The organism is Pedobacter sp. 01N310 (assembly GCF_056399805.1).
Map to the genome: position 1 here is coordinate 403,701 of NZ_JBFTSB010000002.1, position 57,671 is coordinate 461,371.

The 57,671-nt window shown below is 38.5% G+C and carries 37 protein-coding genes (2 of these 37 cut by a window edge); 22 read left to right on the forward strand and 15 right to left on the reverse strand.

Annotated features, from left to right (window positions below; all coding sequences use genetic code 11):
• The 12 genes from AC1DNH_RS07245 to AC1DNH_RS07300 form a co-directional block, all read left to right on the forward strand.
• A protein-coding gene (locus AC1DNH_RS07245) for a class I SAM-dependent methyltransferase (protein WP_477611227.1) crosses the window boundary here: on the forward strand, positions 1–116 show its end. It extends 706 nt beyond the left edge of the window; only the last 116 of its 822 coding nucleotides appear in the window; the start codon falls outside the window, past its left edge; it ends in the stop codon at positions 114–116.
• A 202-nt stretch (positions 117–318) separates the two neighbouring features.
• Complete coding sequence (locus AC1DNH_RS07250) at positions 319–2,400, forward strand: FUSC family protein (RefSeq protein ID WP_477580863.1); 2,082 nt, start codon at positions 319–321, stop codon at positions 2,398–2,400.
• Between the two features lie 874 nt (positions 2,401–3,274).
• Positions 3,275–3,934 carry a GDSL-type esterase/lipase family protein gene (locus tag AC1DNH_RS07255; RefSeq protein ID WP_477580861.1) on the forward strand — a complete coding sequence of 220 codons (660 nt, stop codon included), beginning with the start codon at positions 3,275–3,277 and terminating at the stop codon, positions 3,932–3,934.
• Between the two features lie 722 nt (positions 3,935–4,656).
• Positions 4,657–7,575, forward strand: coding sequence for a ligand-binding sensor domain-containing protein (locus tag AC1DNH_RS07260; RefSeq protein ID WP_477607986.1), 2,919 nt, complete (start codon positions 4,657–4,659; stop codon positions 7,573–7,575).
• A 260-nt stretch (positions 7,576–7,835) separates the two neighbouring features.
• Positions 7,836–10,958, forward strand: coding sequence for a SusC/RagA family TonB-linked outer membrane protein (locus tag AC1DNH_RS07265; RefSeq protein ID WP_477607987.1), 3,123 nt, complete (start codon positions 7,836–7,838; stop codon positions 10,956–10,958).
• A gap of 12 nt (positions 10,959–10,970) precedes the next feature.
• Positions 10,971–12,497, forward strand: a complete 1,527-nt coding sequence (locus AC1DNH_RS07270; protein ID WP_477607989.1) for a RagB/SusD family nutrient uptake outer membrane protein — start codon at positions 10,971–10,973, stop codon at positions 12,495–12,497.
• 91 nt (positions 12,498–12,588) lie between these two features.
• A complete protein-coding gene (locus AC1DNH_RS07275; RefSeq protein ID WP_477585505.1) occupies positions 12,589–13,995 on the forward strand; it encodes a glycoside hydrolase family 30 protein in 1,407 nt (468 codons plus the stop codon).
• A 24-nt stretch (positions 13,996–14,019) separates the two neighbouring features.
• Positions 14,020–15,771, forward strand: a complete 1,752-nt coding sequence (locus tag AC1DNH_RS07280; RefSeq protein ID WP_477625283.1) for a cellulase family glycosylhydrolase — start codon at positions 14,020–14,022, stop codon at positions 15,769–15,771.
• Positions 15,772–15,786: 15 nt separating this feature from the next.
• Entirely contained in the window at positions 15,787–16,986 is a 1,200-nt protein-coding gene (locus AC1DNH_RS07285) for a multiheme c-type cytochrome (RefSeq protein ID WP_477584832.1), read from the forward strand.
• Between the two features lie 97 nt (positions 16,987–17,083).
• Positions 17,084–19,408, forward strand: coding sequence for a TonB-dependent receptor (locus tag AC1DNH_RS07290; protein WP_477625284.1), 2,325 nt, complete (start codon positions 17,084–17,086; stop codon positions 19,406–19,408).
• Positions 19,409–19,412: 4 nt separating this feature from the next.
• Positions 19,413–20,222 (forward strand): DUF4249 domain-containing protein, encoded by an 810-nt coding sequence (locus AC1DNH_RS07295; RefSeq protein WP_477584830.1) that lies wholly within the window; start codon positions 19,413–19,415, stop codon positions 20,220–20,222.
• Positions 20,223–20,286: 64 nt separating this feature from the next.
• Positions 20,287–21,243 (forward strand): 2-hydroxyacid dehydrogenase, encoded by a 957-nt coding sequence (locus AC1DNH_RS07300; protein WP_477608567.1) that lies wholly within the window; start codon positions 20,287–20,289, stop codon positions 21,241–21,243.
• 146 nt (positions 21,244–21,389) lie between these two features.
• Here the strand turns inward: AC1DNH_RS07300 and AC1DNH_RS07305 are convergent, their stop codons facing one another.
• From AC1DNH_RS07305 to mutL, 6 genes are all read right to left on the reverse strand, one after another.
• Complete coding sequence (locus AC1DNH_RS07305; protein WP_477608565.1) at positions 21,390–24,116, reverse strand: carboxypeptidase regulatory-like domain-containing protein; 2,727 nt, start codon at positions 24,114–24,116, stop codon at positions 21,390–21,392.
• Between the two features lie 313 nt (positions 24,117–24,429).
• On the reverse strand, positions 24,430–25,062 hold the full coding sequence (locus AC1DNH_RS07310) for a nitroreductase family protein (protein WP_057932199.1): 633 nt from the start codon (positions 25,060–25,062) through the stop codon (positions 24,430–24,432).
• A gap of 754 nt (positions 25,063–25,816) precedes the next feature.
• Positions 25,817–26,929 carry an endonuclease/exonuclease/phosphatase family protein gene (locus AC1DNH_RS07315; RefSeq protein ID WP_477579121.1) on the reverse strand — a complete coding sequence of 371 codons (1,113 nt, stop codon included), beginning with the start codon at positions 26,927–26,929 and terminating at the stop codon, positions 25,817–25,819.
• On the reverse strand, positions 26,929–27,783 hold the full coding sequence (locus AC1DNH_RS07320; protein ID WP_477579119.1) for a rhomboid family intramembrane serine protease: 855 nt from the start codon (positions 27,781–27,783) through the stop codon (positions 26,929–26,931). Before AC1DNH_RS07320 ends, AC1DNH_RS07315 begins: the two co-directional genes overlap by 1 nt.
• Positions 27,776–28,507: a rhomboid family intramembrane serine protease gene (locus AC1DNH_RS07325; RefSeq protein ID WP_477579117.1), complete on the reverse strand. Its 732-nt coding sequence runs from the start codon at positions 28,505–28,507 to the stop codon at positions 27,776–27,778. Before AC1DNH_RS07325 ends, AC1DNH_RS07320 begins: the two co-directional genes overlap by 8 nt.
• Before the next feature lie 197 nt (positions 28,508–28,704).
• Positions 28,705–30,540, reverse strand: coding sequence for a DNA mismatch repair endonuclease MutL (mutL, locus tag AC1DNH_RS07330; RefSeq protein WP_029279969.1), 1,836 nt, complete (start codon positions 30,538–30,540; stop codon positions 28,705–28,707).
• A 713-nt stretch (positions 30,541–31,253) separates the two neighbouring features.
• On the opposite strand from mutL, the gene AC1DNH_RS07335 reads away from it, so the two are divergent.
• Together AC1DNH_RS07335 and AC1DNH_RS07340 are read left to right on the forward strand one after the other, a co-directional pair.
• Positions 31,254–32,888, forward strand: a complete 1,635-nt coding sequence (locus tag AC1DNH_RS07335) for an amidohydrolase (RefSeq protein ID WP_477579115.1) — start codon at positions 31,254–31,256, stop codon at positions 32,886–32,888.
• Between the two features lie 46 nt (positions 32,889–32,934).
• Complete coding sequence (locus tag AC1DNH_RS07340; RefSeq protein ID WP_477579113.1) at positions 32,935–34,692, forward strand: serine hydrolase domain-containing protein; 1,758 nt, start codon at positions 32,935–32,937, stop codon at positions 34,690–34,692.
• 73 nt (positions 34,693–34,765) lie between these two features.
• Here the strand turns inward: AC1DNH_RS07340 and AC1DNH_RS07345 are convergent, their stop codons facing one another.
• The 3 genes from AC1DNH_RS07345 to AC1DNH_RS07355 all read right to left on the reverse strand — a co-directional run bounded on the left by AC1DNH_RS07345 (position 34,766) and on the right by AC1DNH_RS07355 (position 38,189).
• Positions 34,766–36,184: an FAD-binding oxidoreductase gene (locus AC1DNH_RS07345; RefSeq protein ID WP_477579111.1), complete on the reverse strand. Its 1,419-nt coding sequence runs from the start codon at positions 36,182–36,184 to the stop codon at positions 34,766–34,768.
• A 93-nt stretch (positions 36,185–36,277) separates the two neighbouring features.
• Positions 36,278–37,120 carry a DUF6929 family protein gene (locus AC1DNH_RS07350; RefSeq protein ID WP_477608236.1) on the reverse strand — a complete coding sequence of 281 codons (843 nt, stop codon included), beginning with the start codon at positions 37,118–37,120 and terminating at the stop codon, positions 36,278–36,280.
• A 106-nt stretch (positions 37,121–37,226) separates the two neighbouring features.
• Positions 37,227–38,189: an isopenicillin N synthase family dioxygenase gene (locus AC1DNH_RS07355; protein ID WP_477608238.1), complete on the reverse strand. Its 963-nt coding sequence runs from the start codon at positions 38,187–38,189 to the stop codon at positions 37,227–37,229.
• A 353-nt stretch (positions 38,190–38,542) separates the two neighbouring features.
• On the opposite strand from AC1DNH_RS07355, the gene msrA reads away from it, so the two are divergent.
• Entirely contained in the window at positions 38,543–39,142 is a 600-nt protein-coding gene (gene msrA, locus AC1DNH_RS07360) for a peptide-methionine (S)-S-oxide reductase MsrA (RefSeq protein WP_029279958.1), read from the forward strand.
• A 73-nt stretch (positions 39,143–39,215) separates the two neighbouring features.
• The gene (locus tag AC1DNH_RS07365; RefSeq protein ID WP_477585176.1) at positions 39,216–39,569 is read left to right on the forward strand and encodes a VOC family protein; all 354 of its coding nucleotides are present in this window, start codon (positions 39,216–39,218) and stop codon (positions 39,567–39,569) included.
• Between the two features lie 93 nt (positions 39,570–39,662).
• On the opposite strand, the gene AC1DNH_RS07370 is transcribed toward AC1DNH_RS07365, so the two are convergent.
• A complete protein-coding gene (locus AC1DNH_RS07370) occupies positions 39,663–40,964 on the reverse strand; it encodes a hypothetical protein (protein ID WP_477608239.1) in 1,302 nt (433 codons plus the stop codon).
• A gap of 385 nt (positions 40,965–41,349) precedes the next feature.
• Between AC1DNH_RS07370 and AC1DNH_RS07375 the strand changes: the two genes are divergently transcribed.
• Positions 41,350–42,867 (forward strand): malate:quinone oxidoreductase, encoded by a 1,518-nt coding sequence (locus AC1DNH_RS07375; RefSeq protein WP_477608241.1) that lies wholly within the window; start codon positions 41,350–41,352, stop codon positions 42,865–42,867.
• A 554-nt stretch (positions 42,868–43,421) separates the two neighbouring features.
• Here the strand turns inward: AC1DNH_RS07375 and ytxJ are convergent.
• From ytxJ to ribH, 3 genes are all read right to left on the reverse strand, one after another.
• Positions 43,422–43,754, reverse strand: coding sequence for a bacillithiol system redox-active protein YtxJ (gene ytxJ, locus AC1DNH_RS07380; protein ID WP_230149473.1), 333 nt, complete (start codon positions 43,752–43,754; stop codon positions 43,422–43,424).
• Between the two features lie 89 nt (positions 43,755–43,843).
• Positions 43,844–43,966 (reverse strand): hypothetical protein, encoded by a 123-nt coding sequence (locus AC1DNH_RS07385; RefSeq protein ID WP_255420130.1) that lies wholly within the window; start codon positions 43,964–43,966, stop codon positions 43,844–43,846.
• A gap of 113 nt (positions 43,967–44,079) precedes the next feature.
• Positions 44,080–44,571, reverse strand: a complete 492-nt coding sequence (gene ribH, locus AC1DNH_RS07390) for a 6,7-dimethyl-8-ribityllumazine synthase (protein WP_025145257.1) — start codon at positions 44,569–44,571, stop codon at positions 44,080–44,082.
• A 164-nt stretch (positions 44,572–44,735) separates the two neighbouring features.
• On the opposite strand from ribH, the gene AC1DNH_RS07395 reads away from it, so the two are divergent.
• A complete protein-coding gene (locus AC1DNH_RS07395) occupies positions 44,736–51,125 on the forward strand; it encodes an alpha-2-macroglobulin family protein (protein WP_477625285.1) in 6,390 nt (2,129 codons plus the stop codon).
• 153 nt (positions 51,126–51,278) lie between these two features.
• Here AC1DNH_RS07395 and AC1DNH_RS07400 read toward each other — a convergent pair whose 3' ends face one another.
• Entirely contained in the window at positions 51,279–51,953 is a 675-nt protein-coding gene (locus AC1DNH_RS07400; protein ID WP_477610303.1) for a LytR/AlgR family response regulator transcription factor, read from the reverse strand.
• Positions 51,954–52,177: 224 nt separating this feature from the next.
• Complete coding sequence (locus AC1DNH_RS07405; RefSeq protein ID WP_477581520.1) at positions 52,178–53,716, reverse strand: sensor histidine kinase; 1,539 nt, start codon at positions 53,714–53,716, stop codon at positions 52,178–52,180.
• 351 nt (positions 53,717–54,067) lie between these two features.
• Here AC1DNH_RS07405 and AC1DNH_RS07410 point away from each other — a divergent pair, with 351 nt between their 5' ends.
• The 4 genes from AC1DNH_RS07410 to AC1DNH_RS07425 form a co-directional block, all read left to right on the forward strand.
• Positions 54,068–54,415: a Spx/MgsR family RNA polymerase-binding regulatory protein gene (locus AC1DNH_RS07410; RefSeq protein WP_029279935.1), complete on the forward strand. Its 348-nt coding sequence runs from the start codon at positions 54,068–54,070 to the stop codon at positions 54,413–54,415.
• Positions 54,416–54,483: 68 nt separating this feature from the next.
• Positions 54,484–55,224: a carboxypeptidase-like regulatory domain-containing protein gene (locus tag AC1DNH_RS07415; RefSeq protein ID WP_477581522.1), complete on the forward strand. Its 741-nt coding sequence runs from the start codon at positions 54,484–54,486 to the stop codon at positions 55,222–55,224.
• A gap of 116 nt (positions 55,225–55,340) precedes the next feature.
• The gene (locus AC1DNH_RS07420; protein ID WP_477625286.1) at positions 55,341–57,326 is read left to right on the forward strand and encodes a M1 family metallopeptidase; all 1,986 of its coding nucleotides are present in this window, start codon (positions 55,341–55,343) and stop codon (positions 57,324–57,326) included.
• Between the two features lie 119 nt (positions 57,327–57,445).
• A protein-coding gene (locus tag AC1DNH_RS07425; protein WP_477581527.1) for a RidA family protein crosses the window boundary here: on the forward strand, positions 57,446–57,671 show its 5' portion. 182 nt of this gene lie beyond the right edge of the window; 226 of the gene's 408 nt are visible here — the first part of the coding sequence; the start codon lies at positions 57,446–57,448; the stop codon falls past the right edge of the window.

The following is a 57,671-nucleotide window of genomic DNA, read 5'->3' on the forward strand; positions in this document are numbered from 1 at the left end:
ATCCTGACTGTATAGACGAGATAAAAATTAAGGTGGAAAAAGAACTTGCTGAAAAATTCGGAGCTGCTCCCATGATCGCTCCAATAAGTGCTGTATTCAGTCAGGCGTGGAAATAATAAGAACCCCTTCCTCTCCGTAGTGTTCAGCGCAGCGTCACTACCAAGTAACACAGAAGATTAAGTTATGAACACGCAATTACGCTGCTAAAGTCCAAAGAACAGATCGGTATCTGGTTTTGTGTAGCTATTTGTTATGCATGCATTATAAATCTGTTATCTTTGCAGCTTTTATCAATTATCAGCATTCATTAACATATTCATGGGCAAAAACAGCATCGGCTCTACCATTTCGTATTTCTTTTTAGGCGAGTACTTTTCTGATGCCCTGCGCACCACCATTACTGTGGTATTGCCCATTATTTTATTCTTTTACCTGGGTAATCCTGAAGCGGCAAAAGGAATAGGGGTTGGGGCTTTACTGATCAGTTTAACCGATCTGCCCGATAACCGATTGAACAAGCTGAAAACAGCACTATCGAGTATTATCGTTTTTTTCGCCACCACGCTGGTGGTTTCATCAGTTTTAGATGATGTTTATTTAACTGCGGTGGTAGTAGTCATCGCTGCTTTCAGCTTTTCGATGTTTGTCGTATACGGACAGAAACTCTCGCTGATTGGTACCATGGCGCTGATTGTATGTACATTCGTGATGGGTCTTCACCCTGAACGACCGCTGTATTTTAGCAGTTATATCCTGGTTGGTGGAGTTTGGTATTATATCATCAGTTTAATCCAGATTTTAATCCGCCCTTACCGCTCACTTCACCATGCCATTTTCGAATGTTTGATGAGCAGCGCAATGTTCTTGAATGCCAAAGCCAAAAATTACGATGTGGATGAACCACTCGATCTGCAACAAAAGGAAGCCATAAAACTGCACATTAAGGTTAACCAGAAACATGAACTGATCAGGAACCTGTTGCTTACCGATAAGTACGCTATGAACCCCGATAACGTTAAAGGCCAACTGTTATTAGAAAGGGCGAGGTTACTGATCGATTTGTATGAGCAATTGAATGCCGTACATTATGATTATGCCTTGGTGCGCAAAACGCTGGCAACGGGCCCGAGTTTAAAACTGATTGCCACCTTGATTGGATTGCTGGCGAAAGAGCTTGAACAGTTGGGCAGGCACGTTCGGTCGGCCAAGGCTTATAAGGGAGAAGTGGCCACCAATATCGAATATTACCAGAAACGCGTAATGCTGTTGCAGGAAATGGAGCGTTTAAACGAAACCCAGCGTAAAATTGTATTAAAAGTGGTTTCGAACATGAACGATATTGTGCGCATTATCGAAATGATTAGGGGCAATGAGCGCACGCCCGAGAAACATTTACAAGAACTGAGCGGATCTATTTCTTATCCCTTGTTTGTTACCGGCGATCGCTTTTCGATCAGGGAACACGTTACGTTAAAATCGCCAATCTTTAGGTTTTCGTTGCGCTTGGCCATCTGTTTTCTGTTTGGTTTCTTGCTCATTTGGCAGTTGGAACCGAGCAAATACAGTTACTGGCTTTTTCTCACCCTGGTCATTGTGGCAAGACCTAAATTTTCGATTACCTGGAAACGGAACTTACAGCGGTTAAAAGGAAGTCTTGGCGGGGTCGCCGTCGGATTGATCATCATCTATTTTGTGAAGAGTCCGGCGGTGCTGCTTTCTTTTTCGGTGATTTTTTTATTGGGTTTTTATGCCTTTAACCGTTTAAATTATACCGTAAGTGTATTGTTTATTACCCCAGCAGTAATTTTAACGCTGGGCAGTTACCAAGGGCATTTCGACCATATTGTACACGACAGGATTATTTTCACGGTGCTGGGCTGTGTAATTGCCATTTTTGCTACCTATCTTTTCCCCATTTGGGACAGCCGCCAGTTGAAAGAGAAAATAAGCAAAGCCACAAAAGATAGTTTGCACTATTTGCAGGTGGCGATAGAAAGGAAGGAAAACCTGGGCGAGAATATTCCGCGCATGGCCAGAAAAAATGCCAACCTGAGTTTATCTGCATTAAGCGAAGCGATTGAATCGGCCAGTCAGGAGCCCATGCGGAAACATATCGATTTTAATGGTTTGTATGGGGTACAGTCGACCATTTACCAGATCAATGCAATTATTACTTCTATATACCTTTCGCTTAACCATAAACCAGAACAGGCTGATCCATTGTTGGTTAATCAGATTGTAGGTAACCTGAGTACTGCAGAGGTGCTAAAAAGTGATGCTAGGCCTCATGTTGATGCAATAGATGTTGATCATGATGACCATTCTACCAAACAGAAACTGGCACATATTGCGGCTTTATCGTTAGAATTTAACAGGTTTAGTGCTGGTTTCAGGGGTTAAATTTAATTGTTTGTCAGTCTGTCCAAAGGACTCCTACGGAGAGGGGAGTCAGGGCCCTGCTAGCTGTTGACTTTTGAGCTCTTTTTTGTTCCCGCAGATTAAGGTGATGAGCGCAGAAACTTCAAGATCATCAATTTTCTAGAGATAGATTAACTCGTTGAGCTTATATGAAACTTATATGTCTTATATGGTTCACAGAAAGAGGGTCTTCGACAGACCACATTGACAGACTCCAATAAAGTGGTCGTCATTCCCGCGCAGGCGGGAATCTTAAAGCGCTCGCTACTAGCGATAGTTGTAAGATTGCTTCGTTGGCTGAAAAAGCCTTCTCGCAATGACGATAATCTGAGGAGATTTAATTTTTTAAATTCTCCTGTCATTCATATTGATTTTTATACATAAATTACCCCTCAGGATGATAGATTCTAAAAATCAGCGTCAGCGGGAACCCCCTTTATACTAATCATAGCAAATTGTTCGTTAATAACCTTCAACAGCCTTAGCTTGATAGCGGATGCCCGCAAGGAGAACCTTTGAACGATTTTTATTAAAAAGCTTCATTTCAGGGTTGTTAAGCGTTCTTCTTTAAAATTAAATGCATTGATTATTAGTGTTTTATTATTCTTTTAGTTAATTAGTGTTAATTATTTAGAATAATTCTAAATAAAGACCTATATTTGTTCATCATTATATTTGGTTAGTTGATGATAACAAGACCTGTTTGCCTGCATTACTCAATGCAGGCGAATCAGGCACTACTCCACAGTAAATTTCAATCTATTTCTTTTACATACGTACAGTAATAAATTTGATTGAATTGATAGTAAAAAATAGGATATTGGTATATTGTGAGCCTTTAAACATCCTTATTCGCATGAAAAGATCATTTTTAAGCTTCCTTTTGATTTCTTTTTTAACTGTAACTGCTTTTGCCCAAAAGAAACCTAATTTTTGGGATGACGTGCAAACCATTAAAAAATACGATCAAATGTACAAACCACCCGTTCATCCGGTGTTGTTTGTAGGAAGTTCATCCATCAGGAAATGGGACGACTGTACACAGATTTTTGCCAAATACAATGCTTTAAACCGCGGAATAGGTGGTGCTGTAATTAACGATATTACCTTTTATTTAAATGATGTTGTTTTTCCTTACCAGCCTAAGCAGATTGTACTGTATGTGGGGGAGAACGATTTACCAAACGAAACGGTTACACCTGATACTGTTTTAAACCGCACCATCCGTTTAGTGCAGGCCATTAGGGCAAAGTTACCAACGGTGCCTATTGTTTACATCTCTATTAAACCAAGTCCGAGCAGGGATAAATTTAAAGCAAAGGCAGTAGCTTCGAATGCATTGATCGCAAAATTTTTAGCTAGAGAGGCCAACACGAAATTCGTTAATATATATCCATTGATGCTAACCAAAGACGGGCAGCTTAGACCAGAACTTTTTGTTGGAGATATGTTGCACATGAATGTTGCTGGTTATGCCATCTGGCGAAAAGCGGTAGAACCGTATTTAATGAAATAGTCATTTTTTACCAACTAAGAGATTCTGATCAAGATATTTTTCTCTAATTATTTTTACCATATAAGACATGTAAGAACATATGAGCTTACATGTCCTTAAATTCTTATATGGTTAGAAACCTTTAGGATGTTGCGCTTTAAAATAAAACAACATCTTTTTTTACAACCTAAAAAGGCTGTCTCATAATTATAGTTTGCTTCGAATTTGCCAAGTTGTCCAAAGGACTTCTACGGAGAGCCTGTCGAAACGCCTTATGAGACATCTAAAAAAGGTCCTTCGACAAGCTCAGGATGACAATTTTATATTTATAATACAGCTTCTTTTAATTTCATTGCACAGTCCCAGCAAACTAGCCCCGATTGAACGGAAAGCCCGCAATCTTGATTTTTCATCGGGAGAGGACTTGAAGTAAAAGCGGGACTGAAACAACCCTAAGCACTACAGGCTTTGTGCTCCAAAAAATAAGATTAAATTTTCTCACCACCTCAAGCAAATACCCCCCTAAGGTGTCGCTGCCACCAGATTACCCATCATTTTACCATATAAGAGATATAAGAACACATAAGCTTTCATTTTACCATCTAAGGCAACTTGGCACACCTAAGAAAATAAACATTAGCTATTTCATACTCATAATGATTTGTTTTAGTGGATGCGGTAAGCAATGTTAACCGGAATTAAAATTATATATTTATTATTGCGTGCGAATGATCCCTAACCATATGTACAAACTTCTGCTTGCCGTTACTTTTCTTCTGATGGGCTATCATGCGTCGGCCCAGGATCTTTTGGGCATTCCGCAGATTGTAAATTACAATAACGAGCAGTACAACGCAGGGATGCAGAACTGGGACGTTAAACAGGATAAAAACGGGATTCTTTATTTTGGGAACAATGAGGGGCTGCTTACTTTTAACGGTCGCTATTGGAACCTGTTTCGCTTACCTAATTATACCTCGGTACGCTCCATCGGGATCGACTCTAAAAACCGGATTTATGTAGGTGGACAGGATGAATTTGGTTTCTATTACCCCAATGAGAAAGGGATTTTAAAATATACTTCGCTTTTAAGCCTGCTACCCGAAAACCTGCGGAAACTGGCTGATATATGGGACATCTCGATTATCCACGACGAAGTTTTTTTCAGGTCGAACAATTCCATTCTGCATTATAAGGATGGGGTGATTAAAAACTATAAACCCAGTAAGGCCTGGCTATTTATGGGCATGGCCAATAATAAAGTGTTTGCCCAATCGGAAGAATCGGTTTTAATGGTTTATGAGCAGGAAATGTGGAAGCCTTTTTGTGCTGATCCGGTTTTCAAGAAATCGTCTGTTACAGCTATTTTACCTTATAATGGCGATACTTTGATGGTTTCTACGTTAAAGGGCGGTTTTTTTCTATTGATTAACCATCAGCTTAAACCCTTCAAAACCAATCTCGATCATGTGTTTTTTAACGACCGGATTTATTTTGCCAATCAGATCAATCAAAATCTGTATGTAGTAGGCACCACCTCTGGAGGGGTATATATTATGAACAAAGGTGGAGAACTGATTCAGAAATACAATTACAGGGAAGGTTTGCAGAACAACAACGTAAGGGGAGTACTGCAAGACCGCGATAAGAACATGTGGTTGGCTTTAGATGATGGGATTGCCTATGTGGCCATAAATAGCGCTATTAAAAGTATTTTTCCTGACCGTAATAAACAGATTACGAGTTATGCATTTAGGAAGTTTAACCAATCAGTTTATATTGGTACATCGAACGGTTTGTACATGACCAAAGTTAATCCTGCTGCCGAAGATTTAAGTTATGCCACCTCGAATTTTGAGGAGGTGAAAAATACTAAAGGGCAGGTTTGGGGGCTTGATGAGATTAACAGTAAGCTGTTGCTTGCACACGAGGAGGGTACACTTTTGGTGCAGAACAATGTAGCTAAGCCGCTTTACAATTTACCAGGCACCTGGTTGTACCAGACTTTAGATCGGGTTTACCCGAGCAGCGAGGTTATTGCAGGCACTTATTGGGGTTTACAACGCTTAACCTATAAGGATGGGCTATTTAATAATGGCGGAAGAATTGACGGCATAAATGAGCCGCTGCGGTTTCTTGTAGCGGATAATAATAACCCCGATCATATCTGGGCATCGCACCCTTACCATGGGGTATATAAAATAGAATTGCAGCCCGATCATAAACGTGTACTGCATACCACCATGTATACTGACCGCGATGGATTACCTTCTAAATTGTACAATTATGTGTACCATATAAAAAACAGGGTGGTAATTGCAACTGTTGATGGCATTTATGAATATGATAACACGAAGAAAAAATTTGTCCGCCTAAAATTATTGGCCAATGCCATAAAGGGTATTTCGGTGCAATATATGAAGGAGGATAACGACGGGAACATTTGGTTTGTAAGCAATAAAAAAGTAGGCGTAATCGATTTTAGCCGGCCATCAGGATCGAATCCTTTTAGTATTTTTTATTTGCCCGAGTTAGATGGCAAAGTAGTAGGCGGCTTCGAATCTATTTACCCCTTGGATAGTAAAAACATATTTATTGGAGCCAATAAGGGAGCCTACCATATTAACTATGAAAAATACATCGAGAACATAACCAAACCAATTGTAGTGCTGGGGCAGATTAAATTGCTTGGTAAAAAGGATAGTTTGGTTTTTGGAGGCTATTTTACAACCAAGGGCATCATTTCTGCCAAACAGGATCAGAACGAGATACCTGAATACACCAATAATTTAAATTCAATGCATTTCGAATATTCCTCAACGTTGTTCGAGCATGATAAAAATATTAAATTCAGTTATCAGTTGGTTGGTTTCGATAAGGAATGGTCGGCATGGAACACGAAAAGCGAAAAGGACTATACCAATCTACCTGCTGGGAAATATACTTTCAATATTAAAGCCAGAACGGATGTAGGTAACGAATCGGAAGCGGTAGGCTATACTTTTGTCGTGCTGCCAGCCTGGTACAATACCATATGGATGAGGATTTTTTACCTGATTTTGATTGTGCTGTTAATTAGGTTGATTATTAGATGGCAGAAGCGAAAACACATTAAAGAGCAGGAGCGGATGAGCTACCTGCATCAGCTGGAACTGGATCGGAACGAAAAGGAAATTGTTAGGCTGCAAAACGAAAAGTTAGAAGCCGATGTAAATTACAAGAACAAAGAACTTTCTACCATGACCATGCACCTGGTACAGCGTGGCAAAGTATTGGCCAAGATTAAAGAAGTGATATCGGCTGTAATTAAAAACCACGATATAAATGAGAGCTCACCAAGTTTCAGGCACCTCATCAGGCTAATTAAGGATGTGGAAAAGAAAGACCAGGAACTGGACCATCTGAGCGTTCACTTCAATCATGTAAACACCGAATTTTTCAATAAACTGAAAGACCTTTACCCTGATTTAAGTCAGAACGATTTAAAGTTTTGTGCTTATTTGTCGATGAATCTTTCGTCAAAAGAAATGGCGCAGTTGATGAATGTAACCATTAAAGCCATCGAAGTGGGCCGATATCGCTTAAGAAAGAAGCTCCAGCTTAAGCCAGAGACTAATTTATATGAGTTCCTGATCAACATTGCCCGCCAAAAAACACCTTAAAACAATGTTTTCGTTACAAATAAGAACGTTTTTAGTTAAAATAGCTTAAGTGTCTGGTATTCAGTTTGATTTCATTTTCATTGTAGGGCTTATGTAGGCCTAAAAATCTTCTTTTTTGGTTAATTGAGTGCTGCTGTATGGTTTGTGTAGTAGCGTAAAATTGTTCAATTGTACTGCACGGTTATAGATTTGATTTATGAAACGGGCTACCAAAAGCCCCGGTCATTAACTAACCAAATATTAACTTAAAACTAATTTCTATGAGAGGAAGATTTACATTCGTATTCTTCATTTACTGTATCATGGCATTTCCGCTGGCCTTATTGGCACAAGACATTCCGGTTACAGGAAAAGTAACAGAACAAAATGGTGCCCCTTTACCTGGCGTAACGGTTAAGCTTGATGGAACTACCAAAGCTGCATCTACAGATGCCAATGGTGTTTTTAGCATTCAGGCACCTGTTGGCGGTAAATTAACTATCAGTTTAATTGGTATGGCAACGCAAACGGTAACCGTTCCTGTAGGCGGCCGTATCAATGTTTCGCTTGCAGCGGATTCGAAAGATTTAACGGAAGTTGTAGTGGTAGGTTACGGTACACAAAAGAAAAGTGTCGTAACCGGATCTATTTCTAGCGTAAAGGCAAAAGATTTAGAAACGATGCCGATTAACAGAATTGAGCAGTCGCTACAAGGTAGAACATCTGGTTTAACTATTGCAAGTGGAAACGGGCAACCGGGTACCAGTTCTACGGTTAGAGTAAGGGGATACACTTCTTTCGCATCGTCGGGAAATAACGATCCGCTTTGGGTTGTTGATGGGGTTATTGTTGATAATGGTGGTATCGGTTATTTAAATCAATCTGATATCGAATCGATTGAGGTTTTAAAAGATGCCGCATCGCAGGCCATTTATGGTGCACGGGCTGCAAATGGAGTAATTATTATTTCAACCAAAAAAGGAAAAGCAGGCGGGATAAACATCAATTACAATGCATTTTATGGTACCTCGGCTCCGGCTAAGAAACTCGATTTGTTGAATGCAACAGATTATGCCATCATCAGAAATGAATCGGCCGTTAATTCTGGGAAAGCTGCACCTTATGCAAATCCTGCATCTTTTGGGGTTGGCACAGACTGGCAATCGGTAATCTTTAATAATGATGCGCGCAGACAAACACATGAGTTTAGTGTATCCGGCGGAAATGATAAAGCGAATTATTATACATCCTTTGGTTATATAGACCAAGATGGTATAGTTGCAAGCCCGATTTCGCAATGGAACAGGGCAAACGTTCGTATAAATACTACTTTTAAACCGGTAAAATGGTTAACCTTTGGAGAGAATATGGGGTATAGCCACTCCGTATCGAGCAGTTTGGGTAATACCAATAGCGAATTTGGCGGACCTTTAAGTTCTGCTATCAATTTAGATCCTATTACACCTGTAATTGAAACCAATCCGGCTATTATTGCTGCCTCGCCGTATACCTTGCCAAATGTTTTAAGAGATCCGGCCACTGGTTTTCCATACGGATTGTCGAGTGTGGTTGGACAAGAAATGAGTAACCCACAGGCATACATGCAAACCAGACTGGGAAATTATACCTGGGATCATAATATTGTTGGAAACGTATTTGCAGAGATTCAGCCTTCGCAGGAATTTAAATTCAGATCATCTCTTGGAACAAAGGTTGCATTTTATGGAGAGGACCGTTTTACACCTCTTTTTTACTTAACCTCGTCAACCAAGAATGATAAGGCATCGTTTTACAGGGAGATGAACACGGTGTTAAACTACAACTGGGAAAATACCTTAAGTTATACCAAAAACATAGGTAAACACCATGCTTTTGCCATATTAGGTCAGGGCTATTACCTGGATAATAATAATCGTGGCATAAATGTAAACTTTGCCAACGTAATTGCGACAAACTTTTACGAAGCCAATATGAACTATAAACCAATTGCGGGTGATAGAACCAGCGATGGTAGCGATGGTACGGCGCACACCATTAACTCGTTGTTTACCAGGGTAACGTATGATTACGATGAGAAATATTTATTTACAGGTATTATCCGTCGTGATGGATCTTCGCGTTTTGGTAGCAACAACAGATTTGGTTACTTCCCATCGTTCTCACTAGGTTGGGTACCAACCAAAGAGGGCTTTTGGAAAGAAAATAAAGTGATTAATTTCTTGAAAATCCGTGGGGGCTATGGTGTTACCGGTAACGATGCCATTGGCGATTTCAGGTATGTTGCGTTGGTGAACAGCGGGCGTAATTATACTTTTGGTACTACAGATATAAGTACTATTGGATGGAGTCCGGCTGCCTTGTCAAATCCTGATTTGAAATGGGAAGAAACCCGTCAAACCAATATAGGCTTCGACTTAACCTTATTTAATAATTTTAATCTATCGGCCGAGTATTATAAAAAGAAAACCGTTGGTGTTTTGCAAACGCCTGATATCCCATTATACGTTGGGGCAGCAGGTGGAGCAGCAGAAAATGTTGGCGACATGCAAAATACAGGTCTTGAGTTCGAAGTTGGCTATAAAAAGAAAATCGGCGAGTTTAACTTAGGCGTTAATGCAAATCTATCGACATTAAAAAACAAGGTGACCAAGCTGTTGCCAGGAAAAACTTTTATTGAAGATAATGCACAGAGCTTTCAAACCATGGGTAATTTTACCAGAACAGGTTTAGGCAGATCTTTCAACGAATTTTATGGTTACGAAATGCTGGGTATATTTCAGTCGCAGGCAGAAATTGATGCATATAAAGGACCAAACGGCACTATTTTGCAACCTACAGCAAAGCCTGGTGATATTAAATATGCCAATCTAGATGGTAATGAATCTATTACCGCTGGCGATAGAACCTATATTGGCAGTCCGCTACCTAAGCTTACTTATGGTGTTACCGTAAACCTGGCCTACAAAGGCTTTGATATGGTGGTGTTTGGTAATGGTGTTGCGGGTAATATGATTTTTCAGGGCTTAAGACGTTTAGATGTTACTTATGCCAACTGGCAAAGTTCAATTTTAGACCGTTGGACACCAAGTAATCCTTCTTCTACTGTACCAAGGGTTGTAGAAACAGATCCAAACGGAAACAACACAAAATTCTCGAAAAAATACCTGGAAAAAGGCGACTATTTTAGGTTAAAAACACTTCAGATTGGTTACAATCTTCCTTCAAAAATTACGCAGAAAATTGGTGCACAGAAGCTTCGTGTTTATTTAATGAGTGAAAACCTTTGGACAATTACCAATTATTCTGGTTATGATCCGGAAATAGGTGGAACAGTATTGGGTGTAGATAGAGGTGTTTATCCTCAGGCCCGTTCATTTATGGTTGGTTTAAATGTTGGATTTTAATTTTTAATAAAAATGAAAAAGAATATTTTATGCTTTGCGGCTTTATTGGTGGCCGCTCAAGCAATGGTTTCGTGCCAAAAGCAATTGGACGTTAATCCTAGAGAACGGGTTTTGGAGAGTAGTTATTATGCAAATCAACAGCAAGCATTTAATGCTTTGGTTTCGGTTTACGATCAATTGGGCAATCAATCATCGGGTTATTTAACCAAGCTTAATATTTTTGCTTCGGGCTCTGACGATCATTATGCAGGTGGAGATTCCCCTTCAGATTTAGGGGACCTTCAGGCAATGAACAACTATACCGTAACGTCTTTATCTGGTGCGCCAAGTTACTTATGGGGCAAGGGTTTTACAGGTATTTACCGGGCCAATGTACTGTTAAAGAAAATTGAAGGCATTAGTATGGATGCCGGCTTAAAAAATAGGTATATCGCTGAGGCAAAAGCTTTAAGAGCAATTTTCTATTTTGATCTGGTTCGTATCTTTAAGAATGTACCGTTATTGTTAGAACCTGTTGATAAAGACAATCTGTTTAATGTTGTGCAGGCACCTCCAGCTGATGTTTATAAACAGATTGAAGCCGATTTAACCGCTTCACTAACAGCACTTCCATCAACAATCCCGACAGGAGAAGCTGGTCGTCTTGGTCAAGGTGCAGTTCATGCTGTATTGGGTAAAGTTTATTTGTGGCAAGAGAAATGGGCACCGGCAGCAGCAGAATTTGCACTTGTAAATGGTACAGCTCCAGGTGCGAGTACTTATGGTTATAAACTGCTTCCAAATTTTGCTGATTTATGGAATGTTAAAAATAAATTCAATTCCGAGTCGGTACTCGAACTGGCCTACAATACCACATCTAACATGGCATGGGGAACAGTAGGCAGCGGCGAAGGAAACGTGATGGGGATTTTGGTAGGACCACGGAATTACGTTCCTAAAATTGCAGCTCAGGCGCCAGACTATGTATCGGGCTGGAGTGTAATGCCTTTTACACAGGAGTTTTTCGATCTGATCCACTTCGATCCGAGAAATAAACCGACGGTAGCAAACTTAGATAGTTTAGAAAAAGCTGGGATTGTTTCTTACAAGCATGCAAATGCCAATACCGGTTATTTTGTTGAAAAATTTGCTGGCCGAAATTCTACAAAAGCGGCAGTTGGACAACTAGAATTAAACTTCGGTCAAAATATGTACGAAATCCGTTTGGCCGATACTTATTTAATGGAAGCCGAAGCTTTATTAAAAAGTGGCGCTGCTGTTGGTGTTGGTACCAAAGCTTATACCATGTTAAATGCAGTAAGGGGAAGAGTAAACTTAAACCCTGTTGCGGTTACTATGGATAATATTATGAAAGAAAGACGTATTGAGCTTGCTGCCGAAGGACAACGCTGGTTTGATTTAGTGAGATGGGGATTGGCAGCATCGAAACTTTCGTTTAAGGGATTTGTGGGTGGAAAGAATGAAATTCTTCCTGTACCAGAAAGAGAGCTTGCAAATTCAAAAATAGTTCAAAGTAAAGAATGGGGTGGTTCAAAATAACATCTCATCTATGCACGCTTAATGTTTAATTGTTAACAGGGAGAAAGCGAAATCTTTCTTCCTGTTTTTTTAATCTGCTCATCTTTTCCCTATGCTTTCTACCAAATTCCTTCGCCTTTTTATCGTTTGTATTTTTACCTGTTCTTCACTTGCCGTTATTGCTCAAAACCAACCTGAAGTTTGGCTTACCAAAGCCGATCGATCTGTTTTATTCGGCAAACAGGCAGGTAAATTAAGTTTTAATGTAGCTAAAAACAATCTGCCAACCATTACTGTAAATAACAAAGAAACCTATCAAACTATTGATGGCTTTGGTTATGCCCTAACAGGTGGAAGTGCACAGCACATTGTGAAAATGTCGGCACCAGCCAGAGCGGCTTTATTGAAAGAGTTGTTTGCTACTGATGGAAACAACATCGGGGTGAGCTACATCCGCCTGAGCATTGGCGCTTCCGATTTAAACGAAAAAGTATTTTCTTACAACGACCTTCCCGAAGGACAAACCGATTTAACACAGGCTAAATTTGATCTGGGTCTGGATAAAGTAGATGTGATTCCGGTAATGAAGGAAATCCTGGCGATCAACCCAAAACTGAAAATTATGGGCTCGCCATGGTCTCCTCCCTTATGGATGAAAACTACATACGATGCCCGTGGTGGGATGCTAAAGCCCGAATATTACGATGCTTACGCTAAATACTTTGTAAGGTATGTACAGGAAATGCAAAAAGAGGGGATTCCTATTGATGCGATTACCGTTCAGAATGAACCTTTGCACCCCGGCAATAATCCCAGCTTGCTTATGGTTGCACCAGATCAGGCCCTTTTTGTAAAGAAATTTCTCGGTCCTGCTTTTGCTAAAGCCAATATTAAGACCAAAATTATTGTTTATGATCATAATGCCGATCGCCCGGATTACCCGATTAGCATTTTAGATGATCCGGAAGCCAGAAAATATATCGATGGATCTGCCTTTCATCTGTACGGAGGAAAGATTGAAGCCTTAACTGATGTGCACAATGCCCATCCTGATAAGAATATTTACTTTTCTGAGCAAATGGTGGTGGAGCAGCCAGATGCTGCGGATATTAAAATTGTTAATCCGGTTAGGCGTTTGATTATCGGCGCTACCAGAAACTGGAGCAAAAATGTGCTGGAATGGAACTTAGCCGCCGATCCTGAAAACAAGCCTTATACCGACAGAGGTGGCTGTTCGATGTGCCAGGGCGCAGTAACCATTGATAAAGATTCTTATAGCAGAAACCTGGCTTATTATTCCATTGCGCATGCTTCTAAATTTGTTCGTCCAGGTGCTGTTCGCATTGCTACTAACGATTTATCCGATCTGCCAAATGTTGCCTTTAAAACACCTAGTGGAAAACATGTTTTAATTGTAGCCAATAACGGTAAAAATGCCGCTAAGTTTAATGTTAGCTTTAATGGCAAAACACTTGTCGCAACACTCGATAAAGGCTCTGTAGCCACATACATCTGGTAATTATCTAAAACCTAATCTTATTTTATGTCTTTTACAAAATCAATCTTATATATTTTTCTGTTCAGCATTGTTTCGTTTACAGGGTTTAGTCAAGGATTTTTAAAAGCCGAGGGTAAAAAAATAGTGAACGCAAAAGGCGAGAATGTTTTGCTCCGCGGCTTTGGTTTAGGCGGTTGGATGTTACAAGAGGGTTATATGCTCAAAATTAACAACGAGGCACAACAATACCGCATCCGCGAGCGGATAGAAGAACTGATGGGGCCAAAACAGACCCAGGAGTTTTACGATGCCTGGCTGGCCAGCCACATGCGTAAAATTGATGTCGATTCGTTGAAACGCTGGGGCTTTAATTCCATTCGTTTACCCATGCACTACAATTTATACACCCTGCCGGCAGATAAAGAGCCGGTTGCAGGCAAAAATACCTGGCTGGAAAAGGGTTTTGCCTTAACCGATAGCTTGTTAGCCTGGTGTAAGGCTAATAAAATGTACCTGATTTTAGATTTGCACGCTGCACCTGGTGGACAAGGGAATGATTTAAACATTGCCGACCGCGATCCATCAAAACCTTATTTATGGGATAGTGAAGCCAATCAGGGGAAAACCATTGCACTCTGGAAAAAACTGGCCGAACGTTACAAAGATGAACCTTATATTGGTGCATACGATATTTTGAACGAACCTAACTACGGTTTCTCAAACCCTGAAGAAGATAAAAACGGAACAAAGGAAAAGGTGAATGCACCATTAAGAAAATTAATGATCGAAATTACCAAAGCTATCCGCGAGGTTGATCAAAAACACATCATTATTATCGAAGGCAATGGCTGGGGCAATAATTACAATGGTATTTTCCCGCTTTGGGATAAAAATATGGTGTTGAGTTACCATAAATATTGGAATTATAATGATCAGACGTCAATAGCACATATTATTAAAGCCAGAGATGAACAGCATGTTCCGGTCTGGCTTGGTGAAACAGGAGAAAATTCTAATGTTTGGTTTACTGATGCCATTCAACTTTTAGAAAAAAATAACATCGGCTGGGCTTGGTGGCCATTGAAAAAAATAGGAGCGAATAATCCGATGGAAATTAAATCGAACCCCAATTACGATGCGCTGGTAAAGTACTTCAATAACGGTGGAGACAAACCTAAAGATAGCAATGTATACAGCGGTTTAATGGAACTGGCTATTTATTCGAGATTAGAAAATACGATTATTCACAGGGATGTGATAGATGCGATGATCCGTCAGCCCTTTAGTAATGAAACCAAGCCGTTTAAGCCCAGTTTTATTAGTGATAAAAGCATTGTGTACGCTGTAGATTACGATTTAGGTAAAAATGGCAAAGCTTATTTCGATACCGATACTGCCGATTACCATACCTCAACAGGAAAAAGAAGTGCAGGTAACCGTGGTCGGATTTACCGGAATGATGGGGTGGATATTGCAAAAGATTCTACCCAATACGAAAAGTATTATGTAAACCATATTGAAAAAGGAGAGTGGTTACAGTACACCGTAAATGTTTCGCAAAAAGGAACCTACACTTTAAAAATAAATGCTGCGGCAGATAATGTTTCAGGTAGAATGACCATTGTGATTGATAATAAAGTCGTAGCCAAAGATATTGCGGTTCCAAATACCGGAGATAATAAGAAGTTTGCAACCTTTGAGGTAAAGAACGTTGTTTTAAAGGCGGGCAAGCAAAAAATTAAGGTGCTGACAGATGCAGGGGGCTATAATTTTGGTTATATTCAATTTGTAAAATAAAAACAAAACATCATCTTGAAAGGCGTAAAACGTATCCTACTCATTTTGGGCGCAATTGCCATTGCGGTTGTTGTTCTTTCGAGATGCATGAATGTGACCGATCAATTGCCCACAGATGCAAGGGGCGAGGCTTATACCGGAGCGGCTACCTGTGTTAAATGCCATAAAGATTTATCGCAGTCTTATGCACATAGTCCGCATGGTTTAACTTCTAAGCCCGTGATAGATGCAACTTTATTAAAAATTTTCGCCCCTGATTCGAATAGTTTCCAATATGATGCAACCCAAAAAGTAGTAATAGAAAAGAGAGACAGCGGTATATTTCAGGTGGCTTATCACAATGGCAAAGCTGTACGTGCGCAAAAGTTTGATATGCAGTTTGGTTCAGGTGAAAAAGCCTATACTTATACCTATTGGCAAGGCAAGAAAATGTACGAACTGCCTTTATCTTACTTCGCTACTATTAAGAATTGGGCCATCAGCCCTGGTTTTCCAAAAGAAAGCTTTTATTATGATCGGGCGATAACGAGCCGTTGTTTAGAGTGCCACGCATCCTATGTAGCGACTAAAATCACACAAAAATCTACTTTTTCAAAAGTTGAGGAAATGGAAAAAGGCGCTGTTATTTATGGGATAGATTGTGAACGTTGCCACGGACCAGGTAAACAGCATGTTGTTTTTCATATGGAGAACCCTGAAGAAAAGACAGCAAAATTTATCACATTGTATAAAACACTTACCCGAAAACAAAAGATGGATGTTTGCGCTGTTTGTCATTCGGGCAATACTTTGGTGGCACAGCGATCTGTATTCGGCTTCCAGCCCGGCGACGATTTAGAGGCTTATTATTCGCAGGATTTTACAGGTTTTGGTGGTGGTAATATTGATGTACACGGTAACCAAAGTGCCATGCTAGAGGGCAGTAATTGTTATCGGAAAAGTGAAACCATGACTTGCCAATCCTGCCACAATACACACGAAAATATTAAAGGGAATTTAAGCCTCTATTCTCAGCGGTGTATCAATTGCCACAAAAGCACCAATCATAGCAAAGCCACTTTAGCTAAAGGATCGCTCAGTACCAATTGTATCGACTGCCATATGCCTAAAGAATCTTCAAAACTGATCACCTTTCAACAGGCGGGTAAAGATCATTTGAGCCCATACCGGTTACGCTCACACCATATTGCCATTTATCCCGTTATTAATAAGTAAAACCCAAACTTGTATTAAGAAATTCCCCACTATCCATTAATAGGACTTGGATTTCGTACATTTGGTTTCCACCTTAAAAAATTAGATAGTAGCCAATATGCTCATAAAACACTACTTAACTTTATTCCTCCTCCTTTTTCTCTCAACCTCTATTTTTGCTCAAAAGAAATTTACCCTTAGCGGTACCATCCGCGATGCAGGCACAGGCGAAACTTTAATCGGCGCTACAGTAAGGATTACTGGAGCTTCTACCGCAGCAACCCTAACCAATAATTATGGTTATTTTGCTTTAACACAGTCCGAAGGTACCTATACTGTGGCCGTAAGTTATACGGGTTATGCATCCATTGTTAAAACCATCAATTTAACTAAAGATACCAAGCTGAACGAAGAATTAAAAAGTGCAAACGATTTGGATGAAGTAACTGTAAGTGCCAATAACCGTAAAAACGAAAACGTTAAAAGTGCGCAAATGGGTTTGGAAAGGATCGATATGAAATCGCTTAATTCTATACCTGTACTGCTTGGTGAAAAGGATATCTTAAAAACCATCCAGCTGTTACCAGGCGTAAAATCGGGTGGTGAGGGGAATACAGGTTTCTATGTGCGCGGTGGTGCTGCCGATCAGAATTTAATTATTCTGGATGAAGCGGTGGTATATAACTCCTCTCATTTGCTTGGCTTTTTCTCCACTTTTAATGCTGATGCAATTAAGGATGTAAGTTTATACAAAGGTGGTATGCCTGCTCAGTATGGCGGTCGTTTATCGTCGGTTTTAGATGTTAAAATGGACGATGGGAACAATAAGGAATTTAAATTCCAGGGTGGGATCGGATTGATTGCCTCGCGTGTAAAAGCAGAAGGACCGATTGTAAAAGACAGGGGTTCTTTTATGGTGAGTTTCCGCAGAACGTATATCGATCTGTTTTTAAGGTCTTCGCCCGATTCGACTGTAAATGGGAGTACCTTAAATTTTTATGATATTAATGCAAAGGCAAATTATAAGATCAATGATAAAAATACCATTTATATTTCAGGCTATTTTGGCAAGGATAATATCGGCGTTAAAGACCTGTTCGAAAACAACTGGGGCAATGTAACCACCACCATCCGGTTAAACCATATTTTTAGCGACCGTTTGTTTTCGAATACCTCGTTAATTTACAACAACTATAATTATACCGTTCGCTTATTAAATGATGCGACCAACTTTAAAGCAACCTCACTGGTTCGGGATTTTAACTTTAAAGAAGATTTTCAGTATTTCAGCAACAAGCATACACTTCGTTTTGGTATCAATGCCACACAGCACCGTATTTCGCCGATTGATATTGATAGCGATGAAGCATCGCAGGTAAATTCGCTTACGCAGGAAAGGCGTTATGGCATAGAATCAGCAGCTTACATTTCTGACGAATGGGCCGTAAACGAACATTTAAACTTTTTATATGGTATACGTTTGGCTGCTTTTTCTTTAATGGGCCCCGGTAATTTTAGTACCTATGATGCTGATGGGAATACCCTGTCGACAGAAAATGTAGCCAAGGGGAAATTTCATAAAAACTACTTTAACCTGGAGCCACGTTTTTCGGTGAGCTATCTGTTTAATGAAGAAAATTCGATCAAGGCTTCTTATAACCGGAATACCCAGAACGTCCATATTTTAACCAACGCTACTTCCAGCTCACCAACCGATCAGTATGTATTGAGCAGTACCAATATTAAACCCGAAATTGCCGATCAGGTGGCTTTGGGGTATTTCAAAAATATTCAGGACAACAATTACGAACTCTCGGGAGAAATTTATTATAAGTGGCTCCAGAATCAGATCGACTATAAAAATGCGGCCGAATTATTGGCTAACTCAAATGTAGAATCAGAACTTTTATATGGAGTAGGCAGGGCTTATGGAATGGAGCTATTTTTTAAAAAGAAATTTGGTAAGCTGAACGGTTGGGTGGGATATACCTTATCGCGTACTGAACGTAAATTTACAGAACTCAATAATGGTAAATATTTTCCCGCACGGCAAGATCGTACGCATGATATTTCGTTAGTGGGTATTTACAACATGACCAAGCGGTGGACATTCTCATCGAGCTTTATTTACAGCACTGGTAATGCCGTTACGTATCCGGCAGGGAAATATACTATAGGTGGCCAGGCTGCTTATTATTATACGCAAAGAAATGCAGGCCGAATGCCTTATAATATGCGTTGGGATGTAAGTGCAACTTTAGAGGGGAAAGTGAGGAAGAAATATCAATCGAGCTGGAATTTTGGAATCTATAATTTATTGGCCCGGAAAAATCCTTATGCCATTGAATTTATTACTGATCCTGATCATCCAGGCAAAACTGCTGCCCAGCAAACTTCGCTGTTCGGTCTTATCCCTTCAATTACCTGGAACTTTAAATTTTAAAAGCATGAAAAAACTGATTATATACTTTTCGCTGTTTACTTTCTGTTTTACAGGCTGCAAGAAAATTATTCAAATTGAAACCGAAAATGCCGATCCTCAACTGGTAATTGAAGGTGTAATTAACGATTCGCTGATCGATCAGCAGATTAAGATCAGCAAAACCATCGGTTATACCGAAGCCAATATTTTTCCGAAAGTTTCGGGAGCAAGCGTAACTGTAACCGATAATAAGGGAAATACTTATGTTTTTAAAGAAGGCACAACACCAGGAACTTATATCAATAAAATGAAGGGCGTGCCAGGTGTTACGTATAATTTAAATGTTACTGCCGAAGGACAAACCTACACCGCCAGCTCAAAAATGCCCAATGTGGTTAAAATGGATTCGATAGGGGTGATTAAAAACTTTTTCTTTGGTCGCGAACGCAAAACTGCTGCTGTATTTTTAAAAGACCCGGTCAACGAAACCAATTTTTACCATTTTAACCTTTATGTAAATGATATTTTATCAGAACGTTTTTATGTAAATAACGATCGTTTAACAAATGGGAACGATTTAAGGATTCAGCTATTTTTTAAACCACCTACTAACGACCACGACAGTGATGAGTTGAATTCGAACGACAAGATTAAAATAGAAATGGAGTGTATCGATTCCAATATTTTCGATTATTGGTATGCTTTAAGTCAGCAATCGAACCGGGGGCCAAACCAGGGTACAACTCCGGCTAATCCAACTTCTAATATCTCTAACCAGGCATTGGGCTATTTTAGTGCCAATACTTACCAGATGTTATCAGCAACTGTGAAATAGTACCCATAAATAAGTCAATTGGTATTATCCAAAACACCTTAGAATTTTTAATGTTAAATAAAACATGAAAGTATTTATAAGTGGCAACATTGCTTCAGTTGGCATAAAAGAACTGGAAGAAAATAATATTTCGATTATCCAATGGAAAGAAAACCGACAGATTACAGCCGAAGAACTGATTGAAGCCTGTCAAGGCCAGGATGCCTTGATCAGCGTCGGGCCAAATAAGATTAATGCCCAATTTTTAAAGGCCTGTAGCCATTTAAAGGTTATTGCTTTACATTCTGTAGGTTACGATCAGGTAGATGTAGCTGCCGCCAAAAAATTAAATATTCCAATCGGAAATACGCCTGGTGTTTTGAGCGGCGCAACTGCCGACACTGCTTTTTTATTGATGCTAGCCGTATCGCGAAAGGCCTTTTTCTCGCACAAAAAAATCATTAAAGGCGAATGGAAAAACTATGAGCCATCACCCGAACTCGGAATTGAGGTAAATGGCAAAACGCTCGGTGTTTTTGGCCTGGGGAAAATTGGATTAGAGATGGCCAAAAAATGTAAGGCTGCCTACCAAATGGAGGTAATTTATCACAACAGATCGCGTAACGAAGAAGCTGAAAAAGAAATCGGAGCCAAATATGTTTCGTTCAAAGAGCTTTTGACACAAAGTGATGTATTATCTGTACATACTGCGCTAACGCCCGAAACTAAGAGTAAATTTACGCTTGATGTTTTTAAACAGATGAAACCCAATTCGATTTTTATTAACACGGCCAGAGGTGGTATTCAAAATGAAAAAGATTTGATCCAGGCGCTCGAAGAAAAAATCATTTGGGGAGCAGGTTTAGATGTAACCAATCCGGAGCCAATGGATAAAGATAATCCTTTGCTATCAATGGAAAGTGTTGCTGTTTTGCCACATATCGGCTCAGCTACCGAAGAAACCCGAGCGGCCATGGCACGGATTATTGTTAAAAATGTTCTGGCTGGTTTAAAAGGAGAGAAGTTGCCGTTTGAGGTATAAGAGGAGAATGAAAATTTTCTGTTGGGTTAATAGTTAATGGTTTATAGTCTGATGGCCATGATCCCTTAACTACTCAAATCTAAAATGGTTGATAGTCTGTTAGCTATTGGCTATGGACTATCAACCATTGGACTGCCTACACTAATCTATTTTACGGTGTACTTAAATACCGATCTTCCTAAATTTCCGTTAGCATCTATACCCTCGATAATTACTTTATACTGGCCTTTGCCATCTGCATTGTAATATTCGAAAGAAGTATTGCCCGTAGCATCGGTTACCACTTTAGGGTTCCAGTAAATGGTAGTTCTTAAATCATTGCGGTTCATGCTTGCAGGAACATCGTATTTTGGAGAATAGAACTGTTTTTCTTTGTTGTAACCCTGTGGTGAGAAAGTAAGTTCGTAGTATTTGGGTAGCATATCCATCAGCTGCGCTTTAGATATTTTAGTGCCTTTAGGTGCTTTCTTTTGATTGAATACAATAACCCCATTTACATTGTTTGCCCGGTTTACCAAGCCTAATTCATCTCTTAAAAATACCTCAACTGATTCGATCTGGTTGGCATCAAGCGTATTGATCTGGTTTACATCCACATTCATGCCATTGATAAAGATACCCATCGGGATTTTTTTGCCCTGGTTATAATCTCTGCTCACGTAGAAATTGTTATCTGCAAAAGTAACACCAGCCAACATGCCCTGTAAACAGTTAATCAGTAAACCACAACCTTTTAATCTATCTCCACTCACTTCATGGTCGGCCATTTGGCTAAGCCCGCTTAATGCCGGATAATCTTTATGGCTTACTTTTGGAACAACAGCTGCTTTAATGTTTACATCTTTTAAAGTGTGTAAATAAGCATATTGTCTTTTGCTGTTATCCAGGTAGCTGGTTAAAGCACTATCGATGTTTAAAACCTCTTCAGCAGCACTAAAGTTTCTCGTTAAAGAAGGAACAGGTGCACCGTTTAAGCTTAATGTCATGTTTTTATAGTTCATGTTGTACTTAGCGGTAATGGTAACTTTAGATGAATCGTTAAACATCAGGTTTTGGAATTTAAAATTCCCAACAGGATCTGTGGTAGCTTCTAAATTAAAACGTTTATCGGGAATGGTTAATAACAACGATCCTTTTCTAACCGGAATACCGTTATTCTGGCGTAAAATACCCGAAATTTCGATGCCTTGTTCGGGTAAGAAATCAATTTTAGGTAATTTATTGGCAATAATATCAGTGTATTTGAAACTGCGGTAGCCCTGGGTAAGTAACAATACATCTAAATCTGCGTTTTTCTTCGCATCGGGTGCATTAAAGTAATAATTTGCTTTTTCGATATAACCCTTAACATCGCTGCTTAATAATAGCCCTGTTAATATCGTACTGGTTGCGTCCTCACTTGATGGAACCTTCGACTCATCTACAACAGCTACCGAGAAGCTACCTTCTACAGGGGCGCCGTCTTTTTTAGCCGCCACATTTATTTTAACCTTTTTCTTGATTCCGTAAGTAGTTGCAGCACTGGTTAAAGTTACGGCCATGGTATTTTTATGCTGAACAAAAACCAAGCGTTCGCTTAAGGGTTTACCAAATTCATTAAATAAGGTAAACTGTGCAATTCCATTCGGGAATTTAGATTTAAGTACGGTCGTATTGTATTCTTTGTTTGATAATGCTGTTTGTGCACCATAGCAGATCACGCCTTTGCTCTGCGCAATTAAATAAAGCTTTTTGCCTTGGTTTTGCTCAAAGAAAGCATCATTGGCTGCAATTTTTATGGCCACATTATCGGCGCTGCTATTATCTATATTTATGGCAACACCATTTGCTGCCACTGCAGGCAAATTATAATTTTGAGTAGTGCCATCAGCATAAGTAACTGTCGCTTTGTAGGTTTTTCCAGCTTCGGCCAATAAGTTGAAACTGCCCATTCCTAAATGCTGAGCGGTAAAAGTAGTAACAGTTTTGCCATCGTTATCCGTTACTGTGCCTTTAGCGTTAATGCCCAAACCATCACTTTTAATGGCTTTAAAGGCTACCTTGTTGGTTAAGCCGGCAATTAAACTTCCACCTTCAGGGAAAAATTGAAAATCTTTGCTTACGATAGCGTTTTTAAGTTGAAAGCTACTGCTTGCCACATCTTTATCAGTTGTATTGATGCTGGTAATCAGTTCGCCTTTTTGTAATTGATATTCTGCCTTTTGTGCATTGCTCATGGCTATTGTTAAAAAGCCATTGGCATCTGTTGTGCCCCTTCCTTTGGCAATAACGGTATAACTGGTAACCACTTGCCAGCTTACATTTTTATTGGCATAAGGTTTATTATTGGCATCTTTAAATTGTACGCGTGCATCAATTTTTTCTAACTTATCAGTAGAGGTATTTTTATAAGTGATATGGGTTTTCACTTCCTTGTCAATGGCTTCCCCTACATAAAAAGTCTTGTTAAAATAAGCAGGATCTTCACTGTTTAGCATCCACAAAGTATAAGCCCTGATATGGTAGTTACCTTGTTTATAATTAATCTGATCTAAGGGGAAACTGCCGTAAGCAAAACCACCGGTAATGGGTAGTTTTAGGGTTTGGATAAGCGAATCTTTCTGATTGATCACATCAACATAAATGATCTTACTAATTGCAGATAAGAAATTCTGGTTTTCGGTAACATATGCTTTAAACCAAACCGTATCGGCAACGGCGTAATAGGGTTTATCGAAATGAAGATAAATTTTTTCTGCAGGATAATCGCTCAATACCTTATTCGTTTTGGTAATGATGCTGTTTATGCTAATGGTGTCGGTTTGTGCCGACGAAGAAAAACTTAGTGCTGATAGAAGTGACAGTATTATAAACGATAATCTAAAAATCTTCATGTATTGGATATTAAATGCTAAGCCCGTAAATATATCCAATTATAAATAGAGCACATAAAATGTGATGATGTTTAACATTTTTTTACAAAAGATTTAAGTTCATTGGTCATTAGTTCACTGGTTCATTCCCCGTATACCGTCCTCCTGAACTTGTTTCAGGATCTAATATGTGAGTACTTTTTAGGTTAACCGGTTAATTGTTTAAATCGGTTAATCGACTCCAAACGCCAAACTCCCAGCGCCAAACTAACTATTCTAAAACAAAACAAGCCGCTAAATAGCGGCCCGTTTTAAATATAGTGTTGTTTGCCTGTTATTTAAACTCGATCAAAAATTCTTCTTTAGGTGAACGTACTTTTTTAAGGTTTACCAACCAATCGCCAGCTTCATCCCTGTTTCCTAATGGCAATAGGGTAACACTTTTTAAGCCTTTTTTATCTAAACCTAAAAGTTCATCTAAAGCAGGGCCATTAAAGCCTTCCATTGGTGTGGCATCTACTTTTAACAAAGCTGCTTCTGCAATGGCAATGCCGAAACCGATATAAGCTTGACGGGCTGCATGGTTAAAGTTTTCTTCAGCAGTTCTGGATAATACCATGCCTTTTAATTGTGCTTTGTAAGCATCAGTTCCACTTTCTGGTAAGCCACGTTCAGCGTTCATTCTGCTAAAAACGGCATCAATACCTTCTTCAGTATAGTTCTCGTTGGCTGCGAAAATCAATAGGTGAGAAGAATCGATAACCTGCGATTGGTTATAAGCAATCGGTGCGATTTTCTCTTTTAACTCCTGGTTGGTTACCACAATCACTTTAAATGGCTGTAAACCAGATGATGTTGGTGCCAAGTGTGCTGCAGCAATAATTTTATCAACCTTTTCTTGTTCAACAGGTTGACCGTTCATTTTCTTAACGGCATAACGCCAGTTTAGGGCATCTATTAAGCTCATATTTTTGAAGATTTTTTTTAAATTTTATGAAGCAAATATGGAGATAAGGAACAAACCTATTGTTGATGTATGGTAAGAAAAATTTTTGTTTGGGCTCCGTTGGCTGAAGCCAGCGGTAAAGAGGAGGCTTAGCCGTTGACTTCAGTCAACGGAATAAGATGCGAAATAAAGAAACAGGATTGGTGTCTCACCGACCGAAATGGAAAAGAGCTTTATTAAAATTAGAAAATGAAAGGCTTGTGGTTCTTGGAGGTTTTCGGCCCCGCTTTGCGCTTTATACCGATGAAGGATCGGTATGTTCGCTGCAATCGGGTTTAGGAACAAGGGTTTGTGCGCCCTGCAACCCCCAAAATGAAAAACTGTTTTGGCCACTTAGCCCTGGTTAAAGCGTTACCCCAATGTCATTAAGTTAAGGAGAAAACAAAAAACATTGTCATCCTGAGCCTGTCGAAGGACAAATGTTTTTTCGTTTTCGACTATAGAAAGGTCTTCGACAAGCTCAGACTGACAACGGCATAGTACTTAACTTAATGACATTGAGCGCTACCCTGCAGCAACGAGGTACGAGGCAGCGAAGCGTAAAAGCGTAAGGCGGGAAGAAACTTATTGTTTTATACAGGACTTGCACTCCAATAAGGAATGATCAGTTATAAGCAATCGCCATAATTCTTGTTTATATCCAAGTCAACGTCAAAGAAGAGCCTTAGTTTTGGCCGTTGACTTCAGTCAACGGAATATTAAATCTTAAAAGAAATTAAGGTACAAACCTTAAATCGCTGCGCACCGGAAAGTGATCGGATAACTTGGCCTGGGTAATTTTGTAATTTAACACCTCAAGTTCCTTAGAAGTGGCAATATAATCGATCTGAAAATTAGGGAACTTACCATTATAGGTTTTGCCAAAACCGTTACCCTTTTTAATAAAACTATTGTTTAATCCGGAGGTAATCTGGGTAACTACATAAGACGCCGGGGTATCGTTAAAATCGCCGGCAATAAGGTAAGGCGTTTTACAGGTTGCCATTTCCTTTTTCATAATATCAACCTGACCGCTACGTTTCAAAAAGGCACTTTTCAGCATTCTTAAAATCCGTTTAGATGGCTGCAGTTCGGTATTCATTTCTTTTACCTTATCCAAGTATTCGTAATCCTGCTTTTCGAAAGAAATAGATTGGAAGTGCACATTGTAAACCCTTAAGGTTTTTCCTTTGATGTTTAAATCGGTATAAATACTCATGTTGCCAGGGAAACCTTCAACAAAAGGGATTTTACCAGAATCCTTGATCGGGAATTTAGAAAATATGGCTAAGCCAGTAGCTTCGTAATCGTTTTTATTGGTGGGTAAGAAGTAGTAGTATTTTGTATTTAGTAGTACCTTCAAGCTATCAACCGTATCAAAAGCGCCTTTGTAACGGGTAAAAAACTCCTGGAAACAGATGATATCAGGATTTTGATCTTTCACCACCTGAAGCATTTTTTCTTTTACCGATTCGGTATTGTCTTCGCCGTATAGTTTAAAGCTGTGTACATTGTAGGTCATCATCCTGATGCTATTGTCTGCTTTTTCAGTGCCACCTTCATCGCCACCAATGGCGAAGGTTGCTTTTAAAGTTTTAGCACCTAGTGCGATAACCAGAACGGTGGCAATTGCAAAAATCCATTTTTTGCTTAAAAACCACCACACCAAGAAGATAATATTAGCGAATAGGACAAAGGGATAGGCGAGACCGAAAAAAGCAATAATGGCATGTTTTCTTGGATCCATATTTCCGGCAAGAACCCCCAATAGCAATGCAATTGCCAATACAACGGCAATGGGCAAAAGGAGTTTATCCACTAAACTATAATTCTTCTTTTTTGTGGCCATTAATCTTTACTTGCCTTAAATAGTTTTTCTTTTTCTACTGCTGTTAATTTATCGTATCCTGAGGTTGATATCTTATCTAAAATGGCATCTATTTCCTGCTGTGAAACGCCGCCTTTAAATTCGGGTTTTTTAACCGGTTTTTCATTCCGAACTACCTTTAATTTCGGTTTGCGTTCGAACAGCTTGCTCCAATCTCTTCCACGCTGCAAACTTTTAATAAAAGTGAAACCTAAAAGTGCGCCACCAATGTGCGCTAAACTTCCGCCGGCATTTACTGATCCGATGGCAATAAAATCGAGTACAAAATAAATAATGGCAATCCATTTAATTTTAACCTCGCCAAAGAAAAGCAACATGATGGTGTAATTCGGTACCAGTGTTGCGGCAGCGAAAATAATGGCCATTACGGCCGCAGATGCTCCTACAATGGTTACCCCTGCTAATCCGCCAGAATAAACTGGAAATATATTTAATATGGCTATGGCAAATAAGCCGCCAAATAAACCACCGGCCAAGTAAACAAAATGAAATTGTCTGCTTTTTAGAAAATTCATGAATATGTTGCCGAACCAAAATAAGCCGAGCATATTGAATAGGATATGAAGAACCCCGTCATGAAAAAACATGTAAGTAAATATGGTGTAAAAACGTTCAGGCAATTTGGAAATACTTGCTGGTAAGCCAACATATTCTCTAAGCCATAAATCAAAATCGATAGGGATACGACCTAAAAAAACAATTACACCAATGATGGCGGTGACTAAAAACAGCATCACATTAATCCCAATGTAAAAGAACAATGGATTGCCCGATTGAAAAACCTTGTATTTTAAATCTTTGAAAGTATTATTCATAGAGTGTATAAAATGTATCGTTTTTGTCTTTCCATATTTTAACCAGTATAAAGCCGATTAAGGCACCACCAAGGTGAGCATAATGGGCAACAGAATCGCCTTCAAACTGGGCAACACCCAAAGATAACTCTACTAAAATATAAATTGGTATAATATATTTTGCTTTCACCGGAACCGGAATAAACATAATCAGTAATTCGGCATTTGGATAAAGCATGCCAAAGGCAACCAATAAACCAAATATAGCACCCGAGGCTCCTACCATACCTCCAAAATAGATGCTTCGTAGTGTAACCGCTTGTGCCATAGAAAGTTGGCTTGTGTTGAACTCCCCCTGAAATAATGCGGTAAGGTTTATTTTTCCGTTATTGGTGGCACTACCTATAATCTGATGTACTTCGTAAGCCTGTACGGCCCACTGCAATGCAAGCGCACCTAATCCGGTAATAAAATAAAAAATAATGAATTTTTTAGCTCCCCATCTTGATTCTAGCAAACTTCCAAAAGAATACAATGCAAACATATTAAAAAAGATGTGTGCTATACCGCCATGCATAAACATGTAGCTAATCGGCTGCCATATCTCAAACTTCGGAGAATCAAAATAATATACTGCTAGCCGATCATCAAGGTGGAGTGTTGTTAATAGGTAACTCGCTACAAAAAATAAGATGTTAATTATCAGTAGGTTTTTTACTACCGGTGGAATATATATGTTATTCATTTAATTTTAAAAATCGGTTAATTGTTTAAACTGCTTAATCGACGCTAAACGCCTAACTCCAAACGCTGAACCGGGTAAATTGTTTAAATCGGTTAATCGACGCTAAACGCTCAGCTCCAAACCCCAAACTTTTTTACCACCTTAGACATCTAAGAACATCTAAGTTTTGCTTTAGTCTTTTAGCTTTGGTCTTTAGTCTATTTCTCAAACTTCTTATCCAACTCTGCCAAAGTAATGGTTTGGATAATCGGTTTGCCACTCACGCTAAAGTTAGGTGTTTTACAGGCAAAAAGCTCATCAATCAAAGTATTCATTTCCTCCTGACCAAGACTTGTTCCGGCTTTTATAGCGCTGTTTTTTGCTAAACTTCTGGCCAGGCTATCGCGTTTGCTTAATTTTAGTTCCTGCTGCGAGTTTTTAAAGCCCTCAATCAACTGTTCAAATAATTGCGTTTCGTTAATATTGCTGCTGCCCAGATCAACCGGAACGCCTTCTACTACCAACGTATTTTTTCCAAATTCGCGTACATCGAAGCCCAAACTTTTTATATCATCCAGTAAACTTTTGGCCAGTTCAAAATCGTTGGCGTTAAGTGTAATGGTTTGCGGAAATAAACTCTGCTGCGATGCACCTTTGCGGTCATCCAGATGTACGAGAAAACGCTCGTAAAGGATTCGCTCATGTGCCATTTGTTGATCGATCACCATCAATCCCGACTTAATCTGCGAAACAATATAACGGTTGTGCAATTGCATGTACTGCTTTTGCTTGGTTTCTAAAACCGTTTCGTCAGCATAAATAGAGGTTTGTTCTACAATTGGCTGTTCAGTTATTTCGTAAAGCGAACCCCAGTTTTTAGCACTCGGTTTGGCTTCATAATTTCTTGGTGATGAAGCGTAACCCGATGTAGAACTGCTATCGATGGCAAATGGATTAAAATCAGGATTGAAATTAATGCTTGGTGGAACAATATCTTCAACCGCTTTATGGGTAATCATATTGCTAAAACCTGTTTCCTGATCGAAATCTAAAGTCGGCGAAATGTTATAACGGCCAATTGAACGTTTTACTGCCGATTTCATGATTGCATAAATGGATTTTTCATCCAGATATTTAATCTCTGTTTTAGTGGGATGAACGTTTACATCAATTTTTGATGGATCGATCTCTATAAACAGTACATACAGCGGATAACTATCGTCTGGTAATAAATCTTCGAAAGCCGAACTTACCGCGTGGTTTAAATACGGATCTTTAATGAAACGGTTATTCACAAAAAAGAACTGTTCGCCCCTGGTTTTCTTTGCAAAAGCAGGTTTGCCGATATAGCCTTTTAAGTTAATAATGGTCGTTTCCTCTTCAACAGGAACCAAGCGTTCGTTATAGTTGTTGCCAAAAAGGTGGACAATACGTTGTTTTAAATTGCCTTTTGGCAGGTTAAAAATCTCGGTGCCATCATGGTGCAGACTAAAAAATACAGCAGGGTGCGCCAATGCTACACGTTGAAATTCATCCAGAATATGGCGCATTTCTACCGGATTACTTTTAAGGAAATTCCTTCTGGCAGGCGTATTGAAAAATAAATTTTTAATCGAAATCTGTGTCCCAGGTGAGGTGGCAACGGGCTCCTGGTTGGTTACCTGTGCACCTTCGATGGAGATACAGGTGCCGATTTCATCCTCATGCCTGCGGGTTTTCATTTCTACCTGCGAAATTGCCGCAATAGAAGCCATGGCCTCACCACGGAAACCCATGGTACGGATGGCAAATAAATCTTCGGCTTTTTTTACCTTCGAAGTGGCATGGCGTTCGAAACACATTCTGGCATCGGTAACGCTCATCCCACAGCCGTTATCTATAATCTGAATCAATGCCTTACCGGCATCTTTTACTACCAGTTGAATTTTATCTGCACCTGCATCTATCGAATTTTCGAGCAATTCTTTTACCGCAGAAGCAGGTCGTTGAACAACTTCTCCGGCAGCAATTTGATTGGCAACAGCATCAGGCAATAAGTGAATAATATCAGTCATGTATTAAGGCAAAGTGAATTTGCTAAATTATGCAAAATAAGCTTAAAGAACCCGATTTGTTTAAAACTCAACATGTAAATGACTGTTGGTAAATAGGATTGAATTGCTAAGCAGACAATTTCACATAAGTTGTCATCCTGAGCGTAGTCGAAGGATCTTTAAAATATGAAAAATTACTTTCTTTTTTAATCTCTGGTCCGTGCTGATAAACGAATAACGCAAATGGAAATACAGACTATCGATTAGGAGAATAATCTATGCATTCATTTTTAAGTCTCATTTTTTTTGAAAAGCAGGTTCCTGTGCCAATCGGTTCTGGTAGTCCCGCTGTGCGCTGTATCTTTTTGGCTGCCCTTCGACTCCGCTCAGGGTGACCGCCAAAAAGTATACCGCTTCCATCGGGTTTATTTCACTTGGGCCAGTAGCTATAAACGCAGGAATCAATTGATTGGTTTACGATGAGCCGTCCTCCTGATCCGATAGCTATCGGATTTGTTTCAGGATCTATTAACGGATAATAAAGTTGTTATTTAGACGGCCTGTGGAGACACAGATCACGGCCTAGAGTAGAAAATCCGTGTTTATCCGTGTGCATCAGGGCAAAAAACTAATTGTCACGGTGTCTTAGCCAGACGCTAAGACCAATGGTACAAATCATCTCTGTAAAACCGAATTTACAAAGGCAATGATTTCAATTTTCTATCTTTATCGATATGAAATCCATTTTATACAGCCTTTTTCTAGCTATACTCTTCTCTTCTTGTGCCAGGAAAGAAGAAGCTGATGTAGTTGTTTATAATGCTAAAGTTTATACCGTAAACAAAAAGTTCGAAACAGTTGAAGCCTTCGCTGTAAAGAATGGTAGAATCTTGGCCCTTGGCAAAAGTGATGATATTCAAGCCAAATATGCTGGCAAAGAAGAAATCAATGCCGAAGGCATGGCCATTTATCCAGGTTTTATAGATGCTCATGCCCATTTTTATGGCTACGGACAAAGTTTGCAGACAGCTGATTTAAGAGAAACAAAATCGTGGGATGAAGTGCTTAAGCGCTTAACCGACTTTGCCAAAACGCACCCCGATGGTTGGTTAATTGGCAATGGCTGGGACCAAAACGATTGGGACAATAAAGCTTTCCCAACAAATGAAAAACTAACGGCACTTTTCCCTGATCGCCCGGTATTTTTAAACCGCATTGATGGCCATGCGGCCATTGCTAACCAAAAAGCTTTAGATGATGCAGGCATAAAAGGCGAGCAGAAATTGGTAGGTGGCGATATGCTTACCCAAAACGGAAAGTTAACTGGTGTTTTAATCGATAATGCCGTGGCTTTAGTAGAGCGTAAAATCCCATCACCAGATGCTAAACTGGCTGAAAAAATATTTATCGATGCACAGAAAAACTGTTTCGCGGCAGGCTTAACCACCATTGATGATTGTGGCTTAAGTTATCTGGCTGTCGAATTCATCGAAAAACTGCAGAAAGAAAACAAGCTTAAAATGAGGCTTTATGTAATGCTTTCTGATGAGCCTGATAATTATAAATATCTTTTTAGTCGCGGGCCGATCAAAACCGATCGGTTAAATGTTCGGGCTTTTAAGGTCTATGCCGATGGTGCCTTGGGATCGCGTGGGGCCTGCCTGTTGCACCCATATAGCGATATGCCAAATAAAACAGGTTTTTTATTGAGCGATCAAAAACACTTTGAAGAAGTGGCCAAACAGATCGCAGCCAATCATTTCCAGATGTGTACCCACGCCATTGGCGATTCGGCCAATAGGGTAATCCTGAATATTTACAATAAAATTTTAAAAGGTAAAAACGATCAGCGCTGGCGGATTGAGCATGCTCAGGTAGTGAATGCCGGTGATTTTGATCTATTCGGAAAGGCCAGCATTGTTCCATCCGTTCAGCCTACCCATGCCACTTCCGATATGTACTGGGCCGGACAGCGTTTAGGTGCCGAAAGGTTAAAAAGTGCCTATGCTTACAAACAATTGTTAAAGCAGAACGGTTGGATTCCTTTGGGCACTGATTTTCCGGTCGAAAACATTAATCCATTATTAACGTTTTATGCTGCAACAGTGAGAGAAGATGCAAAAGGTTTTCCGAAACGTGGCTTCCAAATGGAAAATGCCTTAACACCTGAAGAAGCTTTACGCGGAATGACCATCTGGGCCGCAAAAGCCAATTTTGAAGAATACGAAAAAGGCAGTTTGGAGAAAGGCAAATTGGCGGATTTTGTTATGCTCGATCACGATATTTTGAAATCAACACCACAAAACATATTAAAAACCAAAGTTTTAAAAACCTACCTGAACGGAGAAAAAGTATATGAAGCGAAATAGATTGTGTATCTTGGTTGTAGCATTTTGCTGCAATATTTTATGTTTAATGGCCTGCGCACAGGAGCATACAGCGAATGAGAAAAAACTGGCTATTGCCAATGTGATAGCTCATACAACCGTATTGTTAAACAATCAGGATGGTGTTATTCCCTTAAAATCACTAGAGAAAAAGAATATTGCTTCAGTTAGCCTGAGCTTTGCTTACAGTGCCGTTTTTGATAGTTTGGCGAATAAATATGATAAAATTACTTCATTTTCTGCCGATTCTTATAAAGACAGCGTGAATTTGAACGATTTAGAAGATGACCTTAAATATTTTAATACCATTTTAATTTCTATTGATGATCAAAATGTAAGCAAAGCCAAATACATTAACTTCATTAACAGTATCAGTAAAAATAAACAGGTAATTATTTCTTTTTTTGGTAATGGGCCAGGTTTAAAATCATTCGATCTGTTAAAATCGCCGATTGTATGGACCGGTCAAAACAATATTGATGCTGCTGCTATTGTGCCACAGTATATTTTTGGTGGCATTGCCGCTTCAAATAAGTTAACTACTGCTTATTCCGCACGTTATACCATGGGTTCTGGTTTTACTACAACGGCCACGCGCTTAAAGTACACCGTACCCGAAGATGCAGGTTTAAATTCGAACAACTTAAAAGAAATTGATGCCATTGCTGCTGAGGCCATAGCGCAGAAAGCAACACCAGGATTAGTGGTTTTGGTGGCTAAAGACGGTAAGGTGATCTTTAACAAAGCATATGGCACACATACTTATGACACCAATGTGCCCGATAAGGTAACCGATATTTTTGATCTGGCTTCGGTAACCAAGGTAACTGCAACTACTCCTGCCGTAATGCGTTTATTTGAAGAAGGAAAGTTAAAATTAGATACCAATATTGGTGCTTATATCCCAAAGGCACGTACTACGCCAATGAACAACATTCAGGTGCGCGAAGTGATGTTGCACCAGGCAGGTTTTATTCCCTACATTCCTTTTCACGATTATGTGAAAACCGGCGATTACAGCAGGGATTCTTCGGCAGCTTACCCGACGAAAGTAGCCGACAATTATTACATCAAAAAAGGCTTTTTTAAAGATTTTATGTGGCCTAAAATGTTAAACTCGCCAATAAAAACACGGGGCAAATATGTATACAGCGATATCAGCATGTATGTAATGAAAGATATTGTAGAGCACATTAGCGAAGAGCCTTTAAATCAATATACTTACGAAAATTTTTACAAACCATTAGGCATGCAAACGGCAGGTTTTTTACCACGTAACCGCTTTAAACCAGAACAGATTATCCCAACCGAAATGGATAGCTATTTCAGGAAAACCCTTTTAGTTGGCTACGTTCACGATCAGGGAGCAGCTTTGGCTGGTGGTGTTTCTGGTCACGCAGGTTTGTTCGCCAGCGCCAACGATTTGGCCATTATTTACCAGATGCTTTTAAACCGTGGTACTTATGGCGGGGTAGAATATTTCAAGAATTCGACAGTAGATATGTTTACTTCGAAACAATCGAATGTTAGCCGCAGAGGTTTGGGTTTCGATCGTTGGGATCCGGACACGACTAAACATTACCCGTCTGAACTGGCTTCGCCACAAACTTACGGCCATACCGGTTATACCGGAACTTGTGTTTGGGTAGATCCATCGCGCGGTTTGGTGTATGTGTTTTTGTCTAACCGTGTTAACCCTACCGTTACCGATAAACTATCGAACTTAAAAATTAGAGGAAGGATTCAGGATGTGGTAAATAAAGCCATAGACGAATCGAAGAAGTAAATCTTAGTTTGCATCATTCAGTGTTGACAACGTTCTAGCTAAATGGCTATTAAAGTTGACAACTCGCTTAATACTAGTTTTTTGGATTATAATAGGCATCAAAAAGTTTATTCCTGAATTTATAATTAGGATCATACTTCCTTTTTAATTTAAAAAATGTTTCAGCATTTGGATAAGCTTTTGAAAACTGTGATTGAGTAGCCTGTATTTGATAGGGCAGATAGTAAGCACCCTTTTCAGAAAGCGATGCATCAATCAAGGCCCTTGTCCATTGGGTTACTTTTGCCTTTTCAACATCAGATATTTCCTGTTTGTAATAAATTACGAAAGCAAAAACTTCCTCCTTAGCCCAAGCGAGATACGATCCCGTATCTTTATTTGCATGCCGGATTGAAATGTTGATCACATTTACATCGTTGTTTTTTAATACTTTAACCATTTTTGGATAAAAGGAATCAAAATGATCTACTGGTATAAAATATTCTTGTAAAACATAGGTCGCTTTTTTTCTCGAATTGGGTTCGAGCTCTTGCACATCATAGGTCGCTTCATAATTTCTCCATTCAACAACTTTACCTGTATAATGTACCGGATCTGCAATGTGTTGCCTTAGCCACTTTCCAAAATCAGAACCGGCAACTACTTTCATGGCAAATTTTTTCAATCCATAGTTTACATCGTTCGGTTTTAAACGCTCGGTTACGGTTAATTTATTTTCGGTTCTTGCATAAGTAACTGCTCTAACTTTGGTGTAACTATTTGGGTATATATCTGCGTTATGAAATACGAACTGGGGTTTATTTCGAATGTTAGAAAAGAAAAACTTTTTGTAGGCGGCAATATCCATCAGGGTATCTTTTCGCGCTATTTTATAATTGTCTGTTAGCGATAAGGTTACTTCGGTAATTACGCCAATTCCGCCGTAGCCGCCAATAGCTGCATAAAAAACTTCACTGTTAACCGTTGGGCTCGCGGTGATGAAACTTCCGTCGGCTAAAACAATCTTAAAGCTTTTAACTGATAAAATAATTGGTCCTTGCCCAACATAACGACCATGCACGTTAACACTAAGTGAGCCACCAACCGTAAAATTCGCATAAGTCTGCATAATTTTAACAGATAAATCGTATCGGTCAATAAACTGGATCAGCTCGCGCCACCTTATACCGGCTTGAACTGTGACTTCCTTATGTTCTTTTGAGAAACTTAAAATCCTGTTAAACTTTCTCATGTCAATTTGCAAAGCATTTTCTGTAGCCGTTTGTCCACCCTGACTAAATCGACCTCCACCTATCGAAATAGGTTCATTGTGGGTTTTAACTGCCTTAATAATTTCAGCAGAAGTTTGTGGCGCAATTATTTTGGTAACCTTTATGGGGTTGAGTTGTGTAACATCGTTTACGACGTTCTTTTGTATAATCGGTTTATCAGGCCGGCAAGCTAGGAGTAAAGAGATATAGATTAGAAAAATTTTGAGAGCGGTACGTTTCATAGTTGATTAGATGTTTGAGGTTTACATAATGATATAAGAGCTTAGGGTTATCAGCTTAATGGGGTGTTTGCTAGAAAGTTAATAGCTCCTAAGCTAATGATTTAGAATCAGCTTATAAATTACCGTTTTAAGTTTTTCGCTATCGCGATCTTCACATAGCAGGAAGGTTGTACTATGCTCGCTTTGGCTAAGCAAAGTAATGCCTTCAAATTTATGTTTGCCAGAGATTTTATTACTGAAGGTTAGCTTCAAAGTCTGTAGGTTAATACTGCCGATAAAACTGCCCATAATTTCGCCATCGGCATAAGTCGATTTGGTATCTTCGGCGGTAGCGATGAAAAATATTTCATTTTTCACCAATACAGCATCAGTAAAAGAGGATTCTACATGATCAATATTTGGAAGCTTAAAATGGTTGAACTTAACTTGTTTAGCTTTAGCTAAATCTGCTTCCTGGATATTGAATATGCCATTCTTTGCATCGATCCCATTGCCCCGGTTAAAAAGTAGCCACTCATTCCCTGTAAAAATTGAACCTTCGAGGTTAAAGTTCTGATCGTCTGTTTTGGCGATAGCTTTAAGTTTGGTGTAGGTATCGGTCAGGTCTTTCTGAATAACTTTTTGAGTTTTCAGGTCGAATTCGATCATCAGGTTTCTTTTGGGCGTAGCGCCCGAACCTAATATGTAGAGCTTATTGTTATTATGACAAAGAATTTCGAAATCGGGTTTTAAGGATTTAGGTATATTTTCTAACTGATCAAGTGTTTTATCAAATAAAATCTGAATTTTGCGTAGCTTTTTGGTTTTGATGTTATATTCGTTCAAGTAGCCGCTGTTGTCGCCAATGATATACAGGAAATCTTCGTGAAGGAATAGACCCGAAGCAGAGCCAATGCCATCAATCTCGGCAAAAACTTCTAAAGTTGTTGAATGCATGTTTGAAAATAACAAAAAAGCACCGGTTTTGGCCGATGCTTAATATTTTTTCAAATAAGATTGCCACGTCTCGATGAAAAATCGAGTCTCGCAATGACGATCTTTTTTATTTTTTCAATCCAATTTCTCTTAATCTTTCATCCAAATATTCGCCCGCAGTCATATCGCTATAGGCTTTAGGATGTTCAGCATCAATGGTTGATGGTAAACTTGTTAGGTCCATGTCGCTGCGTGGGTGCAAGAAAAAAGGAACAGAGAAACGCGAGGTTTTCATCAGTTCACGAGGTGGGTTTACCACTCTATGTGTAGTCGATTTTAATTTATTGTTGGTTAAACGCTGTAACATATCACCAACGTTTACAACGATATCGGTATGATGTGCTTTAATAGGTAACCACTCATTACTGCGGGTTAACACTTCAAGACCATCAGCACTGGCGCCAATTAATAAGGTAATCAAATTGATGTCTTCATGTGCACCTGCACGTACCGCATCATCAGGAATGGTTTCAGGATTTTCGATCGGGAAGTAGTGGATACCCCTTAAAATAGAATTTCCGTTATGAACGTGTTTGTCGAAATAATTGATCGGCAATTCCAGGTAAGTAGCAATGGCGCGTAATAAATGTGTCCCGTTTTCTTCCAGTTTTTTATAAATATCGCCTGTTACTTTGTTAAATTCTGGCAATTCTTCTAAAACTTCATTATCAGGATATTCATTTTTAACAGGATCACCATCAGTTACTTCCTGACCAATCTGCCAGAATTCTTTCAAATCTGGAGTTTTAGCCCCTTTAGCTGTTTCTTTGCCTGCACTGGTGTAACCACGTTGACCAGCCAATTCTGGTTTCTCGTATTTCCTTTTGGTTTCAACGGGAAGCGAAAAAGCAGCTTTAATGTTTTCATAAAGCTTGTCAATTAATTCCTGGCTTAAACCATGGTTGGTAATGGTAACAAAACCCGAATCGTTAAAAGCCCTGCCCAATTCATCAGAAAACTTTTTACGGTCTTCTGCAGAGCCATTGATGTAAGAGCCTAAATCTAAACAAGGAATATACGGTGTAGACATAATTTTATATTTAATGTTTTACGAATTTAAAAAAGAATTGTTAATAAGTGCGTTTAGGTTGTGTATTAAGTATTTAATAAATTAATATACAGTTTTTTAAGTTATTAACAAAATCCGAAAAACAATGTAATAGTCGATTGTCACACTAAATCCATTATAATTTAAACGCAAACTACAGCTTATTTAATTTCGTATAATTAACTAGAAAATAACTTGATGAACTGTAAGGTAAATTGGTTATTTGCGACTAATAAAATAACACACACACAATGAAACCATCATGATTTGCCATCTCAACAATTAGATAAAAAATCATGATAGCTTCATTACATTTAAAAACAAATAAACACACAATGAAAAAAATAATTTTAATTCTTTTATCGGTATTGGCCTTAAATCAGGCAAATGCGCAAGGAAAAAAGACAGAGAAAGCTACATTCGGAATGGGCTGTTTTTGGTGTACTGAAGCCATTTTTCAACGTTTAAAAGGCGTGGTATCGGTTAAATCTGGTTATGAAGGCGGTACTTTAACCAATCCAACTTACGAGGAAGTATGTACCGGTGCTACAGGGCATGCCGAGGTTTTAGAGATTACCTATAACCCAATGGTGATTTCTTACGATGACTTATTGGAAGTTTTTTGGAAAAGCCACGATCCTACAACATTAAATCGTCAGGGCGCCGATAGCGGTACCCAATATCGTTCAGTTGTTTTTTATCACACGGCTGAGCAAAAAGCTTTGGCAGAAAAATATAAGGCAGAGCTGAATAAAACCAATGCTTATGGCAAAAAAGTGGTAACAGCTATAGAAGCGGCCAAACCATTTTATATTGCAGAAAATTACCACCAGAATTATTTCAACAAAAACGGAAGTGAACCTTATTGCAGATTGGTGATTCAGCCCAAAATAGAGAAACTGGAAAAAATATTTAAGGCGAAGCTTAAAAATTAATAAGCGTGCTTGACTAGCCCTGCAATAAACATTGTAGGGCTTTTTGTTATCTTAGGAATTTAAACTTCTGTTTATGGTGAAAAGAATAGTACTTAATGTTAATACTCAAAAAATTGCTGATGCAGCCAGTTTTTATAAAGATATTTTGGGGCTTGATCTGCTAATGGATCATGGTTGGATTGCCACTTATGGTGCGGCAGGACAAAAAATGGATGTACAGATCAGTTTTGCTTCCGAAGGCGGATCGGGTACCCCAACACCAGATCTATCCATCGAAGTTGAAAATGTTGATGAAATATTGGAAAAGGTGAAAGCCGCCGGATTTCCGATCGAATATGGCCTGGCTGATGAACCATGGGGTGTTAGGCGATTTTATACAAGAGATCCATTCGGCAAATTGGTTAATATTTTAAGTCATCTCGAATAATTCCCGAACCCTTCCGCTTATGAATTTGTCGTCTTGAGTAGATGCTAAAATCTATCTGTGTGTATCCTTTTTATCTGTGGTTAAAACTTACCATTAGTTCAAAAAACCTTTAGCTTTTTCGAGCAGTTCGCTACCTTTTTTACCAATTTCTTTTTTTCCTTTTTCTATTGTTGAAGGCTGAGTATACTCACTCACCGAATTAGAAAGCGCCTTAAACTTACCTATGCCAGCAAATACTTCTTCGGTATAAGGAACACCCTGTTGTTTCATCAGTTTTTCCCAGTCTATTTTTGAGAGTACCGCAATCATGTATTTAGTGGCAATTTTACCGATAAACGCTTTGTCGTACACACCAGTTAGTGCCTTATCTGATTTACGGTCTTTTACATATACCATAGTTTGTTGTAGTGCTTCGCGTTCGTTCTTAGAAAATAATGGGCTTTTGCTCAGCTTTTCCAATGCTGGAAGCGACTGCTCTGGTCTTTCCTTTTTTAAATTCAGATAAGCGGTTATTCCCCAAACCAGTTCGTTTTGGATGCCGAGTTTATTCATGTCGTTTAAAAAAGCCTCAAAATCTTCAAGCGATCTTTCCTCATCAATTTTTCGCTCCATTCTCATGCGGTCAAAACCTCTAAAAAGATAGTTCATGCTATGGAAAGCCAAATGAGTCTGCTCATCGTTTAAACGGCTCCAGCCAAAAAATGATTTGGTGTAGGGGAGTGGGATTTTCTCATTTTTATCCAGCCATTTAATGTTTCTCGAAAGGCCATCCTCAGATAGATAAAATAAGTTGTTGCTAAAAAACAAGAAACCGCGTACAAATTCTAAAAGTGTTTTAATTTCGCAATCATCCAGCAGTTCTGGTTGAGTTTTAGCACATTCATATAACGCAAAAGGTTGCCCTAAATCTCTGGTGGCCAGTACAGCCATGCTTAAAATGGCATGTTCTATATTTTGATAGTAAGCCTTGTTTGTATCCTTAAAAAATGGTTGCGGTGTTTTTACGCCCGTTTTCATTGCGATAAAGCCTGCAGTTAGTAATGGAAAAACATCTTCATCGGTTTCTTTTACAAATTGTTTAACCGACCGATATTCTTTATATACCCTTAAGGCGTCTATTACAGAAATATTTTCATTGTTGTGTGCGTTTACTTTGTTCAGCGTCCTGACAACACTTTGTGCCTGTTTGCTGAATTTCTGATACTCGGGCTGGGTAGTATCTTGAACGGCAGTTGAACGGACTGCTATTTTAGCAAATTTATAAAATATGATTTTATCATAATTGATGTTTTCAGCCAGTTTCTTTTTATCAAGTTCGAGTAAAAGCTGATCGGTTTTTTCGCCAGAACAGGCAGCTAAAAATAGTACAAAGCAAAATAAAATTAAATTCTTCATGAGGCATGTTTTAAACAAATAGATGTATAAAACTAATACTTTAGGAAAGAAAAAAAATGAAAAATGCAGATTCTTCTAAATTTAGCCTTTCAGAACATGTCCTTATTATCAAAATTTAAATTTTTTCAATCGTTTAAAATCAAAATGATAAATTTTCAAAAGGAAAAGAAGGCACTATTAGCAAATTAATAATGGGTTTCTATGGTCAGTTTAATGTTCTTTTTACTTAGTTATTAATCAAACTATTTTTTGGATTAAAATTTGATTAGAACATGTCAAAAAGAGAGGGGTATTTCTAATTTTTTAGCAATTTTTTCAGATTTAATGCCCTAAAATTCGTGGGATGTTTAAAATCATTCTAAATTTGTAACTCCTTTAAGCTAAGATGACAAAAAAGAAAAAGACAGTTGGTAAAACTGACGCTGATGTAATTTTAATAGGGGCTGGCATCATGAGTGCAACCCTGGGTGTTTTGTTAAAACAATTAGAGCCCAATTTAAGCATAGAAATTTACGAACGTTTAGATATTGCGGCAGCAGAAAGTTCTGATGCCTGGAATAATGCGGGAACGGGACACTCTGCTTTTTGCGAATTAAACTATACGCCCGAAAAGAAGGATGGTACGGTTGAAATAAAAAAGGCAGTTCAGATTGCTGAGCATTTTGAAGTTTCCAAGCAATTTTGGTCATATTTAGTGAGTAAGGGATTGGTTTCTGACCCTTGTAATTTTATCCGCAATATTCCTCACATGAGCTTTGTTTGGGGGAAAAAGAATGTAGAATATCTTAAAAAACGCTACGACGCATTAACCCAATGTGATCTGTTTAGCGACATGCAATATACCGAGGATACTGAGCTTGTAAGAAACTGGGCACCCTTAATTATGGATGGCCGTAAAAAGAGCGAAAAAGTTGCGGCTACAAAAATGGATCTGGGAACCGACGTTAATTTTGGAACCTTAACCCGTGATATGTTTAACAACTTAAAGGAACAAAGTAATGTTAATCTGCATTTCAATCACGAAATCCGTGACCTGAAAAAGAATAAAGACGGCAACTGGATTGTAAAAGTTAAAGATTTAGAAACCGGCGATAAACGTAAACGTGTAGCTAAATTTGTATTTATCGGTGCTGGTGGTGGCTCTTTGCCTTTATTGGAAAAATCAGATATTCCTGAAGGAAAAGGTTTTGGCGGTTTCCCTGTAAGTGGGCAATGGCTGAAATGTACCAATGAAGAAATTATTAAAAAACACCATGCAAAGGTATATGGCAAGGCTGCGGTTGGGGCGCCGCCAATGTCGGTTCCACATCTAGATACCAGAATGATTAATGGCAAGCAGGCACTGTTGTTTGGGCCGTATGCTGGTTTTTCTACCAAATTTCTTAAAAATGGTTCATTCCTGGATTTACCAAAATCAATTAAATTTAATAACATCCGTCCGATGCTTTCTGCCGGATTGCACAACCTCGATTTAACAAAATATTTAATTGAGCAGGTTAGGCAGTCGCCAGAAGACAGGTTGGAAGCGTTGAAAGAATATTTGCCAACTGCCGAACTTAAAGATTGGGAACTGGAATATGCAGGGCAGCGTGTTCAGGTAATTAAAAAAGACGAAAAACAAGGCGGTATTTTAGAATTTGGTACCGAGGTGGTAAGTGCTGCCGATGGTTCTATTGCGGCTTTGTTGGGTGCTTCTCCTGGTGCATCAACAGCTGTTTCTATTATGCTCGATCTATTAAACCGTTGCTTTGCAGAAGATTTAGCTACCGACGAATGGCAGGCGAAAATCAGAGAAATGATCCCAACCTATGGAAAAGCCTTAGCTCAGGACCCAGAACTTTGCAAAGAAACCAGAACAAGAACATCGAAAGTATTGAAAATAGAAAATACTGTAGTTGCTTAGTTGAAACAACGATATAATTTTATACAAAGTTCCGGTATAAATCGGGACTTTTTTTGTTTTAGGTATTTCCATGGTCTGTCTGCGCAGACCTCAATTGGATAGGTAATTGATCATTTGCATCACCAAACGTTCCTACGGAACGAACACAAATAACAAAATGTTATTTGCTACCTACCATTCGTCCCGAAGGGACGGCCGATACGTTATATTAGCTATCTGTCATCATATTTACCTTATGGGTGGTTCATGAGTAACATTGGTAAGATTGGTTTTCTTTCGTTCCGTTAGGAACGTTTCACAGGTAACACTTGGGGAGAAAGATTTTTTCGTTCCGTAGGAACGTTTGGTGTTCTTTTCACAGACCCTAAAGGAATAAACCTGATGGGAACGGCAGCTCCCGATTGAAAAAATCGGGACTACAGTGTACAGCAGGACTACAGTACCCAATAGCAAACGGGACCTTGTTTTTCAAAGAAATATGGCATATATTCTTACCACGTAAAAGAGGGTATCCAATTGCTTGAATACCCTCTTTTATGAAAAATACTTTGTGGTTAAGCCGCAATTACTTCTGCAACTTCATCTGCAGAAATATCGCTATGTGATGCTTCCAATACACAATCGCCATCTTTAATCAATAAAATCTGCGGTGATTGGTGTGCTACCTGAAAAATTTCGGCAATCTGGTTGGAAATATCACGGTAGCTAATTAAATCTAAAAAGTAAAGTTTTGTGTCAGCGGGAATGATGTCCCAATCAAATTCGAAGTTCTTTTTAGCCATTAAACTGATTGAGCAACGCGTGCTGTGCTTAAAAATAAGGCTAAAACCGCTTGCATTCTTGATCTCGTCAAGCTGTTCTATTGAAGTTAAGTTAACCCAAGTCATGATATTATACGTATTGTTTTACAGGACAACAATTACAGTTAAATAAAGTTCTGTAAATGACCTGAATATGAGATTACAAATGAGGTAGATTAATTCCTTCTGCGTTTTCCTTCTGGATAAGATCCGTAAGCAGGACAAAGTTTAGAAGAACAAGATTCTAAAATGGTAATGGTGCAAAACACCGCCAATAATAAAATGGCTACTTTTTTCATCTGCATAAGTTTGTTTCAATGGTAATGAAGCTATCATGAACCAGTTATGATGGTTTCATCTGATCTGATAGATTTTAAAATTCTAAGTTACAAATAATTATTAAAACGCAAGTTTAAATTTGAGCAGAAAAATCAGCCATTTTAATCGCTGTAATAGCAGCCTCATCGCCTTTGTTGCCATGTTTGCCACCAGCACGATCTTGTGCCTGCTCTAGGTTATTGGTAGTTAAAACACCAAAAATAACTGGTTTGCTGTATTTAATGCCAACATTGGTTACACCCTGTGCTACTGCATCGCAAATAAAATCGAAATGTTTGGTATCACCCTGAATCACGCATCCTAAACAGATTACAGCATCTATATCGCTTCTTTTGCTCAATAGAATTTCTGCACCGCCTGTTAATTCGAAACTTCCCGGTACCGGTAAAGAAATTATATTTTCTTCGGCAACACCATTAGCTAATAATGTTTTTAAAGCACCATTGTACAAAGCACCGGTAATTTCTGCATTCCATTCGGCTACAATAATTCCGAATTTATAGTTTGCTCCGCTAGGAACGGTGGTGTGAGAGAAATCAGATAGATTTTTTAATTGTGTTGACATGGGGCAAAGATAATGTTATGCTTCGAATGTTAAAAACCTTAATGTTTGTTACTTGTAACATTTAGTTCAGTTATAGTTAGATTAGTATAATAATCAGATAAAATTTTAACCGCTTATGGAATTTTTACGTTCTGCCCATCTATATTAAAACGCAAAGCCATCTTATGAACATATCATTACGTATCTCCGCTTTATTTCTTTTTACCTTTTTGTTTTCCTTCGATGTTTCTGCTCAGCATAAATATACGCTGGCCGATTTTTATCGGATAGATTCTCTTGCTAACCTGGCCAAACCCAAGGATGCCCTGGCTTTGATCGAAAAAATAAATCAAGCGGCAAATAAAGAGAACAATGCACCATTGCTGATCAAATCAGTTATCTACCGGATGATGTTTCAAAGCTATTTGGAAGAGAATGCCTTTGATAAAATTTTGGTTGACCTGCGCACAGACATCAGCAATGCCAAACAACCCGAAAAAAGCATTTTACAGTCGCTTTTAGCCGAAACATATTGGAATTATTTGCAACAAAATAGGTGGCAAATTGGATCGCGTACACAAGTACAGGGCGATATTGGCAATGATATTAAAACCTGGAGCATTAAAAAACTAAACGAAGAAACGATAAAATACTACCTGTTATCGTTAAAAGAAGCCAAAATTTTGCAGCAAACTAAAGTTGATGTTTTGGATGCCGTTTTGGCGGGAGATAAAAATAACCGGAATTACAGGCCAACACTGTATGATCTGCTTGCACACCGGGCCATCGATGTTTTTAGCAACACACAGATTAACCTTACACAATATGATGATGACTCAATTGATATGAGCAATGCTGCCTGGTTTGGCAACAGACAGGATTTTTTGGTGATGGAACTCACAAATGATAGTACATTGTTTAAACCGCAAGCTTTGCAGTTGTTTAAAAACCTGATAAGATTTCATCAAAACAGCAATAACTTTTCGGCATTGGCCGATATTGATTTAAAGCGCTTAAAATTTATACAACGAAATTTTAGTGGCGATAATCAGGAATTGTACAATAACGCTTTGAGTAATTTGGCTGAACAAAGCACCCAAACCGAAGTTTATGCCGATATCTTATATGAACAGGCCCTTATGCATAAAAATGCGCAATTGCCTGTTGATACCAACAAACAAAATCTTTTAACAGCCGTTGTTTTAGCCAAAAAAGCTGTTGAGGCCTATCCTAAAAGTATCGGTGCGCAAAATGTAGAAAATTTAATCAGGCAGATTAAAGGCAGCGAATTATCAATTAAAATAAAAGGATATATCCAGCCGGATAAACCTGCACAGTTATATTTATCATATAAAAATACAGATACAGTACATGTTAGGCTGTTTAAAGCACCCGAATCTCAAAATAATTACGAACAGTTTAAAAACAAGGATGACTTTTTAGTTTTTTTTAATCAAAATAAAGTAATCAAAAAATGGTTTGTCGTTGTACCTAAAACCAGCGATTATCAAAGCCATACCTTAATTGATAAAATAGATGGTTTACCCTTTGGTAATTATACTTTGATTGCCCAAACTGTTAACCGCGAACAAAAAGATACCGTTTATAGCAATATTAATTTTAAGGTTACTGCAATGGCTGTAATCAGCAGGCGCAATATTGAAAAACATGAATATTTTGTTAGCCAGCTTAGCGACGGTGCCCCGTTGAAGAATGTTAAAATCCAACAACAGAGATATGACTATAACAAGCGGAAATATATTAATGGCGATTTAATTACCACTAATGAAAATGGTTACGCAACTACAAATGAAACCGGTGGGAATATGTCTTTTGCGGTGGTTACTTTTGGGAAAGACGAATTGAAAGTAAACATCAATAATTATAACACCTATCGGGATGAGGATGATAAAGAACGTGTAATTCTTTTTACTGATAGACCTATTTATCGGCCAGGGCAAACCATTTACTACAAGGGTATATGCTTACAATCGAAAGATGGTAAAAATAAAATAGAAGTAAATAAAACACTTGAGGTTTTTTTTAATGATGCCAACGGAAAGGAAATAACTTCGACTAATGTAACGAGCAATGATTTTGGTACTTTTCAAGGATCTTTTAATATCCCGATGGGGAAATTAAATGGCCAGATGGAAATTGAAACCGATTATGGGCGTATTAATGTACAGGTTGAGGAATACAAACGCCCAACTTTTGAGGTCGTTTTTGATAAACCTAATCAGCACTACAAACTGAACGACAGCATTAAAGTACAAGGTAAAGCCAGTTCTTTTTCAGGATATTCCGTAAATAATGCAAAGGTAAATTATAAGGTTTTCCGTAGAGTATTGTACGATTACCACTTAACTTACACGCAACGTAATGCTATTTATGATTCAAATATATATAGTGAAAGAAAGCAGATTGCCATTGGCAAAACAAATACCAAACCAGGTGGCAAATTCGATATTACCTTTTTTGCAAAGGCCACCAATGCCAAACAGAATTATAGCTACGAAATTGAAACTGAGGTAACGGATTTAAATGGCGAAACCCGAACGAAAACCACAGCGATAAATGTGGGGCAAAAAGATATTAATCTTAATGTCAGTACCGAACAGGTTATTTATGTAAGCAACAAAACCGATAGTATCCCATTCTGGGTAACCAATTTAAACAACGAACCCATTAAAGCGAATGTTAAGGCAGAATGGAGTTTGTTGCAGGCGCCATCCAGGTTAATGAACAAGAGTCCGTTTTATGCCGAAAACTATGCATTAAGTAAAGAGGAGTTTATAATGAATTTTCCAAATGAAGATTATAACAATGAACTCGAAGTAGCCAAATGGCCAATAAAATCGGTAGAATTGAAACAAAGCCCTACTGCTAAAAATGGTCGGGGGAGTTTAAACTTCAACCAAAAAAACCTAAAACCAGGTTATTATAAAATCAATTTAATAGCCATAAACGAGCAGAACGATACCATTAAAGTAGATCAGTATTTAGTTATCTATAATGAAGCGCCTGCAACGATACAATCTAATATCGAATGGATTGCTCCTGAAGTAAGCGTAATTAAACCGACTGAAAGCGCTGTTTTCCGCTTGGCGGGCTTAGCCGATAATAGTAGGGCTTATTATGAAGTTTATTATCGTGATAGTATAGCCGAAAAGGTATGGCTTAATCTATCGCCAAAACAAAGTTTTGTTAAAATTAAACCGAAAGGTAATTACGAGGATGGTTTTGCCGTACAGTTTACCATGGTACATCAAGGTATGGTTTACAGTTCGATGCAACAGGTTAAAATTATAGATCCGAAAAAAGAGTTAGATATCAGGTTTTTAACCTTTAGAAATAAACTTCAGCCTGGTGAAAAAGAAAGCTGGAAACTACAGATCAGTAATAAAAATGGCGAAAAGCAGATGGCCGAAATGGTGGCTACGCTATACGATGCAAGTTTGGACGACTTGAAAAGAATGGATTGGAATACGCAGTTACCAACAGGCTTTAACTATTATTTTTACACTTGGAACTTCAATGTAAATGACATCGCAAACGCTGGTTATTTATGGTTTTTAAGATCTGGAAATAATTTTGGCGTAATTACACGCGGTTACGAAAACCTTAATTTATTCGGTTACAATTATTATGGTGGCTACAACAATGGTTATCGTAATTATATGAACAATTTACAAAGGCCTAAAAGAAAGGGTTTATCTCCTGAGGCTGTTCAGAAATTAGCTGAGTTGGCTAATGGCAAATTAAGCTACGGGGTGGTATTCGATGAACATGGCGAAATATTGCCAGGTGTAGAGGTAAAATCTGGCAAAACAGTAACAACCACTAATGTTTTTGGTATTTATACTATTGATGTTAAAGCAGGGGAAACATTGAGTTTTGCTTTTCTAGGCTTTAAGGGCTACGCTATAAAAGTAGGTGCTAAAAAACGGATTGATGTAACCCTGAAGGAGGATGGAAATGCTTTGAAAGAAGTGGTGGTTACGGGATACGGAGCACAAAAAAAGCAGAATATGACTGGTTCGGTTGTTCAAATTAGAGGGATGTCAACTTTGGAAGGGAAGGCTGCCGGATTAAGTGTTGAAGCACCCACAGTTGAAAAACTAAAGGGAGCTGTTTCTGGCAATAGGGCTGAAGATACTTCAGTCTTTGCAATGGCTGATGAAGATAAATCAACAACAATACGTCAGGAAGTGGAAGTACTTAAATACAAAAAAACTGACATCACGCCACGTACCAATTTCAACGAGCTCGCATTTTTTTATCCACAATTGTTAACCGATGCCAAAGGCGAAATCAAGATCGAGTTCACCATCCCGCAAAGTTTAACACGCTATAAAATGATGGGTTTTGCACATACCAAAGATTTAAAAACGGCATCGATTACCAATGAATTGGTTACCCAGAAACAATTGGCCATTGCCATTAATGCCCCACGTTTTTTCCGCGAAGGGGATACCATCTTATTAAGCGCCAAACTAAATAACCTGGCAGGCAAAAAACTTATCGGTAAGGCCAGTTTAGAACTTACAGATGCCTTAACTGCAAAACCGATCCAGATTTTTGGAACAAACGAAAAAACCGGAAAAACTTTCGAAGTTGATGATGCAGGAAATGCTGTTTTAAAATGGACATTAATTATTCCATCCGGTATTAATGCCATTACCTATAAAGTTTTGGCCCAAAGTGGTAAGTTTAGCGATGGTGAAGAAAATACCATTCCCGTTTTGGCAAACTCAATGTTGGTTACCGAAAGTATGCCTATAAACGTGCGTGGCAATACCAGTAAAACTTTCGATTTTGTGAAGCTGGAGAAATCAGGAGCTTCAAAAACCTTACGTAACCAAAGTTTAACTTTCGAGTTTACCTTAAATCCCATCTGGTATGCCGTGCAGGCATTACCTTATTTGATGGAATACCCCTATGAGTGTGCTGAACAAACTTTTAGCCGGTTTTATGCCAATAGTTTTGCAACAGGTATCATTAATTCCTCACCAAAAATTAAAACCGTTTTCGAACAATGGAAAAATACAAATAATGGCGAAGCCCTCTTATCTAACCTAGAGAAAAACCAGGAGCTCAAATCAATTTTGTTAGAAGAAACGCCTTGGGTGCGTAATGCCGATAATGAAAACGAGCGTAAAAAACGTTTGGCCATGCTTTTCGATTTGAATAGAATGACTTACGAGTTAAAAAACAACTTCGAAAAGTTAGAAAAAATGCAATTTAATAATGGTGCCTTTCCATGGTTTAATGGCATGCAGGAAGATCGGTACATTACACAACACATAGTTTTAGGAATGGGCCAGCTAAAAAAACTAAAACTGATTGACGAAAAAGCTTATCCTAATTTTAATGTAATGCTTAACAAAGCCATTATTTATTTAGATGCACAGCTGGTTAAAGATTATAAGGATGAAGTGAAAGGAAAACGTTTTGCCTATTTGCCGTTGCACTATCTATTCGCCAGAAGTTACACTAATCAAAAAAATACCAATGCAGATTTTTTAAAGGCCAAAGATTTCTATCTGAAAAAATTAATAGCGAGCTGGAAAACCTTTGATACTTACCAGTTGGCACAAACCGCCTTGGTTTTAAATAGAAACGGCAATGAGGTAGAAGCCAAAAAAATCATTACGTTATTAAATCAAACGGCTCAGCAAAATGAAGAACTCGGCATGTATTGGGCTACCAATAAAGCAGGCTGGTGGTGGTACCAAAGTCCGATAGAAACACAGGCTTTATTAATAGAGGCTTTCGACGAAGTGACTAACGATGCCAAATCGGTGGAGGAAATGAAAATCTGGTTGCTCAAAAACAAACAGACCAACGATTGGAAAACAACCAAAGCCACTACGGCAGCTTGTTATGCATTGCTAATGAAAGGTACTAACCTTTTGACAGAGCGCAATGAACCTGAAATAACTATTGGCGGTCAAAAAATAGCAGATTTGCAACAGCCTAACGCCGTAAAAGAAGCTGGAACAGGCTATCAAAAGTTAACCATTGCCGGTACTGATGTAAAACCAGAAATGGGTAAGGTACAGGTGAAAAATAACAACACAACAATTGCATGGGGAGCGCTTTACTGGCAGTATTTTGAGCAATTGGATAAAATAAGCACTGCCAGTACAGGTGTTAAAATTAAAAAGCAATTGTTTATCCAAAAAGCCAGTACTAAGGGCGATATTTTGACGCCATTAACTGCAACAAATGTTTTAGCGCCTGGCGATTTATTAAAAGTGCGTATTGAAATTTATTGTGATCGGGATATGGAATATATTCATTTGAAAGATATGCGTTCATCGGGTTTTGAACCTGTAAACGTAATCTCCAGGTATAAATATCAGGATGGTTTAGGTTATTACGAAAGTACAAAAGATGCTTCAACCAATTTCTTTATTAGTTATATGCCTAAAGGAACCTATGTATTCGAGTATCCATTAAGGGTTACACATGCCGGAAATTTTTCAAATGGAATTACCTCTTTGCAAAGCATGTACGCACCTGAGTTTACCACACACTCAGCAGGAATAAGGGTAAATGTGAAACCTTAATATTTTGACCACCTTTACCCTGACCTGGAGCGAAGCGGAAAGCTACGGAGTAAACCGAGCCTTAAGCGAGCTCACCGAAGGTAATTCATTTCAGGGTCTAACTAATGAAGCACAAACCTCACAGATTTTTAAACCTGTGAGGTTTAAATTGCATTAAGTAAGTTTAATATTGGTATAAGTTGCCCCGATAGGAATAATTTTTTCTCCAATCCAAATCTGGCTGCGATCAAATTTGGATATTTTATTTTTAGCCACAATAAAAGCCCGGTGACAACGGATAAAATCTGCTTTCGGCAACAGTTCAGCCAAATCGTTAATGGTAATCCTCGAGCTTAAAAGTTTGTCTTTTAGCTGTATTTGGGTGTAGTTGCCTGAGGCCTCCACATAAAGGATTTCGTCCAACTCCACCTTAATTTGCTCGTAACCATCTTTTACGAAAATATATGCTGTTTTTGTTTCCTGCTTCTGGTTGCGCAGGTTAAAGAGTTCCTGGGTTTTATTGCAAGCCTTTAAGAAACGCGAAAGTGAAAAAGGTTTTAGCAGATAATCTACAGCATCGAGTTCAAAACTCTGCACAGCATGCTCTGTGTAGGCCGTTGTAAAAATAACCATTGGTGGCTTGCTCAAACTCTTTAAAAAATCAATTCCACTGATATCTGGCATTTTGATATCCAGAAAAATTAAATCAACCTTGTTCTGCTGAAGATAGCTGATGGCTGCAAAAGCATCTGTAAAAGTTTGTTGCAATGTTACAAATGGAACTTTTGAGGCGTGAGATTTTATAATCTCTAGTGCAATCGGTTCATCATCTATAGCAATGGCAATCATTTTTTATTTTTTTCTTTGTGTTTTTCTCTTCTGTCATGCCGACGAAGGAAGCATCTCTAGGAGAGCTCAAAGGAGATCGTCATTTCGACCGTAGCGGAGAAATCTTTTAAACTTCGGTCAAAGATTTCTCCATTACGCTGCGCTCCAGTCGAAATGACGAATCACCCAAATTTATCAATTTAAATTATTTACTCGTTTATTTGATTTCTGAAAGATACGTATCACTAATCCAATTGCAAAGTTAAATGAACAAAAAACTCATTGGCACTTTCGCGGATAATCAATTCATGTTTTCCGTAATAAAGTAATGATAAACGTTGTTTAACATTTTCTAGTCCGATGCCACTTTTTAATTTCTCGGGGTCATTATCTGCCTTAATGTAAATGCTATTGCTTACATCAAAATATAAAGTTTTTTCTTTGGTTTGCAAGGTGATTTTAATGTACGAAGGCTGTTGCAAGCTAATACCATGTTTAAATGCATTTTCAATAAATGGAATCAACAGCATCGGCGTAATCTGCAGGTTATTTAACTGCTCTTCAATATGTGTATCAATCCTGATATCTGCAGAGCGAGAGGTACGCAGCTTTTGTAAATCAATATAGTTGTTCAGGTATTCTACCTCTCGGGTTAACGAAATTTTATCCTGGGTATTTTCATGGAGCATAAAGCGCATCATATCGCCAAGTTTCTGGATCCCTTCGCCCGTTCTTTCTGCATTTTCCTGCAAAGCTGTTCCGAATAAGGTATTTAAAGCATTGAATAAGAAGTGCGGATTGATCTGCGATTTTAAGAAATTTAGGTTTGCATCCGATTTGCCCAATTCCGTTTTGAGCATCTGAATCTCGCTCTGTTTTTCAAATTTATGTTTGTAAATATACCATGCAGATGGCGTAGTAATGCAGATTAAGCATATTGCGTTTAAAATTAAGGTAATCGGCACTACAGCACCATTGCGCATAAAAGGGATAAGGACGATCGACAGTAGGAGTGAGAGGATAATGGTTAAACCTACATTTCCCCAAAAATACCGGCCAAAACCTTTAAAATCCTTTCTCAGGTTTGGAATAACGTAATAAATAGAGCAAAAAGCTAGAAAGATATTTACCGGTGGTACAATTACCCAAACAATCAGTATTTCGTAATCTATTCTTACTGAAAGTACGGCTGCAAAAATCATGAGCGAAATCAGCCAGATTTTGGTGCTTACAAAAAGCTCAGGAACGATGTTGTTATGGTAATTTTTTAATACCGGGATTCTTTTTAGTAATTCTAGGCCCCGCTCATTAAAATAGGCATAAGCATTAAAGAGTAGATATAAAAAGAAAATATAAGTAAAAGCTTCGCCAAAAAAGATTCCGTAAGCGTTATCGATGTCATCATATTCAACCAACCTGTATGCTTGAGAATAGGTGTTGTAAACCATCCACGCTACTACAGAGAACGCTGTGACCAAAACCGTAAGAATAAGATTAAGTGTTATGTTATTCTTATTTGCAAGTTGGGGCATGAGGCAAAAATTGAACAATAAAAAGCTGATATATAAACTGGTGATCTTAAATAATTCTGGAATAAAGAAGTTTGCCATTACACTATAATCAATACCGCTTTCTTCAAAACGATAAGAATTGCCCGAGTTATAGATTGTGGATGAGCAGATACCAATTAGGGCCAGCACATATAGCGTTGTAGAAATCCAAAACTCAAGCTGGTTGATGCTTTTGGTTTTTATTGTTGATGGGTTACCTGATAGAATTACCATTTGTTTTAGTTTATACCACAATTTTACGAAGAGAATTTACATCTATATTTAAAATGTGATGGATGGGGCAAAAAATGGGATGAATGAATAGGATTTTTAGGATTATTTGATTTTAAGATCGGTTTTTTAGCGTTGTCAACTTTCTTCGTTGTGCTGTCAGATGTTACCATCTGACTGATAGTTGGATTCATACCCGAATGAATAATTACGATTAGTGTCAAATAGAAATATCTGACACTACATCCAGCGCCACAATAAAATAAGGATCTTCAAAATATTAAGTATAAAGCTAAACAGTTTATTAACTTTGCTTTTACATTCAGTCACCCATTAAAAATTCATTCATTCAATATGACCGTTTACGGAATTCCAAATTGCAATACAGTTAAAAAATCGCTCGATTGGTTAAAAGCACATCAGGTTGATTTTGAATTTCACGATTTCAAGAAAAAAGGCATTACAACTGAAAAATTAAATGAATGGTGTAATACCTTTGGTTGGGAAACGGTATTAAACCGCAAAGGTTTAACCTGGAAAAAACTCACTAAAGAAGAGCAGGCTAAAATTGATAACCAAGATTTGGCAATAGCTTATTTAAAAGAAAATACCAGCGCAATAAAACGTCCGATTATTGAGCAAAACAACAAAGCCATATTAATTGGATTTGATGATGACAATTATTTAAAAACACTAGCCTGATTCAATTGTTCTAATGTTAAAGTTTGTTAAATGCAGCTTTTAAATGTCGAACTAAGTTACTTTTGAGTATGTACAAACTGATCATTTTTCTATTGCTTGCCTTGCCAATTGGCGTTTTTGCACAAACGGTAACTACAGGTACGGTTTTCGATTACTCGAAAAAAACGCTCTCTCTTCCTGGTGTTAGTATCAGAAACCTGAACAGTAAAAAATCAACGAGTACAAATAAAGAAGGTAAGTATGCCATTGGTGCCAATATTGGCGATCTTTTAGAGTTTTCTGCCGTTGGCTATCATACCGATACGCTGTACTTAACCAACCTCTTAAATAGAACGATATATCTTCCGGTTAAATCGAACAGTTTAAAAGATGTAAATATTACAGCAGTGCGGATGAATAGTCAGGTTACAGATGCGAAAGATCCATTAGCGGAAAAATATACGCTATTGAGTACGGGTGGAAACCTAAACCGTAAGCGTATAACCGACAAGGTTGGGGGCTTAAACCTAAACCTTGGCTATGGTAAATATAGAAGACAACAACGAAAAGAGGCCGATTTGGAGGAAAAGGAAATGTATCTCCAGGAAATTGATGAGAACTTTACCGCAAAGGCCATTACGGATATGACCAAGCTAGAGGGTGAGGAACTTAAAAACTTCATGATTATTTATCGCCCCTCAGTAGAGACAGTAAAGGCAGAAAGGCCATACCGCTATGCTTATTATATTTCCCGCGCCTTTGTAGCGTGGAAAAAATTAACCCCGCAAGAAAGAAAACTACAGGATTTGCCGAAGTTAAAAGCAAATTAATATACTTAATTACTATCGGTAGCATTGTAGCGATTATTGGTAACATTATAACCACATATAAATCTATATGTGGTTATTTTTTATATTTACCGCCTGATTACAACCTTATTATTATCATGAAATTGACTAAACTAATAACTTTATGTTTGATTTGTTGCGTTTTTGCCTTTTCTGCATCGGCCCAACAAGCTACAACACCGGCACCAGCTACCAATTATAACCCTGCTGAAGCCTTTGGACCATTATTTTATACACAAAACGGGAATGAATTCCGCTCTGCAATTGGCGCACCCGGACCAAAATATTGGCAGAATCGCGTTGATTACAACATTACAGCTAATCTCGATGAAACTAAAAATACGGTTACGGGTACCGTTACCATTACTTACAAAAATAATAGTCCCGATAAATTACCCTATTTATGGCTGCAATTAGACCAGAATACTTTTAAAGAAACTTCACGTGGTTATGCCATTACACCAACGCGTAGCCGTTATGGTGCACAAGGTGAAAAATTTGATGGTGGTTATAAAATCCAGAACATCAGTGTATCGCAAAAAGCTGCTGCTGTAAAATTTACTTCTTTGGTAGAAGATACGCGCATGCAGATCCGTTTAGATCAACCAATGGCAGCTAATGGTGATATTGTAACTGTTAAAATGGACTATTCTTTCGTTATCCCAAAAGAGGGCTCGGACAGGACAGGACATTTAACTACAAAAAATGGTGAAATTTTTGCTATTGCACAGTGGTTTCCACGGATGTGTGTGTATGATGATGTGCTAGGATGGAATACTTTGCCTTATTGGGGCGGCGGTGAATTTTATTGCGAATATGGCGATATTAATTTTGCCATTACCGCACCGGCAAGCCATATCGTAATGGGCTCGGGCGAATTGTTAAATCCTGCCGAAGTTTTTACACCAGAACAATTAAAAAGATGGAATGCCGCTAAACTTAGCGATGCTACCATTCATATCCGTACAGAAGAAGAGGTAACAGATCCAAAATCCCGTCCGGCGAAAGATAAATTAACCTGGAGATTTAAAATCTTAAATGCACGCGATGCGGCCTGGGCTTCATCTAAATCTTTTGTGTTAGATGCAGCAAGGATCAATTTGCCAAGCGGTAAAAAATCCCTAGCCGTTTCTGCACAACCAGTAGAAAGCAACGGTGTTGATGCATATGGCCGTGGTGTAGAATATGTAAAATCTACCATTGAGCACTACTCAGCCAAATGGTTCGAATATCCATATCCAATGGCAGTTAATGTGGCTACCAATGTAGGTGGCATGGAATATCCTGGTATTGTTTTTTGTGGTTGGAAAGCTAAAAAAGCAGGTGCATGGGGCGTAATCGATCACGAATTCGGCCATACCTGGTTCCCTATGATTGTGGGTTCCAACGAACGTAAATATGGTTGGATGGATGAAGGCTTCAATACTTTTATCAACGGTATTTCTAAAAGTAGTTTTAATAAAGGTGAGTATGCCGCTCAGCCAACCGATATGAATAAAGTTGGTAAAAGCACCATCGGAAATCCGGTTTATGAAAACATGATGTTAATGCCTGATGGTATGGCAGAGCGTAATATAGGTGTTAATTTATATTATAAACCAGGATGGGGCTTAGATATCTTGAGAAATCAGATTTTAGGTGAAGATCGTTTTGATTATGCTTTCCGTCAATACATTAAAAACTGGGCATTTAAACATCCAACCCCATTTGATTTCTTTCGTTCGATGGAAAATGGTGCTGGCGAAGATTTAGCCTGGTTCTGGAGAAGCTGGTGGTTAAACAACTGGAAAATGGATCAGGGTATTGCTGGTGTTGAGGCCGTTAAGAAAGACGATAAATTGGTGGGCTACGCGATTAAAGTTGTAAACCTGGAGAAAATGCCAATGCCAATTATCCTGCAGGTTAAAACCAAAAGTGGTAAAACGGATATCGTAAAAGTTCCGGTTGATGTTTGGATGAAAAATGCGACTTGGTTGGTACGTTATCCAACAACTGAAGAGATCGAATCCGTTACCTTAGATCCTAATAAAGTATTGCCAGATTCGAACACAGATAATAATACCTGGACAGCTACGGGTAACTAATTAAGCCTGATAATTATTATAGCCTCCTGATTTATAAAGATCAGGAGGTTTTTTATTGCAAACAACCGACGGTTTACTATTTCTTATCGAATAATTTAGCACCTGTTAATTTATAGCTAATGGAAAAACCTACTTTAGAAATCACCAACCCCGCAGGGATATACGATCCCCGTCCGCATGGATATTCTCACGTTGCTTTAGTTTCAGCCAATTCCTCACTTGTATTTGTTGCAGGCCAGGGTGGTAGCAGAATGGATGGCATACTGAGTGATGATTTTAGGACTCAGGTAAGTATTGTATTCGAAAATATAGCTTTGGCTTTAAAAAGCAAAGGCTTAACCATGG

Excerpts from the sequence above, each read along its gene's own strand:
- AC1DNH_RS07335 (WP_477579115.1), top strand. The coding sequence starts at position 31,254 with ATGAAATCCATTTTATACAGCCTTTTTCTAGCTATACTCTTCTCTTCT.
- msrA (WP_029279958.1), top strand. The coding sequence starts at position 38,543 with ATGAAAAAAATAATTTTAATTCTTTTATCGGTATTGGCCTTAAATCAG.
- AC1DNH_RS07385 (WP_255420130.1), bottom strand. The coding sequence starts at position 43,966 with ATGAAAAAAGTAGCCATTTTATTATTGGCGGTGTTTTGCACCATTACC.
- AC1DNH_RS07355 (WP_477608238.1), bottom strand. The coding sequence starts at position 38,189 with ATGTCTACACCGTATATTCCTTGTTTAGATTTAGGCTCTTACATCAAT.
- mutL (WP_029279969.1), bottom strand. The coding sequence starts at position 30,540 with ATGACTGATATTATTCACTTATTGCCTGATGCTGTTGCCAATCAAATT.
- AC1DNH_RS07365 (WP_477585176.1), top strand. The coding sequence starts at position 39,216 with ATGGTGAAAAGAATAGTACTTAATGTTAATACTCAAAAAATTGCTGAT.
- AC1DNH_RS07410 (WP_029279935.1), top strand. The coding sequence starts at position 54,068 with ATGACCGTTTACGGAATTCCAAATTGCAATACAGTTAAAAAATCGCTC.
- AC1DNH_RS07305 (WP_477608565.1), bottom strand. The coding sequence starts at position 24,116 with ATGAAGATTTTTAGATTATCGTTTATAATACTGTCACTTCTATCAGCA.
- AC1DNH_RS07400 (WP_477610303.1), bottom strand. The coding sequence starts at position 51,953 with ATGATTGCCATTGCTATAGATGATGAACCGATTGCACTAGAGATTATA.
- AC1DNH_RS07415 (WP_477581522.1), top strand. The coding sequence starts at position 54,484 with ATGTACAAACTGATCATTTTTCTATTGCTTGCCTTGCCAATTGGCGTT.
- AC1DNH_RS07265 (WP_477607987.1), top strand. The coding sequence starts at position 7,836 with ATGAGAGGAAGATTTACATTCGTATTCTTCATTTACTGTATCATGGCA.
- AC1DNH_RS07255 (WP_477580861.1), top strand. The coding sequence starts at position 3,275 with ATGAAAAGATCATTTTTAAGCTTCCTTTTGATTTCTTTTTTAACTGTA.
- AC1DNH_RS07395 (WP_477625285.1), top strand. The coding sequence starts at position 44,736 with ATGAACATATCATTACGTATCTCCGCTTTATTTCTTTTTACCTTTTTG.
- AC1DNH_RS07315 (WP_477579121.1), bottom strand. The coding sequence starts at position 26,929 with ATGGCCACAAAAAAGAAGAATTATAGTTTAGTGGATAAACTCCTTTTG.
- AC1DNH_RS07260 (WP_477607986.1), top strand. The coding sequence starts at position 4,657 with ATGTACAAACTTCTGCTTGCCGTTACTTTTCTTCTGATGGGCTATCAT.
- AC1DNH_RS07325 (WP_477579117.1), bottom strand. The coding sequence starts at position 28,507 with ATGAATAACATATATATTCCACCGGTAGTAAAAAACCTACTGATAATT.
- AC1DNH_RS07275 (WP_477585505.1), top strand. The coding sequence starts at position 12,589 with ATGCTTTCTACCAAATTCCTTCGCCTTTTTATCGTTTGTATTTTTACC.
- AC1DNH_RS07345 (WP_477579111.1), bottom strand. The coding sequence starts at position 36,184 with ATGAAACGTACCGCTCTCAAAATTTTTCTAATCTATATCTCTTTACTC.
- AC1DNH_RS07280 (WP_477625283.1), top strand. The coding sequence starts at position 14,020 with ATGTCTTTTACAAAATCAATCTTATATATTTTTCTGTTCAGCATTGTT.
- AC1DNH_RS07300 (WP_477608567.1), top strand. The coding sequence starts at position 20,287 with ATGAAAGTATTTATAAGTGGCAACATTGCTTCAGTTGGCATAAAAGAA.
- AC1DNH_RS07420 (WP_477625286.1), top strand. The coding sequence starts at position 55,341 with ATGAAATTGACTAAACTAATAACTTTATGTTTGATTTGTTGCGTTTTT.
- AC1DNH_RS07310 (WP_057932199.1), bottom strand. The coding sequence starts at position 25,062 with ATGAGCTTAATAGATGCCCTAAACTGGCGTTATGCCGTTAAGAAAATG.
- AC1DNH_RS07340 (WP_477579113.1), top strand. The coding sequence starts at position 32,935 with ATGGCCTGCGCACAGGAGCATACAGCGAATGAGAAAAAACTGGCTATT.
- AC1DNH_RS07370 (WP_477608239.1), bottom strand. The coding sequence starts at position 40,964 with ATGAAGAATTTAATTTTATTTTGCTTTGTACTATTTTTAGCTGCCTGT.
- AC1DNH_RS07290 (WP_477625284.1), top strand. The coding sequence starts at position 17,084 with ATGCTCATAAAACACTACTTAACTTTATTCCTCCTCCTTTTTCTCTCA.
- AC1DNH_RS07405 (WP_477581520.1), bottom strand. The coding sequence starts at position 53,716 with ATGGTAATTCTATCAGGTAACCCATCAACAATAAAAACCAAAAGCATC.
- ytxJ (WP_230149473.1), bottom strand. The coding sequence starts at position 43,754 with ATGACTTGGGTTAACTTAACTTCAATAGAACAGCTTGACGAGATCAAG.
- ribH (WP_025145257.1), bottom strand. The coding sequence starts at position 44,571 with ATGTCAACACAATTAAAAAATCTATCTGATTTCTCTCACACCACCGTT.
- AC1DNH_RS07295 (WP_477584830.1), top strand. The coding sequence starts at position 19,413 with ATGAAAAAACTGATTATATACTTTTCGCTGTTTACTTTCTGTTTTACA.
- AC1DNH_RS07375 (WP_477608241.1), top strand. The coding sequence starts at position 41,350 with ATGACAAAAAAGAAAAAGACAGTTGGTAAAACTGACGCTGATGTAATT.
- AC1DNH_RS07350 (WP_477608236.1), bottom strand. The coding sequence starts at position 37,120 with ATGCATTCAACAACTTTAGAAGTTTTTGCCGAGATTGATGGCATTGGC.
- AC1DNH_RS07250 (WP_477580863.1), top strand. The coding sequence starts at position 319 with ATGGGCAAAAACAGCATCGGCTCTACCATTTCGTATTTCTTTTTAGGC.
- AC1DNH_RS07270 (WP_477607989.1), top strand. The coding sequence starts at position 10,971 with ATGAAAAAGAATATTTTATGCTTTGCGGCTTTATTGGTGGCCGCTCAA.
- AC1DNH_RS07320 (WP_477579119.1), bottom strand. The coding sequence starts at position 27,783 with ATGAATAATACTTTCAAAGATTTAAAATACAAGGTTTTTCAATCGGGC.